The sequence below is a fragment of the Rodentibacter sp. genome (assembly GCF_057314195.1).
The window spans coordinates 1-56,644 of record NZ_DBHLAM010000020.1 but is presented as its reverse complement, the minus strand read 5'-3'; the positions used below and the strand labels follow the sequence as shown (position 1 = coordinate 56,644).

Sequence of the window (56,644 nt, the reverse complement as noted above, 5' to 3'; positions counted from 1 at the left end):
TCGCGAATACGGTTCTCTACTTCACGTTGATGACGAACCGGCGTCATATCAATAAAGTCGATCACCACCAAACCACCTAAGTCGCGCAAACGTAATTGACGCGCGATTTCGTCGGCCGCTTCAAGGTTGGTATTTAAGGCAGTTTCTTCAATATCGCCGCCACGAGTCGAACGCGCAGAGTTGATATCAATGGCGGTTAAGGCTTCGGTCACATCAATCACAATGGAACCGCCGGACGGCAAACGCACTTCACGTTGGAAGGCAGATTCGATTTGCGATTCAATTTGATAATGACTGAAAAGCGGTACTTCGCCTTGGTAAAGTTTCACGCGATTAATGAAATCAGGACGCACTAGTTTGATATGCTCTTTGGCTTTTTCAAACACTTTCGGGCTGTCAATTAAGATTTCGCCGATGTCGCGACGCAAATAATCGCGGATTGCGCGCACGATCACATCACTTTCTTGGTGAATTAAAAACGGCGCCGGACGGCTTTGAGAGGCTTGTTTAATCGCATCCCAATGATGCAATAGCACTTTTAAATCCCATTGCAATTCTTCCGGTGATTTACCCACACCGGCAGTACGCACGATTAAACCCACACCTTCCGGCACATCTAAAGAACTTAAGGCTTCTTTTAATTCAGTGCGCTCATCACCTTCAATACGACGAGAAATACCACCAGCACGCGGATTATTTGGCATAATCACCAAATAACTCCCCGCGAGGGAAACAAAGGTTGTCAATGCAGCGCCTTTATTACCGCGCTCTTCTTTATTCACTTGAACGATAACCTCTTGGCCCTCGCTCAAAATATCGCGAATATTCGGACGACCTTGGAATACATAGTCTGCCGGGAAATATTCACGTGCAATTTCTTTTAACGGTAAAAAACCGTGACGTTCTGCACCATAATCGACAAAAGCCGCTTCAAGGCTTGGTTCAACGCGGGTAATCTTCCCTTTGTAGATATTGGCTTTTTTTTGTTCGTGTCCCGGACTTTCGATATCCAGGTCAAAAAGGCGTTGTCCATCCACAAGCGCCACACGCAACTCTTCTTTTTGAGTCGCATTGATTAACATTCTTTTCATTGTCAATTCTCTTTTTTAGATTTTAAAAATACCTCGAAAACAAACCGCACTTTGCTTCGTTATCGACCTCGTGTTTCACGCGTCAGTCAATCTCACGATTGTATGTTGCTGGGTGCATTGATAACGTTAGTAAACAATAAATAATCGTTTTATAAAACAACGCGATATTCCACACGCGTTGCAAGCGGCTGGTTTGATTCAAGAAAAATTGTTGATTATCAATGTCTTATGCCGAACGCTGCATTGAGTTTTGAACAACAAATCTTGTCAATTTTCAGCGCCGAATTTAAGGCGCAAAAAGACGCTCTATTATCCACGGAAAGCCGTAAATTGGCAAGGCGATTATTATCCTCCAAACGCTTTTATGATATGATTCGTACCCATTTTCAAAAGGGAAAAACATGACGGAACAAAAAGAGAAAATTATCAATGCGGTGGTGAAAACACTGGTCATTAGTGAGGACGAAAGCGGACAACGCATTGATAATTATTTGTTGGCGAAACTTAAAGGCGTACCGAAAAGCTTGATTTATCGCATTGTGCGTAAAGGGGAAGTACGGGTAAACAAAGGACGAATTAAGCCGGAATATAAATTACAAACGGGCGATGTGGTGCGTGTACCGCCGGTACGCGTAGCGCAGCAAAACGATACGCAGGTTTCCAAGAACTTAAATAAAGTGGCTGCACTGGAAAACCAAATCCTGTTTGAAGACGATTGTTTAATCGTGCTAAATAAGCCGTCCGGCATCGCGGTGCATGGTGGCAGCGGATTAAACTTCGGCGTTATTGAAGCCTTGCGTGCACTGCGCCCTGAAGCGCATTTTTTGGAACTTGTGCATCGTTTAGATCGCGATACTTCAGGCATTTTACTCATTGCTAAAAAACGTTCCGCATTGCGCAATTTACATGAGCAACTACGCATAAAAACCGTACAAAAAGATTATCTCGCCTTAGTACGTGGGCAGTGGCAATCGCATATAAAAGCAATTCAAGCGCCGTTATTAAAAAACGAGCTTTCCAGCGGCGAGCGAATCGTGCGAGTAAGCGAACAAGGCAAGCCTTCGGAGACCCGTTTCTCAATTGAAGAACGTTATCCGAACGCTACTTTGGTAAAAGCCTCACCGGTAACCGGTCGCACCCATCAAATCCGCGTGCATACTCAATATGCAGGACATCCGATTGCGTTAGATGACAAATACGGCGATAAGGAATTTGATGAACAAATACAGAAACTCGGTTTAAATCGCTTATTTTTACACGCTTTTTCTATTCGTTTCGAGCATCCTAAAACGGGTGAAACCTTGCGTTTTAACGCGCCACTTGATGACAAAATGAAATTAGTGTTGAAAAAGTTACGGGAAAGCAAATAGACAAATTCGGCGTTTGTTGCTATATTTGAGCGCGGAGACAACAAGTTTCTATCAAACTTTTCATAATAACGACAAAAGGATAGCAAAATGGCAAAAGGACAATCTTTACAAGATCCTTATTTAAATGCGCTACGTCGCGAGCGTATTCCTGTATCGATTTATCTTGTGAACGGAATTAAATTACAAGGTCAAATCGAATCGTTTGATCAATTCGTGATTTTATTGAAAAACACTGTAAATCAAATGGTCTACAAACACGCAATATCCACCGTAGTACCGGCGCGTTCCGTATCTCACCACAACAGTAACCATCACGCTGCAACGCCGGCGGAAGTGGCGGAAGAAAGAGAAACGCAAGCCGAATAACCTTCTCGAATGAATAATCAATATATTAAAAGTGCGGTTGAAAATTTAACGGAAATTTCAACCGCACTTTCTTTATCTTCCAAAACCAATTCACGATGCGACAATGTTATTGTCGTACAGGTTTACTTTTCGCAAAACCCAAATATCGAAGAACTACAAGAATTTCTTCTGCTTGCCGATTCTGCCGGAGCGGCTGTGTTAGAAATCATTACCGTCGGCCGTCGTGCGCCGCACGCCAAATATTTCGTAGGCGAAGGCAAAGCACAAGAAATCGCCGCAGCAGTGAAAACGCACAATGCCAATGCGGTGCTGGTAAACCACCTACTTACACCTGCGCAAACGCGCAATTTAGAAAGCTTATGCGGTTGCCGCGTGGTGGATCGCACCGGGGTAATTTTAGATATTTTCGCCCAACGCGCCCGTTCGCACGAAGGGAAATTACAAGTGGAACTGGCGCAACTCAACCATTTAGCCGCGCGCCTCGTGCGCCGTAAAACCGGTTTGGATCAACAAAAAGGTGCGGTAGGTTTACGCGGCCCCGGTGAAACCCAATTGGAAACGGATCGTCGTTTAATTAAAGTGCGCATTGCTCAGTTGCAAAATCGTTTAGCAAAAGTGGAAAAACAACGCCGTCAAAATCGCCAAACCCGACAAAAAGCGGAGATTCCCACCGTTTCTTTGGTCGGTTATACCAATGCGGGCAAATCCACTTTGTTTAATGCCATCACACAAGCCGATGTTTACGCTGCTGATCAACTGTTCGCCACGCTTGATCCGACCTTGCGCCGTCTATCAATTCAAGATGTCGGCACAACGATTGTTGCGGATACCGTGGGCTTTGTACGTCAACTGCCGCACGCTCTGATTTCCGCCTTCAAATCCACCTTGCAGGAAACCGTAGAAGCGAGCCTTTTATTGCATGTGATTGATGCCACCGACGTACGGAAATGGGAAAATATTGAGGCCGTCAATGCGGTGCTAAATGAGATCGGCGCGAACCACGTACCGACTTTATTGATATATAACAAAATCGATTTATTGGAAAACGTGGAACCGCACATTGAATACGATGATGAACATAAACCGGTCGCGGTTTACCTTTCTGCACATAACGGCGAAGGCACGGATTTACTGTTGGAAGCGATTAGAACGCGGCTAAAAAACGAGATGCTTTCATTGACCCTCACGCTTCTGCCACACCAAGGAAAACTTCGCCATGCACTGTATCGGCTCAATGCGGTGCTGAACGAGCAAGTCACCGAGCAAGGAGAATTTATCTTAAAAGTGCAAATTGCTAAGGTGGAATGGTTGAAGTTGTGCAAACGCTTTCCAGAATCAATTTATTTTTCACCTTGTCCGCAAACGAACGAATAAAAATATCACCCAGAGGCGAGATAAATTATTTCTGCTGATGATAAATCATCTCCGCGCCCATCCACACGCCATGATCGAAGCAATAAGTATATTTCATCGGGATGTGAAAATGTGGTCGATTCTGAAAAAGCTTTCGCAAAAATGGATGGTGCAACAATTCCGCCTGTTCGTTATAACTTTGCCGATCGGAGATTTCAATCAACACGTTCGGTTCTGCAAGCAACACCTTTTCCAATGAAAAATTTTGTGTCGTAAGCGGCATTTTTAAGGGGGTTAAACCGAGCAAATCAAGCAAAATAGAATATTGTGGAAAATCGCCGACGGGGCCTGTATCAGAAAGTATAAGCGTATCGGTAACGCTAGACGACAGATTTAAACGAGAGTGTTGCGATTTTAATTTATCAATCAAAGCTTCCGCATGCCTTTCATTACCCGTCAGCTTACCGAGTTGCAATATCAGCGCAAATAATTCTTCAGGCGTTTGCGGGCTATCGTTAATCGGCACAATTTTGGCACCGAGTTTTTTTAAATCGGCTGCTAGTCGCGGATAAAAAGTCTCATTAATTAATAATGTTTTATCGAGATAGGGCAATAATGACGTAAGTGTAACTTCAAGCGCAGGTTTGTCACGGTTCACTTTATCCAACATCATCAACGGATTTTTGGAATAAAGCGATTGCGCGGAAATTTGTTCGGGCCGCGCTAATTCGGCCAACAAACGATCGCTACAAAGAGTAAGTGAAACGAATTGCTCCGCAGATGCTGAAAGCGAAAGAAAAAATGCGATGGAAAATATGCGTGTTTTCAACATATCGGTTAATAAAAATATTACTTTTCAATCGTATAAATCATAATTTTTATAGGACAACCCGATTATTTTTGCGAATCGGATCGCAAAAGTTCGGTCGATTTATTGTTGGTTTTTAGGAAAATTGGAAAATAGCGGGCGTTGATTCTATCAACATTTTAACCATTAACAAGGATACCCTATGAAATTAGTCAAAACCTTTATCAGTGCTTACGTACTTGGCGGCGCATTATTTAACGGCAGTGTTTTTGCGGCAGAAAAAGCGGCAGAGCCTGCTGCTATGGTACAAACCGCAAACGCTGAAACCCAACAAACCGCCGATATGGGCAATAAACTCAATATTAATACCGCAACGGCAGGTGAAATCCAAAAAGCATTAACCGGTATCGGGGCGAAAAAAGCGGAAGCTATCGTACAATACCGTGAGAAACATGGTAATTTCACCACAGCAGAACAATTACTTGAAGTGCAAGGCATCGGTAAAGCGACACTTGAAAAAAATCGCGATCGCTTGACCTTTTAAATTTTAAATCGCGTTATTAACTAAAAAATCCGCTGACTGATCATTTAGCCATGCGGATTTCTTATGCCCCAAAAGCAGAGCCGAAACTCTGCTTTTCTCTTTATTGCAAACTAAACCGAATAGGTACCGAAATGCTACCGGAGAGTCCTGCCGGTTTAGGACCGATCGGTTTGACATTTCTCACTGCCTTCAATGCGGCGTTATCCAGACTTTCATCACCCGATGATTTTATTACGCTTTCGCCACTTAAAGAACCATCATTGCCCACATTAAATGCAATATGTACAACGCCTTGTTTGCGCATCATTCTTGCACGTTGCGGATATCCTTTGCGCCGTTCAATTTCACGATATAAGGCGGCTTTATAAGCAGCGATTTCATCGGTACTAGAACCCGTTCCCGCCATATTTGCATTAGTATTTGTCGCTCCCGTTGTCGTCGCTTTAGAATTAGCCGAATTCAATGAATTCACGTTTTTATCGCCTGTCGGTAAATTTTTCGGTAAATTCGTCGATTTCTCAACGGGTTTCACCTCTTTCTTCGGTTTTTCTTTAGGTGGTTTCGGCTTATCTTCCGTTTTTTTCTCCGGTTCTTTTTTCTTTTCAGGCTCCGGCTTTTTAGTCGGATCGGCCACTATTTCTTCTTTTGGTTGTTCAGGTTCGGCTTTCAACGGTTCAGGCGCAGGTTCCGGCTCTTCAATGCGCATACCTTGTAACATTTCCATCGAAATACTGGTGGAAAGTTCACCGGCATGGTTATTTGCACTATCGCTCGGTTTGTGCCAATTCCACAGCAAGGCGCCGATAATCGCACCGTGTACGAGAACGGAAATTAACAACCCCAAGGATGAACGTTTCGCTTGTTGCATAACTCTTCCTATTTGGCTGCCGGGATGCTTGAAGAACCCGCATTACCACCTTTATCTTTCATGGATACGATAGCCACATTTTTAATATCGTTTTTCGCAAGCAAATCGGTGATACTGACAAAATCCTGGAAACTGGCTTCGGCATCAATTTTCAACGTGACTTTTTGATCTTTATTCCATTGACTAATTTCCGCTTCCAACGCTTCTTGAGAAATCGCTTTATCATTGAAATACAGCTCGCCATTTGCTGTTACGGTGAGCAATTTGGCTAATTCGTCCGATTTAAACGCCACCGCTGTACTGGCTTTCGGTACATTTACTTGAATTTTGCCTTGCGAGATAAAAGATGCGGTAACCAATACAATCGCCAACAATACCAGCATGATGTCGATAAAAGGAATAATATTGATTTCATCAAATTTTTTCACGGCTATTCCTTATCTTTTTGTGAATTTAGCACTTTCCATTTCAAACGGTTCACTTCAATTTTACGGTTTAAACCGTTATAAAACACCATAGAAGGAATCGCCACTAAAATACCCAATGCGGTGGCCTTCAAGGCTAAAGAAAGATGTAACATAATTTCGCCGGCATCTACATTACCGCCGCCCTGACCGATTTGGTAGAACGTGAGTAAAATCCCGATAACCGTGCCCAATAGTCCTACATAAGGCGCATTTGCCCCAACAGTAGAAATAATCGTCATATTACGATTCAAATCGATGTCCAAAGCATGAATATTGGAATATTTTCCGACGTTAATTTTGCTCAAAAAAATGAAACGCTCAATGGCCATCGCAAGCATAATTACGCTCATCAAAAGCAAAAGTCCGATAATAATGTAATCGCTATATTGTTGAAGAAATTCAAAAAGTTGAGGCATCGTTTTATCCTTAATCTTAACTTAAATAGAAAAGTAATTGAGAATTAGTTTCAATTAGGTGGGAAATTCTAGCAAAAGGATAGAACGCCGTAAATACGAATTATTTAATAAGACAACAATTTTCGACCACACTTTGATTCAAAACAAAAAGCGTGGCCAATTTTTAAAGCTGTTGGTGGAGAAAATCCAGTACTACTTGATGATGCTCGCCGGTTTTAAATTTATCGAAAACATGCTGAATTTTACCGGTCTCATCAAGCAAAAAGCTAACACGATGAATACCGTCATAAGTTTTGCCCATAAATTTTTTCTCGCCCCATACACCGAATTGTTCTGCCACTTGATGATCTTCATCAGCCAACAAAGTGAAATTAAGATCTTTTTTGTCGGCAAATTGTGCCAATTTTTTAGGACTGTCCGGACTGATACCCAAAATTACTACACCTAATTTTTCCAATTCGTTTTTGGCATCACGTAAACCACAAGCCTGCGTAGTACAACCCGGCGTAAGCGCTTTCGGATAAAAATAAATCAGTACTTTTCGACCTTTAAATTGCGCTAACGAAACAGGTCGATTATTTTGGTCGTTTAATGTAAATTGTGGCACCGCATCGCCTGCTTGTAATGTTTTCATAGAAAATCCTCCATTTTCAAAATAAAAAATGATTTGCAAATTTGAGCTATTTTAGCGATCCTAACGAATGCTTTTCAAACATAAAAATCATAACGCATAAACGGAGGTTCTATGTCTACGCAAAATTCCTTATTTTCCGGCAGCATCGTAGCTTTAATTACACCGATGAACAGCCACGGCTGTATTGATTTTGATACTTTAGAAAAACTGGTTGAATATCATATCGACGCCGGCACTGATGCCATCGTCTCCGTGGGTACCACCGGCGAATCCGCAACGCTGAGTATTGAAGAAAACGTGAAAGTAATTGAAAAAACCGTAGAACTTGCCAAAGGCAGAATTCCGGTTATCGCCGGCACCGGTGCGAATGCTACCAGCGAAGCCATCATGATGACCAAACTATTGCGCGATAGCGGCGTGGCGGGTTGTCTTTCGGTCGTACCTTACTACAACAAACCAACCCAAGAAGGTATGTATCAACACTTCAAAGCAATCGCCGAATGTACCGACTTACCCCAAATTCTTTACAATGTACCGGGACGTACCGGCAGCGATATGAAACCGGAAACCGTGGCACGTTTGGCGAAAATTAAAAATATCATCGGCATTAAAGAAGCGACCGGCGACGTCAGCCGCATAACCGAAATTAAAAAATTAGCCGGCGACGATTTCATCGTATTAAGCGGCGATGACGCGACTGGTTTGGAAGCAATGAAGCTCGGCGCAGAAGGCGTAATTTCAGTCACCAATAATCTTGCAGCCAAAGACATGGCGGAGATCTGTCATTTAGCCCGCACCGGTGAATTCAGTAAAGCGGAAATGATTAATGCCCGTTTAATGGCGCTCCACCATGATTTATTTGTCGAATCCAACCCGATTCCGGTGAAATGGGCGGCTTATCGTCTAGGCCTCATCAAATCACCATTTCTACGCTTGCCGCTCACTGTATTAAGCGAAAGCGCACAACCAAAAGTCGAAGCAGCATTAAAAACTGCCGGCTTGCTTTGATTCCCTCGGGGTCGAATATTCGACTCTAAATTGATTAGAAAATTGACTGTCAAAGTGCAGTCATTTTTTATTTATTTAAAGGATTTCTCCATGAAAAAACTACTTTTAGGATTAGCGAGCATCCATTTATTATGCGCTTGCTCCGGCGATCCCGAAAAACAACAAAATGCCAACGACACCTATCAGAAATTAGATGCCTCCGTACCCAATTTTTCTCCATTGGCCAGCGGCGGCGTAAATTTGCCTAAAGCGGACAATACCTTCGAATTGCCACAAGTTGATATTAAAAAAAGCGCCACCATCGACATTCGCCCGCCGTCCGTTCCTCTGGCTATCATCAAAAATTCCCTAACCCAATTTGACGGCGAACGTGCACTTATCGTGTATTCAGAGGAGCAAACCTCTCTTTATAACCTCCAACAAATTCAACGTTTATTAAAAGAAGAAGGCATTGATTCCACGCTCAATGGCGCGATTTTGCTGACGGATTGGCATAGCACCGGACGCGCCGACGATAAAGCCGACACCGAAATTCGTTATCAAGTGGAGCAGGTATCCGTACGCGATAGCGGCGCGTTAGCGGTTTCAGTAGCACAAATGCGCCGCGACGGCATTTTATTTACGCCGGATATCACGGAAAAACAACGCTATACGGCCGATCGTTTGAATCGTTTCGTAGCGGCGCTGACCAACGCCTATAACAAGCAACAACAAGATTTGAGCAACGCTACCGTCGGCCCATTTCAATCTACTTTAATCACTGACAGCAACGGCAAAACTGCATTGAGTATGGAAGCAACCTTCGCGCAAGCTTGGCAAAAATTAAGTTATGCGTTACCCAAAATCGGCTTTGAAACCCAGTCTGCTACGCCGGGACGCGGGCAGCGCGAACTTAAATATTCGCCATTAGATAATGAGGAATGGTTGCGTTTGGGCATAACCCGACCAGATTTAGAAAAAGGCACTTACTTTATGCAACTCTCCGCCGTTGGCAAACAAAGCGCACTGGTAATCAGCGATGAAAAAGAGCATGCGCTTACCGATGAAACCGCCCGAGCGATTTATCGTGCATTAAGCACCTTACTTGCTCAATAAAAACAGCGGCGGACAGAACCGACAGACGCCGGCGTTTATCGAAGATTTATTGAATCTAAGCATGATTTTGTGATTAAAAAATAGCACCGCATTGGAACGCTTCCAATGCGGTGCTATTTTGAATGTTCAACCAAACGATGGGGCAAAAATACCGTCGATCTTTTTTGTTTATAAAATGATCATATCATCGCGATGAAGCGCCACGGCGCCGTATTCGTAGCCGAGAATCGCTTCGATATCTTGCGACTTTTTGCCTTTGATTAACAGCAACGCATCACTGTTGTAACGCGGCATGCCAAGCGCAATGTCTTTGCCCGCCGGATTGCGGATTTTCACCACTTCGCCGCGCGAAAAGCGGCCTTCCACCGTAACGATGCCGGCTGGCAGCAGCGATTTATTTTGCTCGAGCATGGCTTTTTCCGCGCCCTCATCAATCGTCAACACACCGGCGCATGGCGCGGCAAACAGCCATTGTTTGCGACTTTCCAGACGATCTGATTGGTGCGCGATAAACTTAGTTCCAATGCGGTGCTCGTGGACAAGATCAAAAATCACATTCGGACGCGCGCCCGGCGCAATAATCGTTTCGACACCGGACCGCGTCGCCACATCTGCCGCGATAATTTTCGTCATCATGCCGCCCGTGCCAAGGTGGGTGCCACTGCCGCCCGCAATGGCGCGAATATGATCGGTAATTTGCGCCACCACGGGAATGAGTTGCGCGTTGGGATTCTTACGCGGATCGCTATCAAACAGCCCTTGTTGATCCGTCAGCAAATAAAGCTGTTCGGCTTGCACTAGAATAGCCACCAAGGCGGATAAATTATCGTTGTCGCCCACTTTAATTTCAGCCGTCGCCACGGCGTCATTTTCGTTAATCACCGGAATAATTCGATTATCCAACAACGCGTGCAAGGTGTCGCGCGCATTCAAAAAACGTTCGCGATCTTCAATATCGGCGCGGGTCAACAAAATTTGTCCGATGTGAATATCATAAATCGCGAACAATTTTTCCCAAGCTTGAATCAACTGGCTTTGTCCCACCGCTGCGAGCAGTTGCTTGGAGGCGATGGTCGGCGGCAGTGACGGATGATTCAAGTAATGACGCCCGGCGGCAATCGCTCCGGAAGTGACGATCAGCACGCGATAACCTTGCTGATGCAGTTGCGCAATTTGGCGCACGATGTCCACCATATGCGGCGCATTTAATTTCGGCGATCCTAAGGTTAAAGTGCTGGTGCCGAATTTCACTACAATCGTTTTTTTATTCATTTTTAGCTCGCTTATCGTTATTTTACCGGGTCGAAACGCCACATACGTTAGCATCAAAGCGGTTAAAAAGCATTAAAATTATGCGGCGCTGTGATATAGTGCGGACGCATTTTAAGGAGAAGTTTTATGACGTTTAGTTTAATCGTTGCCGCCACCTTAAACGGCGTGATCGGTAAAGATAATCAAATGCCTTGGCATCTGCCCGCCGACCTTGCTTGGTTCCGTCAAAATACGACCGGCAAACCAGTAATTATGGGGCGTAAAACCTTTGAAAGCATCGGCCGCCCGTTGCCGAAACGAACAAATATCGTGCTTTCCCGCAAGCCTTACGAATACGAAGGCGTAATTTGGAAGGAAAGCCTCGAAAGCGCACTGGAGGCGGTTAAAGAGTCAGAAGAAATTATGTTGATCGGCGGTGGCGAATTGTTCAAACAATATTTGCCGTATGCGGATAAATTGTATTTAACTCAAATCCAAGCGCACATCGACGGCGATACGTTTTTCCCTTTATTGAACTGGGACGAATGGGAAATTGAATTCGAACAATACCGCGAGAAAGATGAGCAGAATCCTTATGCTTGTCGTTTTTTAATTTTGCGGAAAAAGCTGAAAACAGACCGCAAAATTTAAAGCAAAAACATGGAACAACAACCCTCGATTTCAGCACCGCATTGAATTCGCGCCGGACGGCAAGATCGCATTTGCTGAATATCGGTTTAACATAAAAAAACGGTATTTCAATAAGAAATACCGTTTTTCTTAATTTACCTCTTTTACCCGTAACTCTTTCGGAACTTCAAAGAACATATTTTCTTCCAAGCCTTGAAGCTCTTCCACGGTGGTGACGCCGAATTCTTTCAGTCGGGAAATAATAGATTGCACCAGTTCTTCCGGGGCGGATGCACCGGCTGTAATACCGATGGTTTGCACGCCATCAAACCAATCGGCGCGAATATCTGAAGGATCATCCAAAAGCTGTGATTTCACCCCCATCCGCGAAGCCAATTCCGCCAAACGATTAGAGTTAGACGAGTTTTTAGATCCTACCACAAGCACCAAATCCGATTGTTTCGCCAATTCACGCACCGCTTCCTGACGGTTGGTAGTGGCATAACAAATATCGTTTTTATGCGGGCCTTGAATAGCGGGATATTTTTCTTTCAGGGCCGCGATGGTTTCCGCGGTGTCGTCTAAGGACAGCGTAGTTTGCGTCATAAAAGTGAGTTCGTCATTTTCCTGCACCGGTAAGCGTGCAATATCTTCCACGCTTTCGATCAAATAAATGCCACCATCATCATTACTATATTGCCCCATGGTGCCTTCCACTTCCGGGTGACCTTTATGCCCAATTAAAATGGCTTTGGTACCTTTGCGACTGGCACGCGCCACCTGCATGTGCACTTTGGTTACCAACGGGCAAGTGGCGTCGAAGACTTTCAGATTGCGTTCTTTCGCTTCCTGACGCACCGCTTGGGACACGCCGTGTGCGGAGAAAATCACAATGGCACCGTCCGGCACTTCGCTTAATTCTTCCACAAAAATGGCGCCACGCTCACGCAAGCCGTTCACCACGAAACGGTTATGTACCACTTCATGCCGCACATAAATAGGCGCGCCGTGAATTTCCAGCGCCAGCTCCACGATGCTGATGGCACGATCCACGCCGGCACAGAAACCACGCGGATTAGCTAAAATTATCTTCATTTTTGACCGCTCTTTTCTGCTTGCTGTTTATCTTGTACTTTTTTCTTTTCGCTTTTGAACGCGTCTAACGCCAACAAACCGGCACCGATACAAATGGCAATGTCCGCTACATTAAATACCGGATAATGATAAATATCCCAATAAAAATCCAAGAAATCCACCACAAACCCGTTATAAGCGCGATCCGCCATATTCGCCAACGCACCACCGATAATCAATGCATAAGCCGCATTTTGGAGTTTTTGTGTTGCACGGTTTTTGGCTAAGAAATAAATCAACATACCGGAAATCCCCAACGCCAACAGGATAAAGAAATATTGCTGCCAACCGCTATGATCCGCCAAAAAGCTAAAGGCCGCACCATAGTTGCGTACGTAAGTCAAATTAAATACCGGCAGTACATTCACGCTTTCGTATAAATCGAATTTCTGCACCACAATATATTTAATGAGCAAATCAAGCACAAAAGCCACTGCACTGAGCCAAAGAAAAGAAAGGCCGGATTTGTTTTTTGCCATAAGGATTCCTAAATAAAGAAAAGTGCGGTCAAAATTTGCAAGATGATGTCGCCGTTGCACAACGCTGAAATTACTCTCACAAAATAGCACCGCATTGGAGCCGTTTTCAATGCGGTGCTATTTGTTCAACATAAACCCATCTTTCACTTGGATGGCTTTATATCTTTGCTACATCATATGCCTTTGCTACTGCCGAAAATTGACCGTACTTTTACATCTTAAAAGTAATGATTACGCAAAGTAACGGATTTCGCCGTTACCTGCCACATTTTCCACGCAACGCGGACAAAGGGTCGGATATTGCGGGTTGACGCCGATTTTGTCGGAATAATGCCAGCAACGCGGGCATTTTTCGCCGTTGGAACGCGCAACGCTCACCGCAATGCCTTCCAATTCGCCCTCTGCTGCATTAGCAGGTTTATTCGCCAACGGTTTGACTACTGCTTTGGAAGTAATCAGCACGAAACGGAGTTCATCGCCGAGTTTTTCTAATAACGCGCGATATTCATCGTTGGCATAAACGGTGACTTCCGCTTCCAAACCACCGCCGATCACTTTCTCATTACGGGCGATTTCCAGCACGCGGTTCACTTCGGAACGCACTTTAATCAGGGCTTGCCAGTAAGCGTCGTCTAATTTTTCACTTTCATCTAAGCCAAATAAGCCTTGGTAAAACTCTTCGGTGAACACGAATTCGGCGCGCCGCGTAGCGGTTTTCGGTAAGTAACCCCAAATTTCATCCGCGGTGAATGATAGAATTGGTGCCATCCAACGCACCAACGCTTCTGCAATATGCCATAAGGCGGTTTGGCAACTACGACGGGCAAGGCTGTCCGCTTTGGTGGTGTATTGACGGTCTTTGATAATATCAAGATAGAATGAGCCCATTTCCACCGAACAGAAACGCATTAAGCGTTGCACCACGGCATGGAATTGATAGTTGTCGTAGGCGTCCTTAATTTCGTTTTGCGCCTCTAACGCACAAGCCACCGCCCAGCGATCCAAGCTAATCATCTCTTCCGCTTTCACTGCATCACGTTGCGGGTCGAAGCCGTTTAAGTTTGCCAACAAGAAACGCGCCGTGTTACGGATACGACGGTAGCTGTCCGCCGCGCGTTTTAAGATTTCGTCAGACACCGTCATTTCGCCGGTGTAATCGGTGGACGCCACCCATAAACGTAAAATGTCGCCGCCGAATTTATCCATGACTTCTTGCGGTGTCACGATGTTACCGATGGATTTAGACATTTTGCGCCCCTGACCGTCCACCGTGAAGCCGTGCGTTAATACTTGTTTATACGGCGCCTTTTTATCGGTGGCGGTGGAAAGCATGAGCGAAGACATAAACCAACCGCGGTGTTGGTCGGAACCTTCCAAATACATATCGATGTCTTGACCGTTAAATTCCGGACGATTCGCCACAACAGAAGAATAAGTGGATCCGGAATCGAACCACACGTCCAACGTATCCGGCACTTTGCGATAGGTTTCTGCATCCGCACCTAATAATTCTTTTTCGTCTAAATCCCACCATGCCTGAATGCCAGCTTTTTCTACGCGTTTCGCCACTTCTTCAAGTAATTCCAACGTGCGCGGGTGCAATTCTTCGGTTTCTTTGTGCACAAATAGAGTCATCGGCACACCCCAAGTACGCTGACGGGAAATACACCAATCAGGACGATTTTCCACCATTTTTTCAATGCGCGCTTGACCCCAATCCGGAATCCAACGCACTTGTTTGATTTCAGCCAAGGCTTGTCCGCGTAAACCTTGGGTTTCCATACCGATAAACCATTGTGGTGTGGCGCGGAAAATAATCGGCGTTTTATGACGCCAGCAGTGTGGATAACTGTGTTTAATCTTATCTAATTTCAACAAGTTACCCATTTCTTGTAGTTTTTCGATGACCAACGGATTGGCCTCAAATACGCCTTTGCCTGCAAAGAACGGCGTACTGGAGATAAATTTACCGTCATTTCCCACAAGACCTGCCATTGGCACATTATATTTTTGGCTCACAATAAAGTCGTCCAAACCGTGATCCGGTGCGGTATGCACCAAACCGGTACCGCCGTCAGTAGTGACATGATCGCCTAAAATTAAAGGCACGGTGAAATCATAAAACGGATGATGGAAACGCAATAATTCAAGATCCGTACCTTTCGCCGAACCTAAAATTTCTATATTTTCAATGCTTGTTGCTTTTACGACAGATTCCACCAGTTCCGCGGCTAAAATCACACGTTCGTCACCCAGTTGAACAAGTTGATACTCTAATTCCGGATTAATTGAAATCGCTCGGTTAGACGGCATAGTCCAAGGAGTAGTAGTCCAAATAACTGCAGAAAGTTTGCCACTGCCTTTACCCACGGCATTAAATTTACCTTCAATTTCCACCGCACTTTCCGCCGGGAAACGCACATAAATGGACGGAGACACGCGATCTTCATATTCCACTTCCGCTTCGGCCAAGGAAGAACCGCAATCCAAACACCAGTGCACCGGTTTGGAGCCTTTGTATAAATGGCCGTTGGCAATCACTTTACCAAGGGTGCGGATAATATTGGCTTCGGTATGGAAATTCATGGTCAAATACGGATTATCCCAGTCGCCCAACACACCTAGGCGCACAAAGTCTTTTTTCTGGCCTTCCACCTGCTCTGCCGCATATTCACGGCATTTTTGACGGAATTCCGCCGCCGAAATTTTCTCGTTCGGTTTACCTACCAAACCTTCCACTTTCAATTCAATCGGCAAACCGTGGCAGTCCCAGCCTGGGATATAAGGGGAATCAAAACCCAGCGCGGTTTTGGATTTCACGATAATGTCTTTCAGAATTTTATTCACTGCATGACCGATATGAATGGTGCCATTGGCATAAGGAGGGCCGTCATGCAAGATAAAAGATTTCTTACCTTTGCTTGCCTGACGAATTTTTTGGTAAAGATCTTTCTCATACCAATTTTTCAACATCACAGGCTCGCGTTTGGCCAAATCGCCGCGCATCGGAAAGCCCGTTTCGGGTAGGTTTAGGGTATTTTTATAATCAGTCATGTTCTATTCCAGTGTTGTGTAAAAATTAAAATTTGTTTTAAGCCACTTATTGCGGACTGTGCGTCACATCGCCCCGCCCTGCCAGTAATCCGTCAATGGAAATATCTTCATCCAACGCGTCCCAATGAATACCGCGACGACTGAGCTCATAATTTTCCAGCTCCGCTTTTGTCGCCCGTAGCAATTTTGGAAACCAAACTAAAGGAATACCTAAAATACGCGCATCATCCAGCTCAACCCACATTATGTTTTCATCAAAACGTACATGTTTAGCCGAAGTAGTCATACCAAGTCTCCTTAAATTGTATTTGATTGCTTTCAATAATCGAAAAAATTTCTCTCAATTCTTTAGAATTAAAGCCATCATTTCGTGCTAGGAAAATTTCCAGTTCCAACCAAAATTTTGCTTCCGATTTGGCGTTTCAAATGTGAATATGCGCGGGTTCTAAGGGATTACCTTCATTAGAGTAAAAAAAGAAAATGTAACCTTTAAAACGTAAAATCACCGGCATTATTCAACTCCTTCAAGAAACGTTTTCGCCGTTTCCACATCCTGTGCGATCTGTTTTTTTAAATCCTCAAAGGACGGAAATTTCATTTCGTTGCGGATTTTGTGGCAGAGTTCCACTTCCAACCACTGCCCGTAAAGATCACCTTGAAAATCAAATAAATGCGCTTCTAATAATTGATTCATGCCGTTGATGGTCGGGCGTGTGCCGATATTTGCCACACCGTTAAAAAGCGCGCCGGATTTTAACCGAACCTTTACTGCGTAAACCCCTTTCACCGGATTTACCTGACGGTGCAAACGGATATTAGCAGTGGGGAATCCAATGGTGCGCCCCAGTTCGTTGCCGTGAATCACGCGCCCTAAAATGCGATATGGGCGTCCGAGCAATTTTTCCGCCAGCGCTAAATCGTCCTTAGCCAAGGCTTCACGGATGGCGGTACTACTGATGCGTAGTTCGTTCAGGCAAAAGCTGTGGCTATCTTCCACGGTAAAACCGAATTTTTCGCCCGCTTGTTGCAACATGGCAAAATTGCCCAAGCGTTTGGCGCCAAATTTGAAATCGTCGCCGATACTTAAAAATTTCACATTTAATTTGCGCACCAGCCAATCTTCAATAAATTGCTGTGCGGGCAAGGCGGAAAAAGTGCGGTCGAATTTCGCCACGATCACAGTATCCACGCCTGCCTGTTCAAGATAAAACAATTTATCGCGCAAATGCATTAAACGCGCCGGCGCGTTTTCGGCAGAAAAATATTCGCGCGGCTGCGGTTCAAACAGCATCACCACCATGGGTAAATGCAATTCATCGGCTTTCGCCCGCAAATGGCGCAAAATCGCTTGATGCCCTAAATGCACGCCGTCAAAATTGCCAATAGTCAATGCACTGCCTTGTAAAATCGGGCTTGCATTCGGTAGCCCTCGAATTAATTGCATGACCTCATCCGCGAATAAAAGAATTCCGGCATTATAGCGGTAAGCGAGCGGTTTGTCAGGTGTTCGTCGCGAAAAAGCAGATTGCCATACTAATCTAAAGATAATGTTAATCATGCCGCCAAAATGCACGCCAAACGGCCGCAAAGCCTGAGCGTATTGCCATTGTGTCCTCTCAAAATAGCACCGCATTGAAATCGCTTCCAATGCGGTGCTATTTTGAAGGTTCGGCCGATATCATCACAATCTCAGCATTCTTTCGGCTTCTTTTGCTCGAACTAAGAATTGTTTACGTTCCGCCGTACTCATGCCGCTGCTGGTTCCGGGTAACTTCACGGAAAGTGGGTTTACCGGGCGTCCGTTGATGTGAAATTCATAATGTAAATGCGGCCCCGTCGAAATTCCGGTATTTCCGGAAAGCGCGATACGTTCGCCTTTTTTCACCGTTTGTCCGGCGCGCACTAAAGAGCGACTTAAATGCATATACACAGTTTGATATTCACGCCCGTGACGTAAGACGATATAACGACCCGCGCCACCGCCTTGATAAGCCACTTTTTCCACTAAAGCGTCCGCCGGCGCGATAATTGGCGTGCCTTGCGGCACCGAAAAATCCACGCCCTTATGCGGACGAACCCGCCCCGTCACCGGATGACGACGATTTGGATTAAAAGGCGAAGAAACCCGCGCCTGACGTTGCAACGGATAGCGTGCAAAACCTTTGCCTAAAGTTTCGCCTTGTTGGTTGTAATAACGGCCGTTTGTCGCTTGAACGGCATAATAACTTTTGCCTTCGGCCACGATGTGAATTGCTTCCACGTTGCCTTGACCGGTGAGTTTATCGCTTAAGTATTCACGCGAAACCAATACGGAAAACCGACTGCCTTCTTTGAGTTTTTGTAGGCTGATTTGCCATTGCAATGCGCTGCTCAATTGAGCGATCTGGCGCCCGTCCAAACCTAAGGCGCGCAAACCGTCTGCCAAAGAACCGTTTACTTGGCCTTTCAACACTTCTTTTTTCCAAACGCTTTGTTTTTCTAAAATCTGACGTTTAAATTTGCCTTCCTCCGCCCGTTCATAAATGCGTTCTTCTTTTTCCGAAACGAGCCAATTTAAATATTCCAATTGCTCGCTTTTATCCAAAATCCAATAAAATTGCTGACCTGCCTTCAAACTCTGCAGTTCGGGATAGGAAGCGATAAGTTGTTTCGCTGTATCGTCTTCTAAACCGGAAAGCTCTAATACATCTTTTAACGTGTCGCCTTGCGCAACGGTGTAGCTGAATTGATCGGTAATACGCAGCGCTTGATCTGCCGCGTCTAATAAACCGCTTAAGGCGTCTTGGGCATTTTGCGGAAGCGCGTCGAGTTCATCGAATTGCGGCTTGACTTCTTCAGCTTCGTCATCTTGCGCTTGCAATTCATCGTCGTAAGAGGTGGCGTCATCCTTTTGCGGAGCGTTACCCGGCGGAGTATTTTGTGTCGTTTTGTCGGTTTCTTCGGGATGGAGAGATTGATATTGCGTGTCGTCGATCATTTCCGGCGCAAGCTCGCTTTGCACGCTCGCGTCGGATTGCGCGCGGTCTTTCAGCCCCAACATCGCACCGCTAAAAATAAGCGCCAATGCGACAAAAAAAATCGCCGCTTTAATGCGGGATTTTCGTTTTCGTCTGTCGCGGGCTAATTTAACGTGTTGCAAAACGGGTACCTGATAAAAATAAGACGTCTGTCAGACTGCCAATCGTAAAAGAGGTTCATTTTACATGAAAACGATGAAAAACGGAGGCAAAATTTGCCGTATCGAAACGGAACGCCTTGAGAAAAAAAGCAAAATACGCTAATGTTACGCGCTAAATTTTACACAGGCGACATTATGCAAATTCGTTCCGTGCAACGCGATCCGCTTTCTCCATTAATTGAACTCAAAAATATCAATGTGGCGTTCGAACAAAAAACCGCGTTACAAAATATCAATTTAAACATTTACCCCAATTCCATCATTACCATCGTAGGCCCGAACGGCGGCGGCAAATCCACTTTGCTGAAAATCCTATTAAAATTGCAAAAGCCGACATCCGGCGAAGTGATTTATCACAAAAACGTACGCATCGGCTACGTACCGCAAAAAATTCATTTAGATCACAGTTTACCGCTCACCGTAGAACGTTTTCTCGCCTTAAAAAAAGGCGTTACGGCCGGTGAAATCAGCACCGCATTGGAGCAGCTTTCTATCGCGCATTTGCGTAATAACAATATGCAACGCTTGTCGGGCGGAGAAATGCAGCGCGTGTTATTGGCGCGTGCCATTTTGAATAAACCTAATTTGTTGGTGCTAGACGAACCGACTCAAGGCGTGGATATCAGCGGCCAAGCGGAACTTTATCAACTGATTCAGCGAACCCAACAACAGCTTAATTGCGCGGTGTTAATGGTGTCGCACGATTTGCATATCGTGATGGCCGACAGTAAAGAAGTGTTGTGCATAAACCAACACATTTGCTGCGCCGGCACGCCGGAAACCTTATCGAACGATCCGACCTTTATGCGCTTATGGGGCGACCAACTCTCACAAAATGTCGGCTTTTATACGCATCATCATAATCATCATCACGATTTACACGGCGACGTGTGCGCTTGCAGCGCTTCTGCCGAACGCGGTCAGCATTAAGGAACGCTTATGTTTGAAATTCTTTTTCCGGCCTTGTTAAGCGGCATTTTGCTTTCACTCATCACCGCACCGCTTGGTGCGTTTGTGGTGTGGCGAAAAATGGCCTATTTCGGCGATACGCTATCACACTCCGCCTTACTTGGCGTAGCATTGGGCATTTTCTTACAAGTGAATCCTTACTTGGCAATTGTCATGCTCACGCTACTTCTTGCCGTCGCCATGGTATGGCTGGAAAGCAACACACAATTTTCCGTCGATACTTTACTCGGCATTATTGCCCACTGCTGTTTGTCGCTCGGCGTAGTCACCGTCGGTTTGCTGAAAAACGTGCGAGTGGATTTAATGGGTTATTTGTTCGGCGATTTATTGGCGATCAATTACACGGATTTAATTTACATTAGCATCGGCGTGGTTACGGTATTAGCCGTACTCATTTATTTTTGGCAACCGTTGCTTTCCGCGACGGTTTCACCGGAACTGGCCCAAGTGGAAGGCGTTAACATCAAAAAGATGCGTTTTATTTTGATGATTTTGACCGCCTTGACCATCGCGTTAAGTATGAAATTCGTTGGCGCGCTGATTATCACCTCCTTACTGATTATCCCTGCCGCTGCCGCGCGACGCTTTGCCCGAACACCCGAATCGATGGTTTTCAATGCGGTGCTCATAAGCATGTTCGCCGTCGTCGGCGGTTTATTGCTGTCGGCATTTTACGACACGGCGGCCGGCCCTTCCGTGGTGATTTGTTGCGCATTTTTATTCGCGCTTTCTTTATTCAAAAAAGAACCTTTGTAAGCGCCGCCAACCAGTGAAAAGCATTTGCGCCGCCTCTGAATTCTTGATAAAGTGCGGCCAATTTTTTACGGTATTATTTAGGACAAAAAAATGAACCAGGAATATTTAGATTTTGAACTGCCGATTGCGGAATTAGAGGCAAAAATCGAAGCCCTACGCGCGGCATCCGACAATAAAGTCGATCTCAGTGACGAAATTAAACGCTTACAAAAGAAAAGCGACGAATTGACCCAAAAAACCTTCGCTAATCTGGATGCTTGGCAGGTTTCCCGCATGGCGCGCCATCCGCATCGTCCATACACATTAGATTATATTGAGCATATTTTCACCGAGTTTGAAGAACTCGCCGGCGATCGCGCGTTTGCCGACGATAAAGCGATTGTAGGCGGTTTGGCGCGTTTGGACGGGCGTCCGGTAATGGTAATTGGGCACCAAAAAGGTCGTACCGTGAAAGACAAGGTGAAACGTAACTTCGGTATGCCGGCGCCGGAGGGTTACCGTAAAGCGCTGCGTTTAATGGAAATGGCGGAACGCTTTAAATTACCGATTATCACCTTCATCGACACGCCGGGCGCTTATCCGGGCATTGGTGCGGAAGAACGCGGTCAGGCAGAAGCCATTGCCCGCAATTTGCGCGAAATGGCGCAGTTAACGGTGCCGGTGATTTGTACCGTCATTGGCGAAGGCGGTTCCGGTGGTGCGTTAGCTATCGGTGTGGGCGACAAAGTTAATATGTTGCAATATTCCACTTACTCGGTAATCTCGCCGGAAGGTTGCGCATCCATTCTCTGGAAAAGTGCGGAAAAAGCCTCGACTGCCGCAGAAGTAATGGGTTTGACCGCCGCGCGTTTAAAAGAATTAGGGTTAATCGACAATATCGTGCAAGAGCCATTAGGTGGAGCTCATCGTGATTACGCAACGATGGCAGCGAATCTTAAACAACGCTTAAGAAAAGATCTCGCCGAACTTGACGAACTGGATCAAGAAACATTGTTACGCCGACGTTACGATCGCTTAATGTCTTACGGCTACTGTTAAAGCCATTAAAAAAAGAGCGGTTATGTCAGCCGCTCTTTTTTGATCCTTAAAGAAAAGCTTCAAAAAGAGACGAACATGAAAAACGTACTTTCCATTCAATCCCATGTGGTGTACGGCTTTGCCGGCAATAAATCAGCCACTTTCCCGATGCAGTTGCTTGGCATCGATGTATGGGCGCTCAACACCGTGCAATTTTCCAACCATACCCAATACGGCAAATGGACGGGCATGGTAATCCCGCAGGAACAAATCCGTGAAGTGGTTAGCGGCTTGGATAACATCGAAAAACTACAACAATGCGATGCGCTGCTTTCCGGCTATTTAGGCTCGGCTGAACAGGTTGATCAAATTCTTTACGCCTTGCAACAAATCAAAAAACGTAACCCTAACGTCCTTTATTTGTGCGATCCGGTGATGCCGAATGCAGAAAAAGTCTGCGTTGTGGCGAACGGCGTACGCGAAGCTTTAATTGAAAAAGCGATTCCCGTCGCAGATATTATGACGCCAAACTTAAGCGAATTGCGCGAACTGAGCGATTTCCCTATCAATAGCTTTGACGACGTCTTGCAAGCGGTGCGCGCGTTGCTCGCCAAAGGGGTAAAAAAAGTGTTAGTGAAACACTTGGGCAAAGTGGGCAAAATTAACGATCCCGACACCTTTGAAATCATTATGGCGACACCGCAAGGCATATGGCACTTAAGCCGACCACTTTATCGGTTTGATTTCGAACCTGTCGGCGTGGGCGATTTGATTGCCGGAACTTTCTTGGCAAATTTACTTAACGGCAAATCCGACGTTGAAGCCTTTGAAGCCATGAATAACGAAGTGGCCGGCGTGATGAAAACCACCTTTGATCTCAACTCTTATGAATTGCAAACCATTGCCGCGCGTTTTGAGATCTTAAATCCGAGCAGCAACTACAAAGCCGAAAAAATCGCCTGATGGATCTGTTTTCCGCTTTTGCACGCCAAATCGAACAAACCGCCGTACGACAAGTACTCATTGCTTTCAGCGGCGGTTTAGATTCCACCGCGTTACTTTCGCTTTTTCAAAAACTGCGTGAAAAACGAGCGCATTTCAGTTCCAATCTAACCTTACGCGCCATTCATATTCATCACGGACTCAGCGCCAATGCGGATCATTGGGCGGCACATTGCCTAAATATATGCGAGCAACTCAAAATTCCATTAATCATCGAACGCGTGCAAGTGGACGGTCGCAACGGCATTGAAGCCGCAGCGCGAGAAGCGCGTTACCGGGCGATTCGTCGCCATATTCAGCCTAATGAAGTCTTAGCGACGGCGCATCATTTGAATGACCAAACGGAAACCTTTTTTCTCGCGCTCAAACGCGGCAGCGGCTTGCGGGGACTGGCTTCAATGCGGTGCTCAAACGAACTGTTGGGAATGCCGATTTTTCGCCCGTTACTTAATTTTAGTCGCGAGCAATTGGAAGCTTATGTCCGTACGGAAAAACTGACTTGGATTCACGACGAAAGCAATGACGACGAGCACTACGACCGCAATTTTCTGCGTCATCGAATTTTGCCCGAACTACGCGAACGCTGGCACCATTTTGACGAATCGGTGGCGCGTTCGGCGCAGCATTGCTTTGAACAGCAACAACTTATTGATGAATTACTACAAGAAACCTTCGCGCAACATTGCCAAATGCCGACAGAGTTTCAACTGTTTGATTTCGCCCGATATTCACCCGCCAAACAGGCGGCGCTGTTACGTAAATGGTTGGCGATAAATGGTTGCGAAATGCCGAGTAAATATCGCTTGGAGCAATTGATTCAAGATGTTATTTGCGCCAAAGAAGACGCCAACCCCGCATTTCGGCTTAATGAGAAAGTGCTCCGCAGATACCAATCTTGTTTATATCTTACGAGCGACTTCCTCGATCTTGACGGAATCTGTCTTGAATTGAATGATTCCGTGCTTGTTCTACCCGATAATCTTGGGAAACTTGATTTAACTTGTACGACGGAAAAATTCATATTCCGCTGGCAACGATATTCCATCGAATTACCGCCGACGAATTTGCCGATTTTCGTTCGTTTTGGTTATCAGGGTAAAGTGAAACGTCACCCGAAACGTCCGCGCGAAACCATCAAAAAAATCTGGCAAGAACTTGCTGTGCCGCCTTGGCAACGAACACGAATTCCGCTGATTTTTTACGGCGACGAACTGCAAAGCGCACTTGGTTTTTTCCGTGTTTTCAAGCCGGCAAAAAATTAAATCGGCCGCACCTTTTCCCATTCATTCGGTATTATGCCGCAAATATACAAAACCCGCCGAATGAAGCATAAGTTGGAGTCGCAAAATAGCACCGCATTGGAAGTCGCTTCAATGCGGTGCTATTTTGTGAGGTCAATTCAGGCTTGGGCAACAGCTACATAATTTTGCGTTAATTTGATAGAATGCCCGTGTTTTCATTTCTCACTAAGGAAAGTCAATGTTTGATTCTCTTGTCGTGCAATTCGTGGTGCTTTGGGCGGTCATCGACCCAATCGGTTCGATTCCGGTTTATCTTTCCAAAACCATCGGATTTTCCCTTGAAGAACGCCGCAAAATCGCACGCAACGCAGTAGTCATTTCCGCCGGCATTCTGCTTTTCTTTTTAATCGGTGGCCAAGTACTGTTCGAAGCCATGCAAGTGCCGCTTCCTGCCTTCCAAATCGCCGGTGGTTTGGTACTTTTCTTATTTGCCTTAAGCATGATTTTTGGTGAAAGCAAACCAGAACAAGAAATGAAAATGAAGGCAAATATTACCGAAATCGCGGTCTATCCGATGGCTGTACCGTCGATTGCCTCTCCCGGCGCAATGATGGCTATCGTGTTACTGACGGACAACCATCGCTTTAACTTCACCGAACAATTTATCACAGCGGGAATAATGCTGACGGTGTTGTTGATTACCTATATTTTACTGCTCGCTGCAAACCGTATTCAGCACTTTATCGGTAACTCCGGAGCAGCGATTATTAGCCGTGTGATGGGGTTAATTTTGGCAACGGTAGCGGTGAATAATGTGCTGATTGGGCTGAGAGACTTTTTTACTCATGTGGCATAAAAGACTATGCCAGTCTTTGGTATGCACATTTGTTACACGCTCGAAATAGCACCGCATTCATATCTCATAATCGATAAGTTCATCAAGCCTCAAACAAATTTAGTAATAAAAAAATCTGCATCCTACTTAATCGAAAACAGTTCGATCTTTTGGATGCAGATTTAAATAAGCGTTATTGGTTATGAAATTATTCGCCCAAACGCTCTTTAATACGAGCTGCTTTACCGGAAAGTGCGCGTAAGTAGTAAAGTTTCGCTTTACGTACCGCACCTTTACGTTTCACTACAATGCTATCCACTGCCGGAGAGTGAGTTTGGAATACACGCTCAACACCAACACCGTTAGAGATTTTGCGTAGGGTGAATGCAGAATGCAAGCCACGGTTACGAATTGCAATAACCACGCCTTCGAATGCTTGCAAACGACGTTTGCTACCTTCAACTACCCATACTTTAACTTCTAAAGTATCACCTGGGCGGAAGCTAGGTACGTTTTGTTTTAATTGTTCTTGTTCAAGTTGTTTGATAATGTTAGACATTGTTTGATCCTTTATTGATCCTAGATGTAACTGAAACTAACTGTTATGTTCGGCTTGCGCCTCTTTTAACAGCTTACGTTGTTCGTCAGTCAGAGCTAGGCCTTCTAAGAGCTCAGGGCGTCGGAGCCACGTTCTTTGTAGCGATTGTTTTAATCGCCATTTCCGAATTTCTTCGTGATGTCCCGACATCAGCACGGGTGGTACAGTTAATCCTTCTAACACTTCCGGTCTGGTGTAATGCGGGCAATCTAATAAACCGTCTGCAAAAGAATCTTCTTCTGCGGAGGCTTGTTTGCCTAATACACCGGGAATAAAACGCGCAACAGCATCAATTAATGTCATTGCCGGCAATTCCCCACCGGTCAGAACGTAATCGCCGATTGACCATTCTTCATCAATTTCAGTTTGAATCAATCGCTCATCAATACCTTCGTAACGTCCACATACCAAAATCAATTTCTGATTTTGAGCAAGCTCGGTTACGCCGCCTTGATCGAGTTTACGTCCTTGTGGCGAAAGGTAAATCACCTTTGCGCCTTCTCCTGCAGCTGCTCTCGCAGCATGAATCGCATCCCGTAAAGGTTGCACCATCATCAGCATTCCCGGACCACCACCATAAGGACGGTCATCCACGGTTTTATGCTTGTCGAATGTAAAATCTCTTGGATTCCAACATTCCACTTGCAGAAGATTATGTTTTACGGCTCTACCTGTAACCCCAAATTCCGTAATCGCTTTAAACATTTCGGGGAATAATGAAATCACCCCTATCCACATAAAAAGCCTACTACATTACGTTTGTGCATACTTGAGATTAGAAACCAGCGTCCCAATCCACTTCAATTGTTTTCGTGGTGAGATCGACTCTTTTAACTACTTGTTCATACAAAAACGGAATTAACCGCTCTTGTTTTCCAAAAGCATCTTTCGTATTGGCTTTCACCACTAACACATCATTAGAACCGGTTTCCATCATCTCTGTTACCGTTCCCATTGTATAACCTTCTAAGTTTACGACTGAACAACCAATTAAATCGTGCCAGTAATAATCGCCTTCTTCCAGTTCTGGGAAAACAGATAAATCCACACCAATTTCAACATTTGCTAAAATTTGTGCGGCTTCACGATCATCAACGCCTTTTAATTTAACGATGATTTCGTGATTATGATGACGCCAGTTTTCTAATTCTGTTGGCTGCCACTCACCTTTGATTTTTAAAAACCAAGGTTGATACTCAAAAATGCTTTCAGCTTGTTCTGTTGATGAATAAATACGTAACCACCCACGAATACCGTAGGTTGAGCCTAATTTGCCCACAACTTCAATACGTTGTTGTTCCATATTTCTCACCTATCTTAGCTTAAGAACTAAATCAAAAAGCGAGATTATGCTTTTTGAGCTTCTTTTACCAAGCTCGCAACACGGTCTGAAAGTGAAGCACCTTGAGCAACCCAGTGGTTTACACGCTCAAGATCAACACGAAGACGCTCTGCGTTACCTTGTGCGATTGGGTTGAAGAAACCTACACGCTCAATGAAACGACCGTCACGTGGTGAACGACTGTCAGCTACTACGATTTGATAAAATGGGCGTTTTTTAGCTCCGCCACGAGATAAACGAATGGTTACCATAACCTTCCTCTAATAATTTAATTACAAAAAGAAAACCCTCAAATATCGAAAGTTAAATGAGAGTTAAACTTACTTTTTTCTCTGTATATATAGACAAAAAGCGCGAAAATTCTACACCTTTTGAACAAAAAGGCAAGTTAAAACCGACTTTTAGAAATATAAAAGACAAAATAAAAACAGCCTTACTCTAAAAAATAAGGCCGTTTTGACAAATTTTTTAACGATCAGTAAACACCTTGTGCCAACATCGCATCAGCCACTTTTACGAAGCCGGCAATATTCGCACCGACCACATAATTAATATTCACTTGCTCGGCAACACTACCGTATTTTTTACAGTTTGCATGAATATCCAACATAATGCGGTGTAATTGCGCATCTACTTCTTCAGCGGTCCAATATAAACGTTGCGAACTTTGTGCCATTTCCAAGCCGGAAGTCGCCACACCGCCCGCATTCGCCGCTTTGCCCGGCCCGAATAATACGCCGGCCTCTAAAAATGCGTCGGTCGCCTCAATCGACGTTGGCATATTCGCACCTTCCGCCACTAGCTTCACACCATTCGCAATTAATGTTCGCGCATCGTCAATTTCCAATTCATTTTGAGTTGCGCAAGGAAGGGCGATATCCGCTTTCACTTCCCACGGACGTTTGCCAACAAAATATTGAAGTCCGAATTGTTCCGCATAATCTTTTACACGACCGCGTTTTACATTTTTGATTTCTAATAATGTCGCTAATTTTTCAGTTGTAAAGCCTTCCGGATCGTACACATAACCGGCGGAGTCAGAACAAGTCACCACTTTCGCGCCTAATTGAAGGGCTTTTTCAATGGCGTATTGCGCCACATTGCCGGAACCGGAAACAGAAACGGTTTTGCCGGAAAAGCTGTCGCCTTTTTCCGCTAACATTGCTTGCGCGAAGTACACTAAGCCATAACCGGTTGCTTCCGGACGAATTAAACTGCCGCCAAAAGAAAGACCGCGGCCGGTAAATACGCAAGCGGCTTGGTTAGACAATTTTTTCATATAGCCCGCAAGATACCCCACTTCACGGCTACCGACACCGATATCGCCTGCCGGCACATCGGTATCCGGACCGATATGACGATAAAGTTCCGCCATCAAGGCTTGACAAAAACGCATAACCTCCGCATCTGATTTACCTTTCGGATCAAAATCTGAACCGCCTTTAGCACCGCCTATCGGCAAGGTAGTCAGCGCATTTTTGAAAATCTGTTCAAACCCTAAGAATTTTAAGATGGATAAATTCACCGATGGGTGGAAACGCATACCGCCTTTGAATGGACCGATAGCACTGTTAAATTGCACGCGAAACGCTCGGTTTACTTGAATTTGCCCATTATCGTCGGTCCATGCCACTCGAAACTGAATGGCACGTTCGGGTTCGACCAAACGCTCCAACAAGGCTTCAGAGCGATATTTTGGATTTTTCTCCAAGAACGGCCAGATTGAAGTGAACACTTCACGTACGGCTTGTAAAAACTCGGGCTGGTGAGCGTCACGTTGAGCGATTTTAGTTAAAAATGCGTCTAAGGATGCGACTGTTGACATAATGTGTTTCCTCTTAGTTTCGTTGATGTTGTGTGTTTGTTTTTATTGTGGAACACCGTCTGTAAACGGAGTGGAAACAATATGCAACGCTCAAATTAAGATTACAACGGTTTTATTATCTAATGATTAAAGAAATAAGAAAAAACGAGGAAATATTTAATATTTCCTCGTTTTTAATATATAAAATCTAATTTTGATAACTAAGAAGGGAAATTACGCCTTATTTTTATTTTCCAAATAAAGCCATTCGGCCACTTGTTTGGCAAAGTAGGTCAAAATACCGTCGGCGCCCGCGCGTTTAAAACATAAAAGCGATTCCATAATACATTCTTTTTCCTTCAGCCAACCGTTCTGAATAGCCGCCATATGCATGGCGTATTCGCCGGAGACTTGATAAGCGAAAGTCGGCACGCCGAAATATTGTTTCACACGATACACCATATCCAAATATGGCATACCGGGCTTCACCATCACCATATCCGCCCCCTCTTGCAAATCAAGTGCTACTTCTTGCAAGCCTTCATCACCGTTTGCCGGATCAAGCTGATACGTTTTTTTATCGCCGCCTTTCAAATTACCGGAAGAACCGACCGCATCGCGGAACGGACCGTAATAATTCGACGCATATTTCGCCGAATACGCCATAATTTGCGTATTAATAAAACCGTTTTCTTCCAAAGCCTGACGAATGCGCCCGATACGCCCGTCCATCATATCGCTCGGCGCCACAATATCCGCGCCGGCTTGCGCATGGGACAGCGCTTGCTTCACTAAAATCTCCGAAGTAACGTCATTTAATACATAATTTTCTTCGTCAACAATACCGTCTTGACCGTGAATAGTATAAGGGTCTAACGCAATATCGGTGAGTACGCCAAGTTCGGGATAGGCCGATTTTAACGCACGCACCGCGCGTTGCACCAAACCGTTTGGGTTGTAGGCTTCTTCCGCCATTAAGGATTTTTTACTTTGTTCAACCACCGGAAATAACGCAATAACCGGCACGCCATATTTCACCAAAAGTCCCGCTTCAATCAATAATTGATCGATCGTCAAACGTTCTACTCCCGGCATGGAAGGTACCGGCTCCCGATAATTCTCACCTTCTAAAATAAACACCGGATAAATTAAATCGTCCGCCGTAAGTTTATTTTCCGCGACTAAACGACGGCTGAAGTCATGTTTACGCAAACGGCGCAAGCGACGTACCGGAAATCCGGTAAAAATTTGTTGAGTCATATCGTTATCCTTTATCTATCTCAATATTTAGCAATTTCTGTATGTTGAAGTGGCGAAACAGCACCGTATTGAAATGCGCTTGAACCGATAATGAGAAAGGGGCGGCGCCCCAATCGGTTGATTGTTTACTATTCCGACTTGTCGTCGCCTTCAGAAGATTCGCCCGCCGGCACTTCTGCTTCATCTTCTTTAGGTTGATAAAATCGCGCGACAAGCAAACCTAGCTCAAATAACAAGCACATTGGTACGGCGAGTAAGGTTTGTGAAAAAATGTCAGGTGGAGTCAAAATCATCCCGATAAAAAATGCGGCAACAATAATGTAAGGACGTTTTTCGGAAAGGGATTTCACCGTTGTGACGCCCGTCCAACAAAGCAAAATAATAGCAATTGGCACTTCAAAACAGACGCCGAAAGCAAGAAATAAGGCCAAGGCAAAATCTAAATAACTACTGATATCCGTCGCGATCGCCACGCCTTCCGGTGCGGTTTGAGTAAAAAAACCGAACACGAACGGAAACACTACGTAATAAGCGAAGGCGACGCCGCAATAAAACAGAATCGTACTGGAAAACAGCAACGGATAAATCATGCGTTTTTCGTGCTGATATAATGCCGGCGCCACAAACCCCCAAATTTGATAAAGTAAATAAGGCACGGAAATAAACACCGCTACGATAGCCGTGAGTTTAATCGGTGTGAAAAACGGCGTTTGAATATTGGTTGCGATCATGGTCGCGCCTTTCGGCATTACCGTCATCAGCGGCGCGGCAACAAAATGATAAATATCGTTAGAAAAATACACCAAGGCGACAAACACCAACAGTACGCAAATCACGCAGCGTAACAGACGATTTCTTAACTCGACAAGGTGGCTAATAAGAGGTTGGGATTCATCCACGGTACTCATAAACACTCGCTATGATTGGGATTCTTTTGATTGCGGCTTAGGCGCCAGCGCTACTTCTGTTTCATCCGGCGGATAATAATCGGACAAACGCTCGGTGAGTTCTGCCTGTTCATGGGCTTCCAATGCGGTGAGATCTGAAGCTTCCGAACCTTTTTCAACCGATTTTGGTTGCGTTTGCATGCTTTCACATTCCGTCAAATTCGCAGAACTAGCGGCATTTTCGGCCGTGCTTTTAATTTCTTTAATCTGTTCTTCTACCGTGGTACCGGCTTCGGCTGCCTTTGCTTCCAATTCCGCACGCATTTTGTCTGCTTGTGCTTTTAACTCTTCCACGGTTTTGTTCAATTCAGGTGAAAGGGTCTGCAAATTTAACGCTTCCGCTTTTTTAATGCTGTCCTGCAATTCTTGCAGTTTCAATTCTTGTTTTAGTTCGTTTTGCACATTTGCCGCTAAACCACGAATGGTTTTCACCCAGCCCATTACGGTGCGAATGGCTATCGGCAAACGTTTCGGCCCCAGCACGACCAAGCCCACCAGCATTAATAAAACCAGTTCGGAAAAACCAATATCAAACACGGATTAAGCCTGTTCTTTCTCTTTAGCGGTGGTCTCGGTTTTGGCGGTATTCGCGGCGCCATCGTTAATGGACTTAAATTCCGCATCTTTAACTTGAGATTCGTCGTCTTTCATTGCTTTTTTGAAGCCTTTTACTGCAGCGCCCAAATCAGAACCGGCATTTCTCAATTTTTTTGTACCGAAAACCAATAAAATCACCACTAATAAAATAATCATTTGCGCCGGGGATAAACCAAACATAATAAACTCCGTTCTATAAAAAATGGAAAAATTTGGCGCTGAATATACTCTTTTTGGCTTCGTTGAACAATACCAAGAGGCGATTATTTTCCGCACTTAAACAAAAACCGCGATGATTTCTATCCGGAAATTTAAGAGTTGGAAGAACGGCAAAAATTGCTATAATCACGCCTCATTTTTTATGAGGAAAACAAATATGAACGTCATTTCTTACTGGCAACGCCTGAAAGTTGCGTTTCAATATGCGATGCCGCAGCTTTATTTAACTCGCCTTGCCGGCTGGTTCGCTAAACAACGGTGGGGCGCTGTGACGCATGTTGCAATTAAAGTCTTTGCGAAAAAATACAATATTGATATGAGCATTGCGCAAAAAGAACAATTCAGCGATTACGCCAGCTTCAACGAATTTTTTATTCGCCCGTTGAAACAAAGTGCCCGTCCAATCAACCAAAATAGCACCGCATTGAGCCTACCTGCCGACGGTCGCGTCAGTCAATGCGGTGCTATTGAGGACAATCGTTTATTGCAAGCCAAAGGCCATTTTTTCCGCTTGGAAGATTTATTGGCGGAAGATAAAGAATTAACGGAAACGTTTAAAAACGGCGAATTTATCACCACTTATCTTTCGCCGCGCGATTATCATCGCGTACATATGCCGTGCGACGGCACATTGCGCAAAATGATTTACGTGCCGGGTGATTTATTCTCTGTCAATCCGTTTTTAGCACAGCACATACCGAATCTCTTTGCGCGTAACGAGCGCGTGATCTGCGTATTTGATACCGAATTTGGCACCATGGTGCAAATCCTAGTCGGCGCCACCATTACCGCAAGCATCGGCACCGTTTGGGCGGGCGTGATTAATCCGCCACGTCATAACGAAGTGAAAACTTGGAGCTATGAAGGTGAAAATGCGATCAAATTAACGAAAGGTCAAGAAATGGGCTGGTTCCAACTCGGTTCCACAGTGATTAATTTATTCCAAGCAAACCAGGTACGGTTGGCAGATCATTTGAGCGTAGGCGAACCAGTGCGCGTAGGCGAAATTTTGGCCTATAAAACGAATTCTTAACAAAAAGGAAAACATTATGAATTTTGAACAGGTGAAATTAGAAAGTCTGTCTGAAAAAGGCAGTTACGGTATCGGTTTACAAATCGGTCAACAACTACTCGACAGCCAAATGGATATTTCCGTCGAAGCGGTGGCGAAAGGCATTTCCGACGCCTTAAAACACAATCAACCGGCATTAGAAATCAACGAGTTAATGCTTTCCGTACAACAACTTCAACAACAAGCGGCGGAAGCGCAACAAGCGCAATTCAAAGCAATTGAAGAAGCAGGTAAAGCTTTCTTAGCTGAAAATGCCAAAAAAGATGGCGTAAAAGTAACTGACAGCGGTTTACAATACGAAATCATCACTGAGGGCAACGGCGCCAAACCAGCGGCAACGGATACGGTTCGCGTACACTACGTCGGCACCTTGCCGGATGGCACCACCTTCGATAGTTCCGTAGCGCGCGGCCAGCCGGCGGAATTTCCGGTAACCGGCGTAATTCGCGGTTGGGTGGAAGCCTTACAAATGATGTCGGTAGGCTCTAAATGGAAACTCACCATCCCGCACGAGCTCGCTTACGGCGAACGTGGCGCCGGCGCTTCAATTCCACCGTTTTCGCCGTTGGTATTTGAAGTCGAATTATTAGACATTCTGTAATTTTCCAAATTAAAAAAGCACACTTAAAAACCTCGGATGTAGCAAACGCACTAAACTATCTGAGCGAAGTAGAAGTCACAAACAGCACCGCATTGAAGTCGCCTCCAATGCGGTGCTGTTTTATGAGGTCATTTCGGCTTTGCGCAACAACATAATTTCCAAAAATCTTATTGCTTTTCACCGCACTTGTTTTTTGAATAAAACTTATTCAGCTTGCACGCCTAGATTACCGATTTTCACGCCTAACATACCAAGAGAAACGGCATCTAAATAATCGCCTAAAAATTTGAATAATTCGTTTAATTCAGTAAACGAACGTTGAATTTTCACCTCATTTTCTATGCGACGCACAAATTCGTAACGAATGCCTTTTTCTTCGAAATACGCGGTGAGCGTTAAATAAACGGTTTCAAAAAAATGGCTACGCGCCCCCTCTTCGCCCGGATCGCTAATGCGTACGTTCCACGTGGTGTTAAATAAAATCTCAGTTCTGTTTGACATTTTCTACCTCTTACCGCTTTTTTACTTTAAGAAAAACCCGATTATAAAGTTTCTGTAATCAAAAAATTTATAATCGGGCTTTTCAAAAAATTTCCCCATATGTTTTGCTTTTCGTTGGTAACTGCCTTTACCTTTACGTTTTGTCTCCACACGTTGACGGAATAATTTATCGTACAGCAGTGCCATAATTGCATTATCCTTCACCACACCGCGCGTGTGCTGATAGACATACTGCTTTTCAACCGCGCTTTTTGTTTTTTTAGTCATTCTTTTTCCTCAAAAAAGCCGTGAAGGGATTTTCACGGCGGGCGTATTATACGCGTAAACGTTAAAATTACAAAATCGTCAGCACGGATTCCGGCGGTCGACCGATTTTAGCTTTGTCGCCATTCACCACAATCGGCCGTTCCAATAAGGCGGAATTTTCGCTGATCGCATTTAACAAATCCGCATTGCTAAGTGTAGGATCAGATAAATTCAACGATTGATATAAATCGTCTTTTACGCGCATCATTTGACGCACCTCGGTAATGCCCAACTTTTTAGCCAAATCTTGTAATTCGGCTACGGAATAATGTTTTTGCAAATAAAGTTCGATCGTTGGCCGAACGCCTCGCATTTCTAACAACGCCAAGGTTTCACGACTTTTTGAACAGCGCGGATTATGATAAATAATAACGGACATAGAATTTCCCTTTTGTTAGCTATAACCGGGCCAGATTTTAACTTATAATGACGCAAAACGCTCATTTAGGATTTGATTATGTTAGATATGTTAAGAAGCTGGTATGTGCGCCGATTAGGCGATCCGCAAGCAATGGGATTACTGGCGATTTTGCTGTTCGGTTTTATCGCCATTTATTTTTTCGGCGATCTTATCGCACCTTTACTGATCGCCATCGTGTTAGCCTATTTGCTAGAAATACCGATTCATTTTTTAGATAGCAAAATTAAACTGCCACGCCTACTCGCCACGATCATAGTATTTGGTAGTTTTATCGGCGTAGCGACGGTTTTTTTCCTGGTTTTAGTACCGATGTTATGGAACCAAACCGTTTCCTTGCTTAGCGATCTGCCGGCAATGTTTAACAAACTCAACGAATGGTTACTTGACTTGCCTGAACATTATCCCGAACTGATTGATTATTCGATGATCGATGCCTTTTTCAACGCCGCCCGTGCAAAAATTTTGGGCTTCGGCGAATCGGCCGTGAAACTGTCCCTTGCCTCCATTATGAACTTGGTTTCATTGGGCATTTACGCGTTTCTTGTACCATTGATGATGTTCTTTATGCTCAAAGACAAACGCGAGCTTTTACAAGGCGTAAGCCGTTTTCTGCCGCGCAACCGCAATCTTGCCTTTAAAGTGTGGACGGAAATGCAACAACAAATTTCCAATTATATTCACGGTAAACTATTGGAAATTTTGATCGTGACGCTCGTCACCTACTTAATTTTCCTTATTTTCGGCTTGAATTACCCACTTTTATTAGCCTTTGCCGTAGGGCTCTCTGTATTGGTGCCATACATCGGTGCGGTGCTGGTGACGATACCTGTCGCCTTGGTAGCGCTGTTCCAGTTCGGCATTAGTCCGACATTTTGGTACATCATTATCGCCTTTGCCATCAGTCAATTGTTAGACGGCAACCTTCTGGTGCCTTACTTGTTCTCCGAAGCAGTCAATTTACATCCGTTGATTATCATCATTTCGGTTCTTATCTTCGGCGGGTTATGGGGGTTCTGGGGAGTATTTTTCGCTATTCCGTTAGCAACTTTAGTGAAAGCAGTGGTAAATGCATTGCCACAGGATTAATTAAAAAAGCCTGTTGAAAACGGCCGTTTTTTCATACCAAAGGCAAGCTCATCTTGCCTTATATTTTTCAATTTCCAACACTTCCACCATATCCACGGTGCCAGCTTTAATCCGCCATTTAACGTTAAATTCATATAAACTGATGCCGTAAATCCGCTCGCTCGGTTTGCCTTGTTGATAGGCTGGACGCGGATCTTGCTCAATGACTTGGCGAATAAAACGGGCTAAGTGCGGTCGTTTGACTTCGCATTTCAGCACCGCATTGAAGGCGGGTTCAGTAAAACTGACGTTCAATTTTGCCGCCGGTTTTTCTTGTGCGAAACCGGACTGCGCAGCAGGTTCGCTGTCGGCGTAGGCAATGTACGGTTTAATATCAAAAATCGGCGTGCCATCTACCAAATCCACAGCACCCAAATGCAAAAACACTTTGCCATTGATGCATTCTACTTGCCGTAATTCCACCTTTGACAAGCCGAGCGGATTAGGGCGATGAGTGGCACGCGAGGCGAACACACCGACTCGTTGATTGCCGCCTAAACGCGGCGGACGCACCGTCGCTTGCCATTTTCCTGGTTGAATGTGATCAAAATGGAAAATCAACCAAAGATGACTAAATTGTTCCAAACCGCGCACGGCTTCAGGCGAATTATAAGGCGGCAATAATTCGACAATACCGACGCCATCTTGCACTAAGTTAGGTTGGCGCGGTACAGAAAATTTTTCTTTGTAAGGCGTGTGGATAAAGCCGATAGGCGATAAGGTTAAATCATTCATAAACGGGGCGTTTCAGTGTAAAATACGCGACTTATTGTAATCAAAAGTACGGTCAAAAAAAATGACAAATGAAAAATTGAAAATGTGGTGGGAAACTGCTCGTCCGAAAACCTTGCCGTTAGCCTTAGCCTCGATTTTTACCGGCTCGGCATTGGGCTATTGGGCTAATCCGCAAGGATTTAACAGCCCGGTCATGGCGTTTTGTTTACTTACTACGATTTTATTACAAGTGCTTTCTAACTTTGCCAACGACTACGGCGATCACCAAAAAGGTAGCGACACAGAGGACCGCATTGGACCGTTACGCGGCATTCAAAAAGGCGCCATTTCCGCGCAAGAGCTGAAATGGGGATTGATTTTTATGGTCATTGCCAGCTTTCTTTCCGGCAGCTTTTTAATCAGCATCGCCTATGAAAATCTTTCGGATTTATTGGCCTTTGCCGGATTGGGTATTTTAGCCATTATCGCTGCCATTACTTATACCGTCGGCGCAAAACCTTACGGTTATATGGGGCTGGGCGATATTTCCGTTCTCATGTTTTTCGGCTTACTCGGCGTGGGCGGCACTTATTATCTACAAACCCACAGTATTGACGGCCACATTATTCTGCCCGCTATCGGCTCCGGATTACTCGCCAGTGCGGTGCTAAATATCAACAACTTACGAGATATCGAACAAGACGCCCAAGCCGGTAAAAACACGTTAGCGGTACGTTTAGGTTCGCACAAAGGGCGTGTGTATCATTGTATTTTATTAACGGTTGCAGCTTTATGTTATTTAATTTTTACGCTGACCACGACCACTTCATGGATGAATTATTTATTTGTGCTTGCATTACCGTTACTCGCCAAACACGCGATTTTTGTATACCGCAGCAAAACGCCAAACGCATTGCGTCCGATGCTTGCACAAATGTCGATGATTTCGTTATTAATCAATATGTTATTTAGTTTAGGCTTGCTTATCGGCTAAATCGGCTTATACTAATCTGAGTTAAATTTCTGAACAAACTGGGGAAAATTTATGTTTATCGATACTTCAGAACTTTGTGATCTTTATGCGGATCAAGTAGATGTGGTGGAGCCTATTTTTTCAAGTTTCGGCGGCGTAAGCGCGTTTTACGGCAAAGTCACCACCATTAAATGCTTTGAAAATAATGGCTTAATCGCTGAAGTATTGGAAGAAAACGGCAAGGGGCGCGTGCTTGTGGTCGACGGCGGCGGTGCGGTTCGCCGTGGTTTGATAGATGCGGAATTAGCGCAACTTGCGGCGGATAACGGCTGGGAAGGTATTATTGTTTACGGTGCGGTACGCCAAATTCAACAGCTTGAAAATATTAATCTCGGTATTCACGCTCTTGCGCCGATTCCAGTGAGCGCTGATGAAAAAAATATCGGCGAAAGCGATATTCCGGTTAATTTCGGCGGCGTGACATTTTTCCCGGAAGACTATATTTATGCGGATCTCACCGGCATTATTCTTTCCCAAGAACCTCTGGATTTAGAAAATTTTGATAAAGAGTAAGCAATTCAAAAGTGCGATTAAAAACAACTGCGCCTTTTATCAAAATTAGGTAGCAATTACACAAAGCTAAAATGAGATCCTAAAACAGCACCGCATTGGAACGAATTTCAATGCGGTGCTGTTTTAGGAGGCTAACCCTACTTTACTCGGATGGTTTTGTGCATTTACTATGTAGTACCGAAATTTTTTGCGCTTGATCACACTTTTGAATTTTGCCCGTTGCAAGTCAATAACATTCCTTTAACATAAATTTCGTTCATCTGAGTAGCTAATGTGGAGGAACTTATGAACGAATTATCTTCACGCAAAAACCATAAAAATAGCATTATATTCATCGCAGATATCGTGCTGTTTTTCTTTTTATTGAAGTTTTTACCTTTCGCGCCTAAAGAAAACGCCGGTTTGGCTCTGCTCGGTTTTATCGCCGTACTTTGGTTAAGTGAAGCCCTACACGTTACTATCACCGCATTACTTGTGCCATTATTGGCAATTGCACTTAATCTCGTCACCACTAAACAAGCTTTAGCTACGTTTTCCGATCCGACTATTTTCTTATTCTTCGGCGGTTTTGCTTTAGCAACCGCATTACATATGCAAAAACTCGATAAAATGATTGCCAACAAAATTATGACTTTGGCTCAAGGTAATCTTTTGATCGCCGTAATTTATCTTTTCCTAATTACCGCTTTCCTTTCCATGTGGATGAGTAATACTGCCACCGCAGCCATGATGTTGCCACTCGCAATGGGAATTTTAAGCCGAATGGATCGCGAAAAAGAACATAATACTTACGTCTTCGTATTATTGGGGATTGCCTATAGTGCGAGTATCGGCGGTATGGGAACACTCGTTGGTAGCCCGCCAAATGCTATTGTAGCAAGTAATTTGCACCTTACATTCTCCGATTGGTTATGGTACGGACTACCTATTATGATCATTTTGATGCCATTAATGATCGGCACACTTTGGATTGTGTTCAAACCTAAATTAAATATGAAGTTTGAACAATCTTTTGAAAAAATCGAAATGAATCAACAACGTATTCTAACCCTTGTAATTTTTGGTTTTATTGCACTTTGTTGGATTTTCAGTGGACAAATTAATCCCTTAATTTCCGGTTTATTGGGATTACAAAAAAATATAGCCAGCTTTGATAGCGTAGTCGCATTACTTGCCGCAATTATTATCTGCTCAACCGGTGTCGCTAACTGGAAACAAATTCAAGAGAATACTGATTGGGGTGTATTAATGTTATTCGGCGGCGGTTTAACGTTAAGTGCGGTGTTAAAAGATTCCGGCGCTAGCAAAATTCTTGCTGACGGCATCGTTTTCTTAGTGCAAGACCAGCATTACTACTTAATCGGTTTATTAGTAGCAACCTTTATCATTTTCTTAACCGAATTTACGTCCAACACAGCGAGTGCTGCATTATTGGTACCAATCTTTATTTCTATTGCGCAATCTTTAGGCATTCCAGAAATCGGTTTAGCCCTAATTATCGGTTTAGGCGCTTCCTGTGCCTTCATGTTACCTGTAGCAACTCCGCCAAATGCCATTGTATTCGGAACAGGCTGTGTGGAACAAAAAGAAATGGTTCGTGCTGGCTTCGTATTAAATATTGTCTGCGTGCTCGTTATTGCCACAGTAGGCTACTTCTTCTGGTTAAATTAATTCTTTTTCTAAAAGAATTTTAATAAAATCCCATAAAAATATGTACTTTATCTGCATCCAATAAGTTGAAATCACAATCAACTTATTGGATGCAGATTTTTTATGGGGAAATATTGTCCTATTCAATAAAAGCAAAATGGTGCAAGAAAATAGGAAGAACAAACCGTACTCATTTAATTTACTACGAAAGAAAATGAGAAAATAATGTTCTGCGCTAAAATTTTACACCGTAATTTTTTCAGTCTAAAAAATTTTATTTACTAAAACCTATCATTTTCTTGGCACGTTTACTTATTACTCAGCGAAGTTTTAAAATTATATTCTAAAAATAATAAATTATTAGTTTTTTATCTTTATAGTTCCTCAGAGAAAGGAATCTTACCTCCTTTACTCAAGAATAAAATTCTATTATAAATAGCAGCCTCTGTTTCCTAGTTAATTTATAAGAGAAAATTTTATGAGTGAAGTTTCAAATCCAGTAGAAAAATCCACCTGGGCAAGTAAATTTGCCGCCTTAGGGCCGGGAATTGTGATGGCATCCGCTGCCGTCGGCGGCTCACATATTATCGCTTCCACCCAAGCGGGCGCGATTTACGGTTGGGAGTTGGTGAGCATTGTTATTCTTGCCAATTTATTTAAATATCCTTTCTTCCGTTTTGGCGTGCAATACACCCTTGATACCGGTAATACCTTGCTGGAAGGGTATCGCCAAAAAGGTAAATTCTATTTGTGGTTATTTCTGATTCTGAACATTTTTGCAACCGTAATTAACACAGCGGCGGTCGGTTTATTAACCGCAGCAATTTTAACCTTCATCACTCCGATTCCATTGCCTATGCCAGTATTGAGTTCATTGGTGATTCTTGTAACTACCGGAATTTTATTGTTAGGCAAATATCGCCTGCTGGACAGCTTATCTAAAATCATCATGATCGCCTTAACCATTACAACAGTCAGCGCCGTGGTGGTTGCCCTCATGCGTAACGGCATGCAAGGTGTCGCACCAGCAGATTTTGTTGCGCCTTCGCCATGGGAATTAGCAAATTTAGCATTTTTGGTAGCATTAATGGGTTGGATGCCGGCACCAATTGAAATTTCTGCCATTAACTCCATGTGGGTGGTGGCAAAACGTCGCTTGACCAAAGTTTCCTATCAGGACGGATTGTTTGACTTTAACGTAGGGTACATCGGCACGGCTATTTTAGCAGTTGTGTTCTTAGCGCTTGGTGCTTTGGTACAATTTGGTTCACCTGAAACCGTGGAAATGGTGGGCGGTAAATATATTGCACAACTTATCAATATGTATGCCAGCACGATTGGTGAATGGGCACGCTTACTGATTGCCGTGATTGCATTTATGTGTATGTTTGGCACCACAATTACCGTTATCGACGGCTATTCCCGTACCAACGTTGAATCCTTGCGTTTATTGCTCGGCAAACACGAGAGTTCGGTGAGAACCTTAAATATCGCGATGGTTTTGGCGGCATTATCCGGTTTGGCAATTATTTTCTACTTTAATAACGCCGTTGGCCCGATGTTAAAATTCGCGATGATCGCTTCCTTTGTTTCCGCACCAGTTTTCGCTTGGTTAAATTTATCCTTAACTATAAAAGCCAAACACAGCGTGAAAGGCGGATTATTGTGGTTATCCTTTATTGGCTTATTCTATTTAACCGCATTTGCTGCCTTATTTATTGCGCAACAAGCAGGTTGGTTAAGCTAAAAACGTCACCTAAATCGACCGCACTTTGAGATCCATTTTCAAAGTGCGGTTGTTTTTTATAGCATTTTATTAGCGAAAAATTTCCTAAATAAAGTAGGTATCTGGGTGAAATATAAAAATAATCAATCTGTACTGGTCGTTATTTATGCTCAAAATAGCGGTAGAGTTTTGATGCTTCAACGCCGTGATGATACCGATTTTTGGCAATCGGTCACCGGTTCCCTTGAACCCGGTGAGACACCAAAAGAAACTGCAATGCGTGAAGTTTGGGAAGAAGTGCGGTTAAAAATTTCGGAAAATTCGACCGAACTTTTTGATTGTAATAAAAGCGTAGAATTTGAAATTTTTCCGCATTTCCGCTATAAATACGCACCGAATGTGACCCATTGCCGAGAGCATTGGTTTCTGTTGCCGGTAGAACAGGAATTTATTCCTGAGTTAACCGAACATCTCGCTTTTCAATGGGTTTCGCCAACACAAGCAATTAAAATCACGAAATCCCCAAATAACGCAGAAGCGATAAGAAAATATTTACTCGATTTAACAAAATAGAAGGAAACAATATGGCAGGCCATAGTAAGTGGGCAAATATTAAACACCGCAAAGCAGCGCAAGATGCGCAACGCGGCAAAATTTTTACTAAATTAATTCGCGAATTAGTGACCGCAGCAAAAATTGGTGGCGGCGATGTCGGTTCTAACCCACGTTTACGTGCGGCGGTGGATAAAGCCTTAAGCAACAATATGACCCGCGATACGATCAATCGTGCTATTGAGCGCGGTGTGGGCGGCGGCGATGACACCAATATGGAAACCAAAATCTATGAAGGTTACGGCCCAGGCGGCACGGCAGTAATGGTGGAATGCTTAAGCGATAATGCCAACCGTACTATTTCCCAAGTACGCCCGAGTTTCACTAAATGTGGCGGTAACTTAGGAACAGAAGGTTCTGTCGGTTATTTATTCAGCAAAAAAGGGTTGATTTTAGTAAACCAGGCGGATGAAAACGCGCTAATGGAAGCTGCAATTGAAGCCGGAGCAGATGATGTTCAACCGCAAGATGATGGCTCTTTTGAAATTTATACCGCGTGGGAAGAATTAGGTTCCGTACGCGATGGCATTGAAGCTGCGGGATTTAAAGTGCAAGAAGCGGAAGTAACGATGATTCCGTCAACTACTGTGGATCTTGATCTTGAAACCGCACCGAAACTGCTTCGTTTAATTGATATGTTGGAAGACTGTGATGACGTGCAAAATGTCTATCACAACGGTGAAATTAGCGATGAAGTCGCTGCACAACTGTAATTATCTAATAAATGGGTAGGAAAGCTACCCATTTTTATTTAAAACCATGAACATTATTTTAGGCATTGACCCCGGTTCCCGTGTGACCGGTTATGGTGTGATTCAGCAGAATAGACGGCAGTTGGAATATCTTGGTAGTGGCACAATTCGCACCCAAGTAGAAGATTTGCCGACCCGCTTAAAACGAATTTATGCAGGCGTAACAGAAATTATTACGCAATTTCAACCGAATATGTTTGCCATTGAGCAGGTTTTCATGGCAAAAAATGCCGACTCAGCATTAAAGTTGGGACAAGCGCGTGGTACGGCGATAGTCGCGGCGGTGAATCATGATTTACCGGTGTTCGAATATGCGGCGCGCTTGGTGAAGCAAACTGTAGTCGGTATCGGTTCAGCAGATAAAGTTCAGGTACAGGAAATGGTCACCCGCATTCTTAAACTCTCCGACAAGCCGCAAGTCGACGCAGCCGATGCCTTGGCAATCGCCATTACCCACGCCCATTCCATACAACATTCTTTTCACGTTGCCGGTGCGGCAAGTCAACATAAAACACAGGAAAAATCGGCTACACTTTTGCAAACTCGATACAGTCGAGGTCGCTTCCGTTTAAAAATTTAACTGGATGTTCGTCCAGTTTTATTTTATTCTATGCAAAAATTTTTGCTTATGGATCGATTATGATTGGCCGTTTAAAAGGCATTCTGTTAGAAAAACTCCCTCCTGAAATTTTACTCGACGTACAAGGCGTGGGCTATGAGCTACTATTGCCAATGACGAGTTTCTATAATCTGCCTGAAACTGGGCAAGAAACCACTTTATTTACTCATCTTGTAGTGCGTGAAGATGCCCATTTGCTGTTTGGGTTTGCGCAAAAAACCGACCGCACTTTATTCCGCGAACTGATCAAAACCAACGGCGTTGGACCAAAACTGGCGTTAGCAATTTTGTCTGCCATGTCGGTGGAACAATTCACTTATGCGATTGAACACGAAGAATTGTCGAAATTAATTAAAATTCCCGGAGTAGGCAAGAAAACGGCAGAACGCTTATTAGTAGAATTAAAAGGCAAATTTAAAGGCTTGATACAAAACGATTTCTTCGTGGAAAACAGCCATATTTCAACATCGCTGACAGCACCGCATTCGGAAAGCGCAGCCGAAGAAGCAGTAGCCGCATTAATCGCGCTCGGTTATAAACCGACGGAGGCGGAAAAAATGGTAAAATGTGTGACGAAACCGGAATTAAGCCGTGAGCAATTAATTCGCGAAGCCTTAAAAACGGCTTTGTAATAGGGTAGCTTAATGATTGAAGTAGACAGAATTATTAGCGGTCAAGCGAAGCTTGATGAAGACGTAATTGATCGCGCTATTCGCCCGAAATTATTGGCAGATTATGTAGGGCAGCCACAGGTGTGCGAACAAATGGAGATTTTCATTAAAGCAGCAAAATTGCGTCAAGACGCGTTGGATCATTTGTTAATTTTCGGCCCGCCGGGATTAGGGAAAACGACGTTGGCGAATATTGTTGCTAATGAAATGGGCGTAAATATTCGCACCACATCCGGGCCTGTATTGGAAAAAGCGGGCGATTTGGCGGCGATGTTAACTAATCTTGAGCCACACGATGTATTGTTTATTGATGAAATTCACCGCCTTTCGCCGGCAATTGAAGAAGTGCTTTATCCGGCGATGGAGGATTATCAGCTGGATATTATGATCGGCGAAGGGCCGGCCGCACGCTCCATTAAATTAGATTTGCCACCGTTCACTCTTGTCGGTGCAACGACACGAGCCGGCTCGTTAACCTCACCGCTACGTGATCGTTTCGGTATCGTACAGCGCTTAGAATTTTACTCCGAAGAAGATTTAACCTCTATTGTGGCGAGAAGTGCAGCCTGTTTAAATCTGCAATTAGAACCTCAAGCGGCATTTGAAATTGCGCGTCGTTCTCGCGGTACACCGCGCATTGCTAATCGCTTACTGCGTCGCGTCCGTGATTATGCGGATGTAAAAAATAATGGAATTATTTCATATGCTCTATCCAAACAAGCGCTTTTGATGCTAGATGTGGATGATGCAGGGTTTGATTATTTAGACCGAAAATTACTGACCGCGCTGCTTGAACGCTTTGATGGCGGACCGGTAGGGCTGGATAATCTTGCAGCGGCAATCGGTGAAGAACGCGATACTATTGAAGATGTGTTGGAGCCTTATCTCATCCAACAAGGTTTTTTACAGCGTACACCGAGAGGACGCATTGCAACTTCGCAAACTTACCGTCATTTCGGTTTGCAAAAACTTACCGAAAATTCCGAGTAATCGCTTAATCAGTTATTGTTTCATTATCCTTGATAAGAACAGGGTTCAAATAGTAGGTAAAAATGTTAAAACGTAAAACTTTTTTAAAGAAAATGAAATCACGCGATATTTCATCATCACGCAATTTGCGTTTAAGACGTCTAAAACACCACAAACAAAAATTATTTGCACGCCACGAATTACAATTCGTGGTACAAGATATTTGCTGTTAAAGAAAAACCCCGATATACATCGGGGTTCTTTCTGCTTTTATTTCGCTGTCGGTACGACAAGTTCCGGTTCTGTCGGTTTCTTAACGTTACCGAACTGTTTGTCTTTGTTCGCGTCAATAATTTGTTGAGTTTGCTTTGCAAGCGTTTCTAAACCCATTTTTTGGTAAGCGTCACGCATTAAGAATAAACCTTCATAAGTGGCTTGCGCATCGGGATATTGTTGCAGCATTCCTACTACGCGGTTTGCCACAGCAACGTCTGCATTACGTTTGGCATAAAACTTTGCAATATCTAATTCATGACGTGCTAAAGAATCTTTGATATAAGCCATACGCGCTAGCGCGTCTTGCGAATACGGACTATTTGGGAAGGCTCGTACAAGACTTTGGAAATTCGCGAATGCGGTCTTCAGCGAGCTAGTCTCACGGGTTGCGCGATCGATACCGAAGAAATCTTGAATCGGATTATCCGCTGTCGCCGAATTCGTTAAACCCGCCATATATACCGCATAATCACGGTTTGGACTTTGCGGAAATTGATTTAAAAATTTATCGACAGTCACTAATACCGCCGTGTAATCTTGCGATTTATAATTCGCATAAATTAAGTCTAGCATCGCTTGCTCTTGATAAGTACTGCCAGGGAAACGCTCCGTAGCCGCATTCAAATAACGAATCGCTTCCGAATATCCTCCTTCTTGCAATGCGTTTGCGCCTTTGTTATAAAGTTCCTCCACCGAAGAATCTTCCACACTTTTATTGGCGCTTGAACATCCGACAATAAACACAGCCATCGCAAACACCACCAAAGATTTTATTTTACGCATTGTTTTTTCCTTAATTTTTACGAAAACTAATAAATAAGATACAATTGGCCGCCATTTTATAGAACATTGGAAAATAAGCCAACTTTTTCAAGTTATTGAGATAGATTTTATGCCGCAAATTACCCTTTCTGCTGAAGTTCAGCCCGGACAAATAGGGCAACGATTAGACCAAACTCTCGCCGAGTTGTTCCCCGAATATTCCCGTTCGCGTCTAAAAACCTGGATTGAAGCGGAACTTGTGAAAATAAATGGGCGCGTTGCTAATCTACCGCGCGAAAAAGTCCTCGGCGAGGAACAAATCGAAATCACTGTAGAAGTAGAAGATGAAACGCGTTTTGCACCTGAAAATATTCCGCTCAATATCGTTTACGAAGACGACGATATTTTAGTCATTAATAAACCGAAAGATCTGGTGGTACATCCAGGCGCCGGCAACCCAACCGGCACCGTACTAAATGCCTTGCTCTATCATTATCCGCCAATCGCGGAAGTTCCACGTGCAGGCATCGTGCATCGCTTAGACAAGGACACCACCGGTTTAATGGTGGTAGCGAAAACTATTCCGGCACAAACAAAATTAGTGCGCGAACTGCAAAAACGCAAAATCACCCGCGAATACGAAGCTGTGGCATCCGGCATTATGACGAAAGGCGGCACAGTAGAGCAACCGATGGCGCGCCATCCTACCAAACGTACACTGATGGCGGTACATCCGATGGGTAAACCAGCGATCACTCACTATCGCATTATGGAAAATTACCGCAACTACACACGTTTACGCCTACGTTTAGAAACCGGTCGAACCCATCAAATTCGTGTACATATGGCGCATATTGCCCATCCCTTATTAGGCGACCAAACTTACGGTGGACGCCCGCGCCCGCCGAAAAATGCCGATGAGCAATTTATGGAAGTATTGCGCAATTTCAAACGCCAAGCGCTACATGCCGTAATGTTGCGTTTAGCGCACCCCATCAGCGGAGAAATGATGGAATGGTACGCGCCGTTGCCGGAGGATTTTGTCGAATTGCTGAACGCATTAAAAACCGACTATATCAAACACAAAAGCGAATTGGATTATTAATATGCGCGCAGTTTTTCCAAATTGGCCGGCGCCACCCAATATCCAAGCCTTCACCACCACGCGCGTAGGCGGTGTCAGTGCGGTGCCATTCGACAGTTTCAATCTCGGCGATCACGTAGGCGATGAAGGAAATGCGGTAAAAACCAATCGCGCTTTGCTAGTAGAAAAATTCAATCTCCCACAAACACCACTATTTTTAACTCAAACTCACAGCACGCGTGTAATTCAACTGCCCTATTTCGGCAACAATTTGGCAGCCGATGCGACGTATACCAATCAACCAAACCAAGTTTGCGTTGTAATGAGCGCCGATTGCCTGCCGGTGCTTTTCACCAATAAACAAGGCACCGAAGTCGCTGCTGCTCATGCAGGCTGGCGAGGATTATGCGACGGCATATTGGAAGAAACGGTGAAATGCTTCCGAGCTCCAACACAAGATATTATTGCCTGGCTCGGCCCTGCTATAGGACCGACCGCATTCCAAGTGGAACGCAATGTCGTCGAACAGTTTGCGGCGTTCGATCTCTCAGCCAGCACCGCATTCAAGCCTGACCCGACACAAGAAGGCAAATATCTAGGCAACCTATACCAAATCGCCGAACAACGCCTCAATAAACTCGGCATCCGCAGAATCTTTGGTGGCCATCACTGCACCGTCAATGAAAAAGAATTGTTTTTTTCTTATCGAAGAGAAGGGAAAACAGGAAGAATGGCGAGCGTTATTTGGTTTAAGCCGTAAACTCAATATTAATTTACATGGCTTAGCCGTTGATGTAGACGAAAATTAACAAGGGACGATTTCTAGCTAGGTCGTCCTCTTCAAGAATTCGCCGAAACAGTCGATTTTACCGCTTAGCTAATTCACTGCTTCCAATGCGGTGTTGTTTTGACACTGCGATAATAACGCCGAACGCAATACGAAACAGCATATTTGTAAATATTATTGGCTAAATTTCTTGTTATTTTAGTGAAATAATCTTCGCTGTTTTTGGCTTTTTTTAATCTGTGCAATAAACATCAGCGTCAATACCATCACATACACCGCAAAAATAAATACCAACCATTGCACCATACTAATACCAAACAACGACCATTGACTGTCGTTACAACTGCCTGTAGGACCGAAAATACTCGGAAGCCATTTGTGCAGCGGCATCATTTCCGGAAAGTCCGGAACAACTTCGCATTGCTTCCATGGCGCCGGATTCATTTGTAAATCAAGATGGCGAACACTAATAAGCACCCCTTTTACTGCGCTAAATAACGCAAGTAGCAACGCGATTAAGCGCATAAAAAGAGCACTTGGCGCAAAAATACCGATAATGCCCGCAATAAATAAACCGGCTACGGCTAAACGTTCGTACACACAGAGCACGCAAGGTTGCAAGCCCATGCCGTATTGGAAATAAAGCGCGGTTAATTCTAGCGCTAAACTTGAACATGCCAGTAAAAACCAAGCGGAACGTTTTTCTGAAAATTGTTTAAATAATGCGAGCATTTTTTCTCCTTAGATCGGCAAAATTAGGCCTAAATTCGCAAACCAAACGGTAACCGACGGTAAAATAAATTCGATGGCAAATAAACCGACCAAAGATAATACAAGCGTGTAAGGTAAGGCCATATAAACCATTCTACCGTAAGAAAGGCGGATTAACGGTGCAAGGGAAGAAGTCAGCAAGAACAAGAACGCCGCTTGGCCGTTTGGAGTCGCCACGGACGGCAAATTTGTACCGGTATTGATGGCAACGGAAAGCAATTCGAATTGATGCGGTGCAATTACGCCGTTGGTTAATGCGTTTTTGGCTTCGTTAATGTAAACCGTCGCCACGAATACGTTATCGGAAATGGCTGATAACAAACCGTTAAATATATAGAATAACACGAGCTGTGTGCTTTCACTGGCGGATAAGACATAATGAATAATCGGCGCAAATAACTTTTGGTCGATAATAACTGCCACTACCGTAAAAAACACCACAAGTAATGCGGTGAACGGCAAGGATTCCTGGAAAGCTTTACCGATGGTATGTTCATCTGTTACGCCAGTGAATGCGGTGGCCAGAATAATAACGCTTAAACCGATTAAGCCGACGGCGGCTAAGTGGAAGGCCAAGCCTAAAATCAACCAAACCGCAATTAATATTTGAATGCCTAATTTAAGCTTGTCTTGTTTAGACATTTTGGCGGAATTGGCGTGGTCTAAATCTGCCAGGATTTTCCAAACGTCTTCAGGTAATTCTTCGCCATAACCGAAAATTTTAAATTTTTCGGTTAAGTAACAAGTCAGCAAACCACAAATAAATACAGGAATCGTCACCGGTGCCATACGGAAAAAGAACTCGATGAAATTCCATTTAGCTTGCTCGGCGATAATTAAGTTTTGCGGTTCGCCAACCATCGTCATCACACCACCCAATGCGGTGCCCACACCGGCATGCATCATTAAGCTGCGTAAGAAAGCCCGGAATTTTTCAAGGGTTTCATGGTTATTACCGATTTTATTATCATCGGCAATATCTACCGCATCTTTTAATGTGTGACCGGACGCCACTTTGTGATACACGCCGTAAAAGCCCATCGCCACGCTGATAATAACTGCAACCACAGTTAATGCGTCAAGAAACGCCGATAAAAACGCCGCGCTGAAACAAAATGCCAAAGAAAGCGCAATTTTTGAACGAATTTTAACGAGCAATTTGGTGAACACGAAAAGTAACAGTTGCTTCATAAAGAAAATTCCCGCCACCATAAACATTAAAAGCAGAATTACTTCAAAATTCGCCATAATTTCCGCTTTCACGTGCGTAGGGCTTGTCATATCAATAACGATGGCTTCAACTGCAAGTAAACCGCCCGGTTGTAACGGATAGCATTTTAATGCCATGGCAAGGGTGAAAATGAATTCGGCGACCAAAAGCCAACCGGCCAGAAAGGGACTTACAAAAAAGAAAATAATAGGGTTAATAATCAGAAAAGACACGATCGCAAGTTTATACCAATCCGGGCTCGCGCCAAGAAAGTTTTTCATAAATGCTTGTGTGTAAGTCATAAGTTACTCCTGTTTTTTTATTGTGCTCTCATTGTAATATAGAGAGCTTTAAAGGATAATACCGAAGATAAAGATTTACTATATAAATCGCTCTTTTTTGATCTTGTTAGACCTTCTCGCTACGGTTTATTCGTTATTTTTTATTATGAATAATATGGAAAGTACCATTTTAAAAGCACAAAGTCCTGCCGCACTGGCCGAAGAATATATCGTTAAAAGTATTTGGGATAATGTGTTTCCGGCAGGTACTCATTTACCTTCTGAGCGTGATCTTGCCGATAAAATCGGAGTGACTCGAACCACCTTGCGTGAAGTATTACAGCGTTTAGCACGCGACGGTTGGTTGACGATTCAACACGGTAAACCGACAAAAATAAATAATATTTGGGATACAGCAAGCCCGAGTATTATTGAAACCTTAATTACGCTCGATCAAAATTCCGCACCGCTGATTATTGACAACATGTTGTCGTTACGCAGCAAAATGTCGGAATCCTATATTTATGAAGCAGTAAAAAATTCGCCTCAGCAATCGGCAATGTTATTTCATGATTTAAACGAACTGAAAAATACGGCGAAAGATTACACCGAATTTGATTATCGTCTGTTTCGTCAATTTACCGTAGTCGCCAATAAACCCTTTTACCGCTTAATTTTCAATAGCCTGCAAGGGGTTTATCAACGTATCGGTTTATTATTTTTCAAAGAGCAAAAACACCGCGAATTAGCCAGACAATTCTATCTGGAAATGCAACAAATTTGTCAAACAGGCAACGCCAATGCGGTGGTGGAATGCATTCGTAAACATAATGCGCGTTCGGCAACCTATTGGCATTCGATTCTAGAACGTTTACCGCAAAATCTTTCCGATTAATTCCATCGCCCAAGATACGATTGCAATCAATATTGTTTTAAGTGGCCTGAAATTAAAATATCGTAAAGAATATCAACGATATGTCCTTAATTTTCTTATTAACCCATTTATGCACGCGCTTGAAATCAAAAATCTCATCAAAACTTATAGTACCGGTATCCAGGCAGTAAAAGGCATTGATCTTACCGTTGAACAAGGGGATTTTTATGCTTTACTTGGCCACAACGGCGCCGGAAAATCGACCATTATCGGCATTGTCAGCTCATTGGTGAACAAAACCTCCGGTTCGGTGAAAGTGTTCGGCTATGATTTAGACACGCAAAAAGCCCGACTAAAACAACAAATCGGCTTAGTACCGCAAGAGTTTAACTTCAACCAATTTGAAAAAGTCATTGATGTGCTCACTCAACAAGCGGGTTTTTACGGCGTTCCGTTGAAAGAAGCCCACCAACGTGCAGAAATATGGTTACAAAAACTCGATTTGTGGAAAAAACGTACCCATCTTATCCGCGAGCTTTCCGGCGGAATGAAACGCCGAGTAATGATCGCCCGCGCATTAATGCATGACCCTAAGTTGTTGATTCTAGACGAACCGACCGCCGGCGTGGATATCGAATTACGCCGATCTTTGTGGAATTTTTTACGTGAACTTAACGCACAAGGCACTACGATCATTTTAACCACCCATTATCTTGAGGAAGCGGAAAATCTCTGCCGCAATATCGGTATTATTCGACAGGGGAAATTAATCGAAAACACCTCAATGAAAGCATTATTGGCAAAGCTGGAAACGGAAGTTTTTATGCTAGATTTGCAAAATATCGCACGAAATACCGAATTTCATATCGACAATTACCCGTACCAATGGCTGGATGAAAACACGCTTGAAGTGGAAGTCAAACGCTCGCAAGGGCTCACCAACTTATTCACGCAACTCACCGCACAAAATATAGAAGTGTTGAGTATGCGAAATAAATCCAATCGTCTGGAAGAACTTTTCCTTAGAATAGCAAATTAATATGAATTTAATCGGATTCCTCACATTGGCCATGAAAGAATCCAAACGCGTGATTCGCATTTGGAAGCAAACTCTGGTGCCACCTGTGATCACTACTACACTTTACTTCTTGATTTTCGGGCAACTTATCGGTGCTCGTATCGGCGATATGCAGGGCGTAAGCTATATGCGGTTTATCGCGCCAGGATTAATGATGATGACGGCGATCAGTGCATCTTACGTCAACACCGCATCATCTTTTTTCTTGAGTAAATTCAATAAGACTTATGAGGAATTATTAGTATCGCCGCTTTCAAGCCATAACATCATTTGCGGCTATATCACCGGCAGCGTCTTACGGGGCGTATTGTCCGCCACTTTAGTGACATTGGTAACGCTATTTTTCATTACATTGAACGTTCATTCTTGGTGGATGATCTTTAGTACGTTGTTTCTCACCACAATGACTTTTTCACTTGGCGGATTAATTAACGCAATTTTTGCAAAAAACTTCGACGATGTGGGGCTTATCCCGACTTTCGTACTCACTCCGCTCACTTACCTAGGCGGCGTGTTTTATTCGATTTCGCTATTGCCGGATTTTTGGCAGTCAGTATCGAAATTTAACCCAATTGTTTATATGATTAGCGGCTTTCGTTACGGCTTTTTAGGTATCAGCGACGTGCCGATTTACTGTTCGTTTCTCGTCTTAAGTTCGCTAGTGATCGGCTTATATTGGCTCGCTTACGTCTTAATCGAAAAAGGCGTCGGCTTACGCGCCTAAATAAAAACTATCAAAAATTAAGCGTAATCACCTGCACGATTACTCGTAATTATGTAGCAATGCACAAAACCATTTGAATTAAGCATGAGTTTACATCAAACGACAGCACCGCATTGAAAGCAGCTCCAATGCGGTGCTATTTTGCAAGGGTAATTTTAGCGTTGTGCAACTGCTACATAATTTCGCGATTACTTACGATGTCGCTATTATTGGTCAAATCGGCCGTCAAAATCCCTTGGATTTTGTTAGCCTACTTTAAATGAAGACAAAACAGATTATGCGTATACCTCGAATTTATCACCCTGAATCACTTGAAAATCAAACCCAATGCCGACTTTCCGATGACGCTGCAAACCATGTTGGGCGTGTACTGCGTATGAGCGAAGGCGAACAAATCGAGCTTTTTGACGGCAGTAATCACATTTATCCGGCACGCATTACGGAAGCAGGCAAAAAAATTGTGAAAGCAGAAATTTTAGGGCGTGAATTCGTCGACAAAGAATCAAACTTGAAGATCCATTTAGGCCAAGTGATTTCGCGCGGTGATCGGATGGAATTTACCGTTCAGAAATCCGTCGAACTCGGCGTAAATGTGATTACACCATTGTGGTCAGAACGTTGCGGTGTGAAGTTAGAAACCGAACGCATGGATAAAAAAATTCAACAATGGCAAAAAATCGCTATCGCTGCTTGCGAACAATGCGGTCGCAATGCGGTGCCGAAAATACGTCCTATAATGAAATTGCAAGATTGGTGCGCAGAAAATGACGGTGCGCTGAAGTTGAATTTACATCCTCGCGCCCAATATTCCATTAAGACCTTGCCGAAAATTCCGCCCGAAGGCGTACGTTTGTTAATTGGATCAGAAGGTGGTTTATCGCCACAAGAAATTGCACAAACAGAACGGCAGGGGTTTGTCGAAATATTATTAGGAAAGCGTGTGTTACGCACGGAAACCGCCTCGCTGGCGGCAATCAGTGCATTACAAATTTATTTTGGAGACTTAGGCGAATGATGGATTTACAAGGACAATTTCTTATCGCAATGCCGCATTTAGATGATTATTTTCATCGCACTGTGGTTTTTATTTGCGAGCATAATGAGCAAGGATCAATGGGCATCGTAATTAATCAACCGACGGATTTAAGCATTGCTGAACTGTATTCTAAACTTAATTTTATGATGAAAAACGATCGCACTTTTGATGATGCGATGGTGGTTGCCGGCGGTCCGGTGCATATGGAACGCGGTTTTATCGTACATAAGAAAACCGCCAACGATTTTCAGCATAGTTACAAAATTACTGATGAACTTTCGCTGACTACTTCCGCCGATGTAGTAGATACGTTCGGTTCACTGCAGGCACCAGAAAAATATTTAGTGGCGCTTGGCTGCTCGAGCTGGGGAGCGGGCCAGTTGGAACAAGAAATCATGGATAATACATGGTTAGTAGTACCGTCCGATGAAAGCATTTTGTTCGACGCGCCTTATGAAGAACGCTATCTCGCGGCAAGCCAGTTACTCGGCATTAATTCGCACAATTTTGCCTGTGCGCAAGTGGGACATAGCTGATGAGCACCGCATTGGCTTTCGATTTCGGCACAAAAAGCATCGGTTGTGCCGTCGGACAAAATATTACTTGCACAGCACAAGCCTTACCTGCATTTAAAGCACAAGACGGTATTCCAAATTGGAACGAAATTGAAAAATGTCTGAAAGAATGGAAACCAAAGATCGTCATTGTGGGGTTACCGCTTAATATGGATGGCTCGGAACAAGAGCTCACCTTACGCGCTCGCAAATTTGGCAATCGTTTGAACGGGCGTTTCGGCATAAAAGTGGCGTTTCAAGATGAACGCTTGACCACTACTCAAGCCCGCAGCGAAATTTTTGAGCGCAGCGGTTTTCGCGCATTAAAAAAAGGCAAAGTGGACAGCATTTCCGCGTGTTTGATTTTGGAGAGTTGGTTTGAGGAGAACGGTTTTGATTGAATTGAGTTAAGGCCGGAAGAAAAACTCAATCCGTTTTTTAAATCTTGGATCGTTCTGAAATTTTGTTAAAACGACCCTTTCTACTGGCCAAAAAGAAAAGGCCACTTGACTAAGCTGCCTTGCGATTGCCAAGGGTACCGTCATCAATTATTTCTTTCGCGACGCCAATCACTTCTGCGATTTTATCGCCCTCTTTAAAGAACACAAAACCGCCATTTTCCATTTTCGTCCAAGGTTCGTCTTTGGTGAGCGGAAAGGTGGTGATAATAGTGACTTTGTCGCCATCCTTAGCATAATCATTGAAATCGATCACGCCGTCGTCGTCAATGCGGTGCGCCTTACCGAAAGGGGCTTTGCGTACCAGATAGTGCAAATTAGTAGAACAGTGAGCAATCATCCATTCGCCGTTAGACAAAATGAAATTAAACGTACCATGAGCGGCAAGTTCTTTACTCACTTCTTGAATCGCTTGAAAAATTTGCATTTCCGTCGGTTTTTTCTTAAAACGGCTTTTTAAGAATTCCGCCATATAACAAAATGCAGCCTCGGAATCTGTTGAACCGATCGGTTGACAAAAACTTTCCGACATATTCGGTAAATCTTTTAAGTTACCATTATGTGCGAATACCCAGTTTTCTCCCCAAATTTCACGGATAAACGGATGAGTATTTTCAATATTGACTGCGCCTTGTGTTGCTTTGCGAATATGAGCTATTACGTTGAGTGACTTAATTTTATATTGTTTTACACAATCGGCGATAGGTGAAAGTGAAGCAGGACGATTATCGCGAAAAATCCGCACGCCGCGACCTTCAAAAAAAGCGATACCGAAACCATCGGAATGACAATCCGTTAAACCAGCACGGCGACGAAAGCCTTCAAAAGAAAACACGATATCTGTCGGCGTATTACAATTCATACCGAGCAATTGACACATAAAATCCTTCTAAACGTAGTTCGTTTTATACCCCTATAAGATGTGTTGATTTAACACCATTACAAGAAGGATTTCAAGAAAAGTACAATACATTTTTTAGATGAAAATATTACATAAAATGGCATATCGTTATTTAGCAAAGAGTCTTTTCATTATTAACCCTAAATAACGTCATTATTGGGTAAATTATAGATGGAAAAAAGCCGCTAAATTTCTTTAGCGGCTTTTTAGAATTTGGCTCCTCCTGCGGG

Annotated in this window: 62 protein-coding genes and 2 pseudogenes (1 of these 64 cut by a window edge); 33 read left to right on the top strand and 31 right to left on the bottom strand. The window is 43.9% G+C overall.

What is annotated here, in order from left to right; translation table 11 throughout:
* Positions 1–1,091, bottom strand: a pseudogene (gene rne / locus ACO59Y_RS02180) (ribonuclease E); its annotated part reaches 1,402 nt to the left of the window's first position; the annotation flags it as partial.
* 401 nt (positions 1,092–1,492) lie between these two features.
* Between rne and rluC the strand changes: the two are divergent.
* The 3 genes from rluC (at position 1,493) to hflX (ending at position 4,201) form a co-directional block, all read left to right on the top strand.
* A complete protein-coding gene (gene rluC / locus ACO59Y_RS02175; RefSeq protein ID WP_486130234.1) occupies positions 1,493–2,461 on the top strand; it encodes a 23S rRNA pseudouridine(955/2504/2580) synthase RluC in 969 nt (322 codons plus the stop codon).
* Between the two features lie 87 nt (positions 2,462–2,548).
* The gene (gene hfq, locus ACO59Y_RS02170) at positions 2,549–2,827 is read left to right on the top strand and encodes an RNA chaperone Hfq (RefSeq protein WP_373603231.1); all 279 of its coding nucleotides are present in this window, start codon (positions 2,549–2,551) and stop codon (positions 2,825–2,827) included.
* Positions 2,828–2,836: 9 nt separating this feature from the next.
* Positions 2,837–4,201, top strand: a complete 1,365-nt coding sequence (hflX, locus tag ACO59Y_RS02165; RefSeq protein ID WP_486130231.1) for a ribosome rescue GTPase HflX — start codon at positions 2,837–2,839, stop codon at positions 4,199–4,201.
* A 25-nt stretch (positions 4,202–4,226) separates the two neighbouring features.
* Here the strand turns inward: hflX and ACO59Y_RS02160 are convergent, their stop codons facing one another.
* Positions 4,227–5,012, bottom strand: coding sequence for a substrate-binding domain-containing protein (locus tag ACO59Y_RS02160; protein WP_486130229.1), 786 nt, complete (start codon positions 5,010–5,012; stop codon positions 4,227–4,229).
* Positions 5,013–5,190: 178 nt separating this feature from the next.
* On the opposite strand from ACO59Y_RS02160, the gene ACO59Y_RS02155 reads away from it, so the two are divergent.
* Positions 5,191–5,532, top strand: coding sequence for a helix-hairpin-helix domain-containing protein (locus tag ACO59Y_RS02155; protein ID WP_486130227.1), 342 nt, complete (start codon positions 5,191–5,193; stop codon positions 5,530–5,532).
* Positions 5,533–5,632: 100 nt separating this feature from the next.
* Here the strand turns inward: ACO59Y_RS02155 and ACO59Y_RS02150 are convergent, their stop codons facing one another.
* From ACO59Y_RS02150 to bcp, 4 genes are all read right to left on the bottom strand, one after another.
* Positions 5,633–6,400, bottom strand: coding sequence for an energy transducer TonB family protein (locus ACO59Y_RS02150; protein ID WP_486130225.1), 768 nt, complete (start codon positions 6,398–6,400; stop codon positions 5,633–5,635).
* An 8-nt stretch (positions 6,401–6,408) separates the two neighbouring features.
* Complete coding sequence (exbD, locus tag ACO59Y_RS02145; RefSeq protein WP_486130223.1) at positions 6,409–6,828, bottom strand: TonB system transport protein ExbD; 420 nt, start codon at positions 6,826–6,828, stop codon at positions 6,409–6,411.
* Between the two features lie 2 nt (positions 6,829–6,830).
* On the bottom strand, positions 6,831–7,283 hold the full coding sequence (gene exbB / locus ACO59Y_RS02140) for a TonB-system energizer ExbB (protein ID WP_373603237.1): 453 nt from the start codon (positions 7,281–7,283) through the stop codon (positions 6,831–6,833).
* Positions 7,284–7,446: 163 nt separating this feature from the next.
* A complete protein-coding gene (gene bcp, locus ACO59Y_RS02135) occupies positions 7,447–7,917 on the bottom strand; it encodes a thioredoxin-dependent thiol peroxidase (protein ID WP_486130220.1) in 471 nt (156 codons plus the stop codon).
* Positions 7,918–8,028: 111 nt separating this feature from the next.
* Between bcp and dapA the strand changes: the two genes are divergently transcribed.
* Complete coding sequence (gene dapA / locus ACO59Y_RS02130; protein WP_486130218.1) at positions 8,029–8,925, top strand: 4-hydroxy-tetrahydrodipicolinate synthase; 897 nt, start codon at positions 8,029–8,031, stop codon at positions 8,923–8,925.
* Between the two features lie 90 nt (positions 8,926–9,015).
* Positions 9,016–10,020 carry an outer membrane protein assembly factor BamC gene (gene bamC / locus ACO59Y_RS02125; protein WP_486130216.1) on the top strand — a complete coding sequence of 335 codons (1,005 nt, stop codon included), beginning with the start codon at positions 9,016–9,018 and terminating at the stop codon, positions 10,018–10,020.
* A 168-nt stretch (positions 10,021–10,188) separates the two neighbouring features.
* Here the strand turns inward: bamC and proB are convergent, their stop codons facing one another.
* Positions 10,189–11,292: a glutamate 5-kinase gene (gene proB / locus ACO59Y_RS02120; protein WP_486130215.1), complete on the bottom strand. Its 1,104-nt coding sequence runs from the start codon at positions 11,290–11,292 to the stop codon at positions 10,189–10,191.
* Positions 11,293–11,418: 126 nt separating this feature from the next.
* On the opposite strand from proB, the gene folA reads away from it, so the two are divergent.
* On the top strand, positions 11,419–11,922 hold the full coding sequence (folA, locus tag ACO59Y_RS02115) for a type 3 dihydrofolate reductase (RefSeq protein WP_486130213.1): 504 nt from the start codon (positions 11,419–11,421) through the stop codon (positions 11,920–11,922).
* Between the two features lie 129 nt (positions 11,923–12,051).
* Here the strand turns inward: folA and ispH are convergent, their stop codons facing one another.
* The 7 genes and pseudogenes from ispH to mepM all read right to left on the bottom strand — a co-directional run bounded on the left by ispH (position 12,052) and on the right by mepM (position 19,707).
* Positions 12,052–12,996: a 4-hydroxy-3-methylbut-2-enyl diphosphate reductase gene (ispH, locus tag ACO59Y_RS02110; RefSeq protein ID WP_486130211.1), complete on the bottom strand. Its 945-nt coding sequence runs from the start codon at positions 12,994–12,996 to the stop codon at positions 12,052–12,054.
* The gene (gene lspA / locus ACO59Y_RS02105) at positions 12,993–13,514 is read right to left on the bottom strand and encodes a signal peptidase II (RefSeq protein ID WP_486130209.1); all 522 of its coding nucleotides are present in this window, start codon (positions 13,512–13,514) and stop codon (positions 12,993–12,995) included. The genes ispH and lspA overlap by 4 nt, the downstream gene beginning before the upstream one ends.
* A gap of 231 nt (positions 13,515–13,745) precedes the next feature.
* Complete coding sequence (gene ileS, locus ACO59Y_RS02100) at positions 13,746–16,568, bottom strand: isoleucine--tRNA ligase (protein WP_486130207.1); 2,823 nt, start codon at positions 16,566–16,568, stop codon at positions 13,746–13,748.
* Positions 16,569–16,614: 46 nt separating this feature from the next.
* Positions 16,615–16,854, bottom strand: a complete 240-nt coding sequence (locus tag ACO59Y_RS02095; RefSeq protein ID WP_486130205.1) for a DUF2442 domain-containing protein — start codon at positions 16,852–16,854, stop codon at positions 16,615–16,617.
* Positions 16,838–17,080: pseudogene (locus ACO59Y_RS02090) on the bottom strand (DUF4160 domain-containing protein). The gene ACO59Y_RS02095 and the pseudogene ACO59Y_RS02090 overlap by 17 nt, the downstream one beginning before the upstream one ends.
* A complete protein-coding gene (gene ribF / locus ACO59Y_RS02085; protein WP_486130203.1) occupies positions 17,080–18,012 on the bottom strand; it encodes a bifunctional riboflavin kinase/FAD synthetase in 933 nt (310 codons plus the stop codon). The pseudogene ACO59Y_RS02090 and the gene ribF overlap by 1 nt, the downstream one beginning before the upstream one ends.
* Before the next feature lie 237 nt (positions 18,013–18,249).
* On the bottom strand, positions 18,250–19,707 hold the full coding sequence (gene mepM / locus ACO59Y_RS02080) for a murein DD-endopeptidase MepM (protein ID WP_486130201.1): 1,458 nt from the start codon (positions 19,705–19,707) through the stop codon (positions 18,250–18,252).
* A 174-nt stretch (positions 19,708–19,881) separates the two neighbouring features.
* Here mepM and znuC point away from each other — a divergent pair, with 174 nt between their 5' ends.
* The 6 genes from znuC to ACO59Y_RS02050 all read left to right on the top strand — a co-directional run bounded on the left by znuC (position 19,882) and on the right by ACO59Y_RS02050 (position 25,587).
* Positions 19,882–20,676, top strand: a complete 795-nt coding sequence (gene znuC / locus ACO59Y_RS02075; RefSeq protein ID WP_486130199.1) for a zinc ABC transporter ATP-binding protein ZnuC — start codon at positions 19,882–19,884, stop codon at positions 20,674–20,676.
* Between the two features lie 9 nt (positions 20,677–20,685).
* The gene (gene znuB / locus ACO59Y_RS02070; RefSeq protein WP_486130197.1) at positions 20,686–21,471 is read left to right on the top strand and encodes a zinc ABC transporter permease subunit ZnuB; all 786 of its coding nucleotides are present in this window, start codon (positions 20,686–20,688) and stop codon (positions 21,469–21,471) included.
* A gap of 90 nt (positions 21,472–21,561) precedes the next feature.
* Positions 21,562–22,509, top strand: coding sequence for an acetyl-CoA carboxylase carboxyl transferase subunit alpha (gene accA / locus ACO59Y_RS02065; protein ID WP_486130195.1), 948 nt, complete (start codon positions 21,562–21,564; stop codon positions 22,507–22,509).
* Positions 22,510–22,584: 75 nt separating this feature from the next.
* Positions 22,585–23,451 (top strand): pyridoxal kinase, encoded by an 867-nt coding sequence (gene pdxY / locus ACO59Y_RS02060; protein ID WP_486130193.1) that lies wholly within the window; start codon positions 22,585–22,587, stop codon positions 23,449–23,451.
* A complete protein-coding gene (gene tilS / locus ACO59Y_RS02055; protein ID WP_486130191.1) occupies positions 23,451–24,752 on the top strand; it encodes a tRNA lysidine(34) synthetase TilS in 1,302 nt (433 codons plus the stop codon). Before pdxY ends, tilS begins: the two co-directional genes overlap by 1 nt.
* 217 nt (positions 24,753–24,969) lie before the next feature.
* Positions 24,970–25,587 carry a MarC family protein gene (locus ACO59Y_RS02050; RefSeq protein ID WP_373603255.1) on the top strand — a complete coding sequence of 206 codons (618 nt, stop codon included), beginning with the start codon at positions 24,970–24,972 and terminating at the stop codon, positions 25,585–25,587.
* 187 nt (positions 25,588–25,774) lie between these two features.
* Here ACO59Y_RS02050 and rplS read toward each other — a convergent pair whose 3' ends face one another.
* The 9 genes from rplS to tatA form a co-directional block, all read right to left on the bottom strand.
* Positions 25,775–26,125, bottom strand: coding sequence for a 50S ribosomal protein L19 (gene rplS / locus ACO59Y_RS02045; RefSeq protein ID WP_021615897.1), 351 nt, complete (start codon positions 26,123–26,125; stop codon positions 25,775–25,777).
* Between the two features lie 36 nt (positions 26,126–26,161).
* Positions 26,162–26,902, bottom strand: coding sequence for a tRNA (guanosine(37)-N1)-methyltransferase TrmD (trmD, locus tag ACO59Y_RS02040; protein ID WP_049372779.1), 741 nt, complete (start codon positions 26,900–26,902; stop codon positions 26,162–26,164).
* A gap of 37 nt (positions 26,903–26,939) precedes the next feature.
* Entirely contained in the window at positions 26,940–27,467 is a 528-nt protein-coding gene (rimM, locus tag ACO59Y_RS02035) for a ribosome maturation factor RimM (protein ID WP_005626427.1), read from the bottom strand.
* A gap of 44 nt (positions 27,468–27,511) precedes the next feature.
* Positions 27,512–27,757, bottom strand: a complete 246-nt coding sequence (rpsP, locus tag ACO59Y_RS02030; RefSeq protein ID WP_075915868.1) for a 30S ribosomal protein S16 — start codon at positions 27,755–27,757, stop codon at positions 27,512–27,514.
* Between the two features lie 224 nt (positions 27,758–27,981).
* Complete coding sequence (gene gdhA, locus ACO59Y_RS02025; RefSeq protein ID WP_486130187.1) at positions 27,982–29,331, bottom strand: NADP-specific glutamate dehydrogenase; 1,350 nt, start codon at positions 29,329–29,331, stop codon at positions 27,982–27,984.
* Positions 29,332–29,544: 213 nt separating this feature from the next.
* Positions 29,545–30,570 carry a porphobilinogen synthase gene (hemB, locus tag ACO59Y_RS02020; RefSeq protein WP_373603259.1) on the bottom strand — a complete coding sequence of 342 codons (1,026 nt, stop codon included), beginning with the start codon at positions 30,568–30,570 and terminating at the stop codon, positions 29,545–29,547.
* 128 nt (positions 30,571–30,698) lie between these two features.
* Positions 30,699–31,478, bottom strand: a complete 780-nt coding sequence (gene tatC / locus ACO59Y_RS02015; RefSeq protein ID WP_486130185.1) for a twin-arginine translocase subunit TatC — start codon at positions 31,476–31,478, stop codon at positions 30,699–30,701.
* A gap of 9 nt (positions 31,479–31,487) precedes the next feature.
* Positions 31,488–32,054 carry a Sec-independent protein translocase protein TatB gene (tatB, locus tag ACO59Y_RS02010; RefSeq protein WP_486130183.1) on the bottom strand — a complete coding sequence of 189 codons (567 nt, stop codon included), beginning with the start codon at positions 32,052–32,054 and terminating at the stop codon, positions 31,488–31,490.
* 3 nt (positions 32,055–32,057) lie between these two features.
* Complete coding sequence (gene tatA, locus ACO59Y_RS02005; RefSeq protein WP_373603262.1) at positions 32,058–32,294, bottom strand: twin-arginine translocase TatA/TatE family subunit; 237 nt, start codon at positions 32,292–32,294, stop codon at positions 32,058–32,060.
* Between the two features lie 196 nt (positions 32,295–32,490).
* On the opposite strand from tatA, the gene asd reads away from it, so the two are divergent.
* Complete coding sequence (gene asd / locus ACO59Y_RS02000) at positions 32,491–33,366, top strand: archaetidylserine decarboxylase (RefSeq protein ID WP_486130181.1); 876 nt, start codon at positions 32,491–32,493, stop codon at positions 33,364–33,366.
* Positions 33,367–33,382: 16 nt separating this feature from the next.
* A complete protein-coding gene (bamJ, locus tag ACO59Y_RS01995) occupies positions 33,383–34,006 on the top strand; it encodes a BamJ family beta-barrel-assembly machinery protein (RefSeq protein WP_373603263.1) in 624 nt (207 codons plus the stop codon).
* A gap of 204 nt (positions 34,007–34,210) precedes the next feature.
* Here the strand turns inward: bamJ and ACO59Y_RS01990 are convergent, their stop codons facing one another.
* The 3 genes from ACO59Y_RS01990 to arsC form a co-directional block, all read right to left on the bottom strand.
* Positions 34,211–34,507 carry a DUF5377 family protein gene (locus ACO59Y_RS01990; protein WP_373603264.1) on the bottom strand — a complete coding sequence of 99 codons (297 nt, stop codon included), beginning with the start codon at positions 34,505–34,507 and terminating at the stop codon, positions 34,211–34,213.
* 21 nt (positions 34,508–34,528) lie between these two features.
* Positions 34,529–34,774: an alternative ribosome-rescue factor A gene (locus ACO59Y_RS01985; RefSeq protein ID WP_486130178.1), complete on the bottom strand. Its 246-nt coding sequence runs from the start codon at positions 34,772–34,774 to the stop codon at positions 34,529–34,531.
* A 67-nt stretch (positions 34,775–34,841) separates the two neighbouring features.
* A complete protein-coding gene (gene arsC, locus ACO59Y_RS01980; protein ID WP_486130176.1) occupies positions 34,842–35,192 on the bottom strand; it encodes an arsenate reductase (glutaredoxin) in 351 nt (116 codons plus the stop codon).
* 78 nt (positions 35,193–35,270) lie between these two features.
* Here arsC and ACO59Y_RS01975 point away from each other — a divergent pair, with 78 nt between their 5' ends.
* Positions 35,271–36,320 carry an AI-2E family transporter gene (locus ACO59Y_RS01975; protein WP_373603267.1) on the top strand — a complete coding sequence of 350 codons (1,050 nt, stop codon included), beginning with the start codon at positions 35,271–35,273 and terminating at the stop codon, positions 36,318–36,320.
* Between the two features lie 48 nt (positions 36,321–36,368).
* On the opposite strand, the gene tsaA is transcribed toward ACO59Y_RS01975, so the two are convergent.
* Complete coding sequence (tsaA, locus tag ACO59Y_RS01970) at positions 36,369–37,094, bottom strand: tRNA (N6-threonylcarbamoyladenosine(37)-N6)-methyltransferase TrmO (protein WP_486130174.1); 726 nt, start codon at positions 37,092–37,094, stop codon at positions 36,369–36,371.
* A gap of 61 nt (positions 37,095–37,155) precedes the next feature.
* On the opposite strand from tsaA, the gene ACO59Y_RS01965 reads away from it, so the two are divergent.
* The 9 genes from ACO59Y_RS01965 (at position 37,156) to ruvB (ending at position 45,639) form a co-directional block, all read left to right on the top strand.
* A complete protein-coding gene (locus ACO59Y_RS01965) occupies positions 37,156–38,067 on the top strand; it encodes a 1,4-dihydroxy-2-naphthoate polyprenyltransferase (RefSeq protein WP_486130172.1) in 912 nt (303 codons plus the stop codon).
* A 51-nt stretch (positions 38,068–38,118) separates the two neighbouring features.
* Positions 38,119–38,619: a ribonuclease E activity regulator RraA gene (rraA, locus tag ACO59Y_RS01960; RefSeq protein ID WP_486130170.1), complete on the top strand. Its 501-nt coding sequence runs from the start codon at positions 38,119–38,121 to the stop codon at positions 38,617–38,619.
* Positions 38,620–38,904: 285 nt separating this feature from the next.
* Positions 38,905–40,290, top strand: coding sequence for a DASS family sodium-coupled anion symporter (locus ACO59Y_RS01955; protein ID WP_486130168.1), 1,386 nt, complete (start codon positions 38,905–38,907; stop codon positions 40,288–40,290).
* A 457-nt stretch (positions 40,291–40,747) separates the two neighbouring features.
* The gene (locus tag ACO59Y_RS01950; RefSeq protein ID WP_486130167.1) at positions 40,748–42,016 is read left to right on the top strand and encodes an NRAMP family divalent metal transporter; all 1,269 of its coding nucleotides are present in this window, start codon (positions 40,748–40,750) and stop codon (positions 42,014–42,016) included.
* A 105-nt stretch (positions 42,017–42,121) separates the two neighbouring features.
* On the top strand, positions 42,122–42,568 hold the full coding sequence (gene nudB, locus ACO59Y_RS01945; protein ID WP_486130165.1) for a dihydroneopterin triphosphate diphosphatase: 447 nt from the start codon (positions 42,122–42,124) through the stop codon (positions 42,566–42,568).
* Between the two features lie 11 nt (positions 42,569–42,579).
* Positions 42,580–43,320 (top strand): YebC/PmpR family DNA-binding transcriptional regulator, encoded by a 741-nt coding sequence (locus ACO59Y_RS01940; RefSeq protein WP_486130163.1) that lies wholly within the window; start codon positions 42,580–42,582, stop codon positions 43,318–43,320.
* A gap of 46 nt (positions 43,321–43,366) precedes the next feature.
* Positions 43,367–43,939: a crossover junction endodeoxyribonuclease RuvC gene (gene ruvC, locus ACO59Y_RS01935; RefSeq protein ID WP_486130161.1), complete on the top strand. Its 573-nt coding sequence runs from the start codon at positions 43,367–43,369 to the stop codon at positions 43,937–43,939.
* Between the two features lie 59 nt (positions 43,940–43,998).
* Complete coding sequence (gene ruvA / locus ACO59Y_RS01930) at positions 43,999–44,610, top strand: Holliday junction branch migration protein RuvA (RefSeq protein WP_486130159.1); 612 nt, start codon at positions 43,999–44,001, stop codon at positions 44,608–44,610.
* 12 nt (positions 44,611–44,622) lie between these two features.
* Positions 44,623–45,639, top strand: a complete 1,017-nt coding sequence (ruvB, locus tag ACO59Y_RS01925; protein ID WP_486130157.1) for a Holliday junction branch migration DNA helicase RuvB — start codon at positions 44,623–44,625, stop codon at positions 45,637–45,639.
* A 249-nt stretch (positions 45,640–45,888) separates the two neighbouring features.
* Here ruvB and ACO59Y_RS01920 read toward each other — a convergent pair whose 3' ends face one another.
* Positions 45,889–46,677, bottom strand: a complete 789-nt coding sequence (locus tag ACO59Y_RS01920; RefSeq protein WP_486130155.1) for an outer membrane protein assembly factor BamD — start codon at positions 46,675–46,677, stop codon at positions 45,889–45,891.
* Between the two features lie 109 nt (positions 46,678–46,786).
* On the opposite strand from ACO59Y_RS01920, the gene rluD reads away from it, so the two are divergent.
* Both rluD and pgeF read left to right on the top strand, forming a co-directional pair.
* Positions 46,787–47,761, top strand: coding sequence for a 23S rRNA pseudouridine(1911/1915/1917) synthase RluD (gene rluD, locus ACO59Y_RS01915; RefSeq protein ID WP_486130153.1), 975 nt, complete (start codon positions 46,787–46,789; stop codon positions 47,759–47,761).
* Between the two features lies 1 nt (position 47,762).
* Positions 47,763–48,500, top strand: a complete 738-nt coding sequence (gene pgeF / locus ACO59Y_RS01910) for a peptidoglycan editing factor PgeF (protein ID WP_486130151.1) — start codon at positions 47,763–47,765, stop codon at positions 48,498–48,500.
* Between the two features lie 225 nt (positions 48,501–48,725).
* Here pgeF and dsbB read toward each other — a convergent pair whose 3' ends face one another.
* Together dsbB and nhaB are read right to left on the bottom strand one after the other, a co-directional pair.
* Positions 48,726–49,259 carry a disulfide bond formation protein DsbB gene (gene dsbB / locus ACO59Y_RS01905; RefSeq protein WP_486130149.1) on the bottom strand — a complete coding sequence of 178 codons (534 nt, stop codon included), beginning with the start codon at positions 49,257–49,259 and terminating at the stop codon, positions 48,726–48,728.
* Between the two features lie 9 nt (positions 49,260–49,268).
* On the bottom strand, positions 49,269–50,810 hold the full coding sequence (gene nhaB / locus ACO59Y_RS01900) for a Na(+)/H(+) antiporter NhaB (RefSeq protein ID WP_486130147.1): 1,542 nt from the start codon (positions 50,808–50,810) through the stop codon (positions 49,269–49,271).
* A 154-nt stretch (positions 50,811–50,964) separates the two neighbouring features.
* On the opposite strand from nhaB, the gene fadR reads away from it, so the two are divergent.
* The 6 genes from fadR to ruvX all read left to right on the top strand — a co-directional run bounded on the left by fadR (position 50,965) and on the right by ruvX (position 55,456).
* Positions 50,965–51,684 (top strand): fatty acid metabolism transcriptional regulator FadR, encoded by a 720-nt coding sequence (gene fadR, locus ACO59Y_RS01895; protein WP_373604350.1) that lies wholly within the window; start codon positions 50,965–50,967, stop codon positions 51,682–51,684.
* Positions 51,685–51,793: 109 nt separating this feature from the next.
* Complete coding sequence (locus ACO59Y_RS01890) at positions 51,794–52,702, top strand: ABC transporter ATP-binding protein (RefSeq protein WP_486130145.1); 909 nt, start codon at positions 51,794–51,796, stop codon at positions 52,700–52,702.
* A gap of 1 nt (position 52,703) precedes the next feature.
* Positions 52,704–53,465 carry an ABC transporter permease gene (locus ACO59Y_RS01885; protein ID WP_486130143.1) on the top strand — a complete coding sequence of 254 codons (762 nt, stop codon included), beginning with the start codon at positions 52,704–52,706 and terminating at the stop codon, positions 53,463–53,465.
* Between the two features lie 277 nt (positions 53,466–53,742).
* On the top strand, positions 53,743–54,480 hold the full coding sequence (gene rsmE / locus ACO59Y_RS01880; protein ID WP_486130262.1) for a 16S rRNA (uracil(1498)-N(3))-methyltransferase: 738 nt from the start codon (positions 53,743–53,745) through the stop codon (positions 54,478–54,480).
* The gene (locus tag ACO59Y_RS01875) at positions 54,477–55,037 is read left to right on the top strand and encodes a YqgE/AlgH family protein (RefSeq protein WP_486130141.1); all 561 of its coding nucleotides are present in this window, start codon (positions 54,477–54,479) and stop codon (positions 55,035–55,037) included. Before rsmE ends, ACO59Y_RS01875 begins: the two co-directional genes overlap by 4 nt.
* Complete coding sequence (gene ruvX, locus ACO59Y_RS01870; protein WP_486130139.1) at positions 55,037–55,456, top strand: Holliday junction resolvase RuvX; 420 nt, start codon at positions 55,037–55,039, stop codon at positions 55,454–55,456. The genes ACO59Y_RS01875 and ruvX overlap by 1 nt, the downstream gene beginning before the upstream one ends.
* Positions 55,457–55,565: 109 nt before the next feature.
* Here ruvX and ACO59Y_RS01865 read toward each other — a convergent pair whose 3' ends face one another.
* Positions 55,566–56,393: a class II glutamine amidotransferase gene (locus ACO59Y_RS01865; protein WP_486130137.1), complete on the bottom strand. Its 828-nt coding sequence runs from the start codon at positions 56,391–56,393 to the stop codon at positions 55,566–55,568.
* Between the last annotated feature and the right edge of the window lie 251 nt (positions 56,394–56,644).

Bases quoted from the DNA above. Each gene is read 5' to 3' on its own strand.
- ACO59Y_RS02155 (WP_486130227.1), top strand. From the start codon at position 5,191: ATGAAATTAGTCAAAACCTTTATCAGTGCTTACGTACTTGGCGGCGCA.
- ACO59Y_RS02095 (WP_486130205.1), bottom strand. From the start codon at position 16,854: ATGACTACTTCGGCTAAACATGTACGTTTTGATGAAAACATAATGTGG.
- arsC (WP_486130176.1), bottom strand. From the start codon at position 35,192: ATGTCCGTTATTATTTATCATAATCCGCGCTGTTCAAAAAGTCGTGAA.
- tatC (WP_486130185.1), bottom strand. From the start codon at position 31,478: ATGAGTACCGTGGATGAATCCCAACCTCTTATTAGCCACCTTGTCGAG.
- tatA (WP_373603262.1), bottom strand. From the start codon at position 32,294: ATGTTTGGTTTATCCCCGGCGCAAATGATTATTTTATTAGTGGTGATT.
- ruvX (WP_486130139.1), top strand. From the start codon at position 55,037: ATGAGCACCGCATTGGCTTTCGATTTCGGCACAAAAAGCATCGGTTGT.
- folA (WP_486130213.1), top strand. From the start codon at position 11,419: ATGACGTTTAGTTTAATCGTTGCCGCCACCTTAAACGGCGTGATCGGT.
- ACO59Y_RS01875 (WP_486130141.1), top strand. From the start codon at position 54,477: ATGATGGATTTACAAGGACAATTTCTTATCGCAATGCCGCATTTAGAT.
- ACO59Y_RS02150 (WP_486130225.1), bottom strand. From the start codon at position 6,400: ATGCAACAAGCGAAACGTTCATCCTTGGGGTTGTTAATTTCCGTTCTC.
- ACO59Y_RS02160 (WP_486130229.1), bottom strand. From the start codon at position 5,012: ATGTTGAAAACACGCATATTTTCCATCGCATTTTTTCTTTCGCTTTCA.
- rplS (WP_021615897.1), bottom strand. From the start codon at position 26,125: ATGTCTAACATTATCAAACAACTTGAACAAGAACAATTAAAACAAAAC.
- ispH (WP_486130211.1), bottom strand. From the start codon at position 12,996: ATGAAGATAATTTTAGCTAATCCGCGTGGTTTCTGTGCCGGCGTGGAT.
- hfq (WP_373603231.1), top strand. From the start codon at position 2,549: ATGGCAAAAGGACAATCTTTACAAGATCCTTATTTAAATGCGCTACGT.
- tilS (WP_486130191.1), top strand. From the start codon at position 23,451: ATGGATCTGTTTTCCGCTTTTGCACGCCAAATCGAACAAACCGCCGTA.
- pgeF (WP_486130151.1), top strand. From the start codon at position 47,763: ATGCGCGCAGTTTTTCCAAATTGGCCGGCGCCACCCAATATCCAAGCC.
- asd (WP_486130181.1), top strand. From the start codon at position 32,491: ATGAACGTCATTTCTTACTGGCAACGCCTGAAAGTTGCGTTTCAATAT.
- fadR (WP_373604350.1), top strand. From the start codon at position 50,965: ATGGAAAGTACCATTTTAAAAGCACAAAGTCCTGCCGCACTGGCCGAA.
- ruvB (WP_486130157.1), top strand. From the start codon at position 44,623: ATGATTGAAGTAGACAGAATTATTAGCGGTCAAGCGAAGCTTGATGAA.
- ACO59Y_RS01955 (WP_486130168.1), top strand. From the start codon at position 38,905: ATGAACGAATTATCTTCACGCAAAAACCATAAAAATAGCATTATATTC.
- rimM (WP_005626427.1), bottom strand. From the start codon at position 27,467: ATGGAACAACAACGTATTGAAGTTGTGGGCAAATTAGGCTCAACCTAC.
- proB (WP_486130215.1), bottom strand. From the start codon at position 11,292: ATGAATAAAAAAACGATTGTAGTGAAATTCGGCACCAGCACTTTAACC.
- ACO59Y_RS01940 (WP_486130163.1), top strand. From the start codon at position 42,580: ATGGCAGGCCATAGTAAGTGGGCAAATATTAAACACCGCAAAGCAGCG.
- rpsP (WP_075915868.1), bottom strand. From the start codon at position 27,757: ATGGTAACCATTCGTTTATCTCGTGGCGGAGCTAAAAAACGCCCATTT.
- znuC (WP_486130199.1), top strand. From the start codon at position 19,882: ATGCAAATTCGTTCCGTGCAACGCGATCCGCTTTCTCCATTAATTGAA.
- gdhA (WP_486130187.1), bottom strand. From the start codon at position 29,331: ATGTCAACAGTCGCATCCTTAGACGCATTTTTAACTAAAATCGCTCAA.
- dsbB (WP_486130149.1), bottom strand. From the start codon at position 49,259: ATGCTCGCATTATTTAAACAATTTTCAGAAAAACGTTCCGCTTGGTTT.
- rluC (WP_486130234.1), top strand. From the start codon at position 1,493: ATGACGGAACAAAAAGAGAAAATTATCAATGCGGTGGTGAAAACACTG.
- ACO59Y_RS01975 (WP_373603267.1), top strand. From the start codon at position 35,271: ATGTTAGATATGTTAAGAAGCTGGTATGTGCGCCGATTAGGCGATCCG.
- ribF (WP_486130203.1), bottom strand. From the start codon at position 18,012: ATGCAATTAATTCGAGGGCTACCGAATGCAAGCCCGATTTTACAAGGC.
- rsmE (WP_486130262.1), top strand. From the start codon at position 53,743: ATGCGTATACCTCGAATTTATCACCCTGAATCACTTGAAAATCAAACC.
- ACO59Y_RS01920 (WP_486130155.1), bottom strand. From the start codon at position 46,677: ATGCGTAAAATAAAATCTTTGGTGGTGTTTGCGATGGCTGTGTTTATT.
- trmD (WP_049372779.1), bottom strand. From the start codon at position 26,902: ATGTGGATAGGGGTGATTTCATTATTCCCCGAAATGTTTAAAGCGATT.
- ACO59Y_RS01950 (WP_486130167.1), top strand. From the start codon at position 40,748: ATGAGTGAAGTTTCAAATCCAGTAGAAAAATCCACCTGGGCAAGTAAA.
- ACO59Y_RS01985 (WP_486130178.1), bottom strand. From the start codon at position 34,774: ATGACTAAAAAAACAAAAAGCGCGGTTGAAAAGCAGTATGTCTATCAG.
- bamJ (WP_373603263.1), top strand. From the start codon at position 33,383: ATGAATTTTGAACAGGTGAAATTAGAAAGTCTGTCTGAAAAAGGCAGT.
- bcp (WP_486130220.1), bottom strand. From the start codon at position 7,917: ATGAAAACATTACAAGCAGGCGATGCGGTGCCACAATTTACATTAAAC.
- rluD (WP_486130153.1), top strand. From the start codon at position 46,787: ATGCCGCAAATTACCCTTTCTGCTGAAGTTCAGCCCGGACAAATAGGG.
- ACO59Y_RS01965 (WP_486130172.1), top strand. From the start codon at position 37,156: ATGACAAATGAAAAATTGAAAATGTGGTGGGAAACTGCTCGTCCGAAA.
- ruvA (WP_486130159.1), top strand. From the start codon at position 43,999: ATGATTGGCCGTTTAAAAGGCATTCTGTTAGAAAAACTCCCTCCTGAA.
- lspA (WP_486130209.1), bottom strand. From the start codon at position 13,514: ATGGCAAAAAACAAATCCGGCCTTTCTTTTCTTTGGCTCAGTGCAGTG.
- tsaA (WP_486130174.1), bottom strand. From the start codon at position 37,094: ATGAATGATTTAACCTTATCGCCTATCGGCTTTATCCACACGCCTTAC.
- pdxY (WP_486130193.1), top strand. From the start codon at position 22,585: ATGAAAAACGTACTTTCCATTCAATCCCATGTGGTGTACGGCTTTGCC.
- ACO59Y_RS01865 (WP_486130137.1), bottom strand. From the start codon at position 56,393: ATGTGTCAATTGCTCGGTATGAATTGTAATACGCCGACAGATATCGTG.
- dapA (WP_486130218.1), top strand. From the start codon at position 8,029: ATGTCTACGCAAAATTCCTTATTTTCCGGCAGCATCGTAGCTTTAATT.
- znuB (WP_486130197.1), top strand. From the start codon at position 20,686: ATGTTTGAAATTCTTTTTCCGGCCTTGTTAAGCGGCATTTTGCTTTCA.
- hemB (WP_373603259.1), bottom strand. From the start codon at position 30,570: ATGACTCAACAAATTTTTACCGGATTTCCGGTACGTCGCTTGCGCCGT.
- nhaB (WP_486130147.1), bottom strand. From the start codon at position 50,810: ATGACTTACACACAAGCATTTATGAAAAACTTTCTTGGCGCGAGCCCG.
- exbB (WP_373603237.1), bottom strand. From the start codon at position 7,283: ATGCCTCAACTTTTTGAATTTCTTCAACAATATAGCGATTACATTATT.
- ACO59Y_RS02050 (WP_373603255.1), top strand. From the start codon at position 24,970: ATGTTTGATTCTCTTGTCGTGCAATTCGTGGTGCTTTGGGCGGTCATC.
- bamC (WP_486130216.1), top strand. From the start codon at position 9,016: ATGAAAAAACTACTTTTAGGATTAGCGAGCATCCATTTATTATGCGCT.
- ACO59Y_RS01885 (WP_486130143.1), top strand. From the start codon at position 52,704: ATGAATTTAATCGGATTCCTCACATTGGCCATGAAAGAATCCAAACGC.
- ACO59Y_RS01890 (WP_486130145.1), top strand. From the start codon at position 51,794: ATGCACGCGCTTGAAATCAAAAATCTCATCAAAACTTATAGTACCGGT.
- ACO59Y_RS01990 (WP_373603264.1), bottom strand. From the start codon at position 34,507: ATGTCAAACAGAACTGAGATTTTATTTAACACCACGTGGAACGTACGC.
- rraA (WP_486130170.1), top strand. From the start codon at position 38,119: ATGTTTATCGATACTTCAGAACTTTGTGATCTTTATGCGGATCAAGTA.
- hflX (WP_486130231.1), top strand. From the start codon at position 2,837: ATGAATAATCAATATATTAAAAGTGCGGTTGAAAATTTAACGGAAATT.
- ruvC (WP_486130161.1), top strand. From the start codon at position 43,367: ATGAACATTATTTTAGGCATTGACCCCGGTTCCCGTGTGACCGGTTAT.
- ileS (WP_486130207.1), bottom strand. From the start codon at position 16,568: ATGACTGATTATAAAAATACCCTAAACCTACCCGAAACGGGCTTTCCG.
- accA (WP_486130195.1), top strand. From the start codon at position 21,562: ATGAACCAGGAATATTTAGATTTTGAACTGCCGATTGCGGAATTAGAG.